At 58.4% G+C, this 57,671-nt stretch carries 52 protein-coding genes and 2 pseudogenes (1 of these 54 running past the window's edge); 12 read left to right on the forward strand and 42 right to left on the reverse strand.

The window, feature by feature from the left end; translation table 11 throughout:
• Positions 1-135: 135 nt before the first annotated feature.
• Positions 136-1,944 carry a sodium-extruding oxaloacetate decarboxylase subunit alpha gene (gene oadA, locus AAEZ03_RS08895; RefSeq protein WP_123750586.1) on the reverse strand — a complete coding sequence of 603 codons (1,809 nt, stop codon included), beginning with the start codon at positions 1,942-1,944 and terminating at the stop codon, positions 136-138.
• Between the two features lie 11 nt (positions 1,945-1,955).
• A complete protein-coding gene (locus AAEZ03_RS08900) occupies positions 1,956-3,371 on the reverse strand; it encodes an acetyl-CoA carboxylase biotin carboxylase subunit (RefSeq protein WP_048373732.1) in 1,416 nt (471 codons plus the stop codon).
• Between the two features lie 191 nt (positions 3,372-3,562).
• On the opposite strand from AAEZ03_RS08900, the gene AAEZ03_RS08905 reads away from it, so the two are divergent.
• Entirely contained in the window at positions 3,563-4,525 is a 963-nt protein-coding gene (locus AAEZ03_RS08905; protein ID WP_153336115.1) for a LysR family transcriptional regulator, read from the forward strand.
• Here the strand turns inward: AAEZ03_RS08905 and AAEZ03_RS08910 are convergent.
• The 3 genes and pseudogenes from AAEZ03_RS08910 to AAEZ03_RS08920 all read right to left on the reverse strand — a co-directional run.
• Entirely contained in the window at positions 4,467-4,679 is a 213-nt protein-coding gene (locus tag AAEZ03_RS08910; RefSeq protein WP_048373729.1) for a PA3496 family putative envelope integrity protein, read from the reverse strand. The two genes, AAEZ03_RS08905 and AAEZ03_RS08910, sit on opposite strands and share 59 nt — an antisense overlap.
• Positions 4,680-4,871: 192 nt before the next feature.
• Positions 4,872-5,738 carry a transcriptional regulator HexR gene (gene hexR, locus AAEZ03_RS08915; protein ID WP_048373728.1) on the reverse strand — a complete coding sequence of 289 codons (867 nt, stop codon included), beginning with the start codon at positions 5,736-5,738 and terminating at the stop codon, positions 4,872-4,874.
• A 156-nt stretch (positions 5,739-5,894) separates the two neighbouring features.
• A pseudogene (locus tag AAEZ03_RS08920) lies at positions 5,895-7,574 on the reverse strand (putative bifunctional diguanylate cyclase/phosphodiesterase); the annotation flags it as partial.
• Between the two features lie 446 nt (positions 7,575-8,020).
• Here AAEZ03_RS08920 and uvrD point away from each other — a divergent pair.
• The 3 genes from uvrD (at position 8,021) to AAEZ03_RS08935 (ending at position 11,808) form a co-directional block, all read left to right on the forward strand.
• The gene (gene uvrD / locus AAEZ03_RS08925; RefSeq protein WP_153336112.1) at positions 8,021-10,201 is read left to right on the forward strand and encodes a DNA helicase II; all 2,181 of its coding nucleotides are present in this window, start codon (positions 8,021-8,023) and stop codon (positions 10,199-10,201) included.
• A 208-nt stretch (positions 10,202-10,409) separates the two neighbouring features.
• On the forward strand, positions 10,410-11,264 hold the full coding sequence (locus AAEZ03_RS08930; protein ID WP_048373724.1) for a Tim44 domain-containing protein: 855 nt from the start codon (positions 10,410-10,412) through the stop codon (positions 11,262-11,264).
• Between the two features lie 136 nt (positions 11,265-11,400).
• Entirely contained in the window at positions 11,401-11,808 is a 408-nt protein-coding gene (locus tag AAEZ03_RS08935) for an SMI1/KNR4 family protein (protein WP_048373723.1), read from the forward strand.
• A gap of 83 nt (positions 11,809-11,891) precedes the next feature.
• Here the strand turns inward: AAEZ03_RS08935 and AAEZ03_RS08940 are convergent, their stop codons facing one another.
• Positions 11,892-13,652 carry a cation:proton antiporter gene (locus tag AAEZ03_RS08940; protein WP_278941570.1) on the reverse strand — a complete coding sequence of 587 codons (1,761 nt, stop codon included), beginning with the start codon at positions 13,650-13,652 and terminating at the stop codon, positions 11,892-11,894.
• A gap of 287 nt (positions 13,653-13,939) precedes the next feature.
• Here AAEZ03_RS08940 and AAEZ03_RS08945 point away from each other — a divergent pair, with 287 nt between their 5' ends.
• Positions 13,940-14,425 carry an acyl-CoA thioesterase gene (locus AAEZ03_RS08945; protein ID WP_048373808.1) on the forward strand — a complete coding sequence of 162 codons (486 nt, stop codon included), beginning with the start codon at positions 13,940-13,942 and terminating at the stop codon, positions 14,423-14,425.
• Positions 14,426-14,535: 110 nt separating this feature from the next.
• On the opposite strand, the gene pdxY is transcribed toward AAEZ03_RS08945, so the two are convergent.
• The gene (pdxY, locus tag AAEZ03_RS08950) at positions 14,536-15,408 is read right to left on the reverse strand and encodes a pyridoxal kinase PdxY (RefSeq protein ID WP_350577851.1); all 873 of its coding nucleotides are present in this window, start codon (positions 15,406-15,408) and stop codon (positions 14,536-14,538) included.
• Between the two features lie 113 nt (positions 15,409-15,521).
• On the opposite strand from pdxY, the gene AAEZ03_RS08955 reads away from it, so the two are divergent.
• Positions 15,522-15,929, forward strand: a complete 408-nt coding sequence (locus tag AAEZ03_RS08955) for a DUF3301 domain-containing protein (protein ID WP_123750592.1) — start codon at positions 15,522-15,524, stop codon at positions 15,927-15,929.
• A gap of 223 nt (positions 15,930-16,152) precedes the next feature.
• Here AAEZ03_RS08955 and AAEZ03_RS08960 read toward each other — a convergent pair whose 3' ends face one another.
• Genes AAEZ03_RS08960 through zigA form a run of 3 tightly spaced genes read right to left on the reverse strand, consistent with a single transcriptional unit; the run spans position 16,153 to position 19,023 of the window.
• Entirely contained in the window at positions 16,153-17,127 is a 975-nt protein-coding gene (locus AAEZ03_RS08960; RefSeq protein ID WP_278941574.1) for a CobW family GTP-binding protein, read from the reverse strand.
• 40 nt (positions 17,128-17,167) lie between these two features.
• Positions 17,168-17,818, reverse strand: coding sequence for a DUF1826 domain-containing protein (locus tag AAEZ03_RS08965; RefSeq protein ID WP_278941566.1), 651 nt, complete (start codon positions 17,816-17,818; stop codon positions 17,168-17,170).
• Entirely contained in the window at positions 17,815-19,023 is a 1,209-nt protein-coding gene (gene zigA / locus AAEZ03_RS08970; RefSeq protein WP_350577855.1) for a zinc metallochaperone GTPase ZigA, read from the reverse strand. The genes AAEZ03_RS08965 and zigA overlap by 4 nt, the downstream gene beginning before the upstream one ends.
• 149 nt (positions 19,024-19,172) lie before the next feature.
• Here zigA and folE2 point away from each other — a divergent pair, with 149 nt between their 5' ends.
• Positions 19,173-20,069, forward strand: coding sequence for a GTP cyclohydrolase FolE2 (gene folE2 / locus AAEZ03_RS08975; RefSeq protein ID WP_350577857.1), 897 nt, complete (start codon positions 19,173-19,175; stop codon positions 20,067-20,069).
• A gap of 50 nt (positions 20,070-20,119) precedes the next feature.
• On the opposite strand, the gene AAEZ03_RS08980 is transcribed toward folE2, so the two are convergent.
• Entirely contained in the window at positions 20,120-20,638 is a 519-nt protein-coding gene (locus tag AAEZ03_RS08980) for a DUF3617 domain-containing protein (RefSeq protein ID WP_350577860.1), read from the reverse strand.
• Between the two features lie 115 nt (positions 20,639-20,753).
• Between AAEZ03_RS08980 and AAEZ03_RS08985 the strand changes: the two are divergent.
• From AAEZ03_RS08985 to AAEZ03_RS08995, 3 genes and pseudogenes are all read left to right on the forward strand, one after another.
• Positions 20,754-20,834, forward strand: a pseudogene (locus AAEZ03_RS08985) (hypothetical protein); the annotation flags it as partial.
• Positions 20,833-22,212, forward strand: a complete 1,380-nt coding sequence (cls, locus tag AAEZ03_RS08990) for a cardiolipin synthase (RefSeq protein WP_227024798.1) — start codon at positions 20,833-20,835, stop codon at positions 22,210-22,212. The pseudogene AAEZ03_RS08985 and the gene cls, both read left to right, overlap by 2 nt.
• A gap of 135 nt (positions 22,213-22,347) precedes the next feature.
• A complete protein-coding gene (locus AAEZ03_RS08995) occupies positions 22,348-22,830 on the forward strand; it encodes a hypothetical protein (protein WP_123750595.1) in 483 nt (160 codons plus the stop codon).
• Here AAEZ03_RS08995 and cfaB read toward each other — a convergent pair.
• The 6 genes from cfaB to AAEZ03_RS09025 all read right to left on the reverse strand — a co-directional run bounded on the left by cfaB (position 22,821) and on the right by AAEZ03_RS09025 (position 30,669).
• On the reverse strand, positions 22,821-24,002 hold the full coding sequence (cfaB, locus tag AAEZ03_RS09000; protein WP_350577864.1) for a C17 cyclopropane fatty acid synthase CfaB: 1,182 nt from the start codon (positions 24,000-24,002) through the stop codon (positions 22,821-22,823). The genes AAEZ03_RS08995 and cfaB overlap by 10 nt on opposite strands.
• A gap of 117 nt (positions 24,003-24,119) precedes the next feature.
• Entirely contained in the window at positions 24,120-26,033 is a 1,914-nt protein-coding gene (locus AAEZ03_RS09005) for a cation-translocating P-type ATPase (protein WP_350577867.1), read from the reverse strand.
• The gene (gene hflK / locus AAEZ03_RS09010; protein ID WP_350577870.1) at positions 26,030-27,088 is read right to left on the reverse strand and encodes a protease modulator HflK; all 1,059 of its coding nucleotides are present in this window, start codon (positions 27,086-27,088) and stop codon (positions 26,030-26,032) included. The genes AAEZ03_RS09005 and hflK (AAEZ03_RS09010) overlap by 4 nt, the downstream gene beginning before the upstream one ends.
• On the reverse strand, positions 27,085-28,113 hold the full coding sequence (gene hflC, locus AAEZ03_RS09015) for a protease modulator HflC (RefSeq protein WP_273224536.1): 1,029 nt from the start codon (positions 28,111-28,113) through the stop codon (positions 27,085-27,087). The genes hflK (AAEZ03_RS09010) and hflC overlap by 4 nt, the downstream gene beginning before the upstream one ends.
• An 11-nt stretch (positions 28,114-28,124) precedes the next feature.
• Positions 28,125-30,062 carry a protease modulator HflK gene (gene hflK, locus AAEZ03_RS09020; protein WP_350577873.1) on the reverse strand — a complete coding sequence of 646 codons (1,938 nt, stop codon included), beginning with the start codon at positions 30,060-30,062 and terminating at the stop codon, positions 28,125-28,127.
• Between the two features lie 133 nt (positions 30,063-30,195).
• A complete protein-coding gene (locus tag AAEZ03_RS09025) occupies positions 30,196-30,669 on the reverse strand; it encodes an Lrp/AsnC family transcriptional regulator (protein WP_048388257.1) in 474 nt (157 codons plus the stop codon).
• A gap of 140 nt (positions 30,670-30,809) precedes the next feature.
• Here AAEZ03_RS09025 and AAEZ03_RS09030 point away from each other — a divergent pair, with 140 nt between their 5' ends.
• Positions 30,810-31,436 (forward strand): LysE family translocator, encoded by a 627-nt coding sequence (locus AAEZ03_RS09030; protein ID WP_350577876.1) that lies wholly within the window; start codon positions 30,810-30,812, stop codon positions 31,434-31,436.
• A gap of 9 nt (positions 31,437-31,445) precedes the next feature.
• On the opposite strand, the gene AAEZ03_RS09035 is transcribed toward AAEZ03_RS09030, so the two are convergent.
• From AAEZ03_RS09035 to AAEZ03_RS09105, 15 genes are all read right to left on the reverse strand, one after another.
• Complete coding sequence (locus tag AAEZ03_RS09035) at positions 31,446-32,783, reverse strand: serine hydrolase domain-containing protein (protein WP_350577879.1); 1,338 nt, start codon at positions 32,781-32,783, stop codon at positions 31,446-31,448.
• 243 nt (positions 32,784-33,026) lie between these two features.
• Positions 33,027-34,100 carry an ABC transporter substrate-binding protein gene (locus AAEZ03_RS09040; protein ID WP_153334500.1) on the reverse strand — a complete coding sequence of 358 codons (1,074 nt, stop codon included), beginning with the start codon at positions 34,098-34,100 and terminating at the stop codon, positions 33,027-33,029.
• Between the two features lie 30 nt (positions 34,101-34,130).
• The gene (locus AAEZ03_RS09045) at positions 34,131-34,460 is read right to left on the reverse strand and encodes an amidohydrolase family protein (RefSeq protein WP_350577883.1); all 330 of its coding nucleotides are present in this window, start codon (positions 34,458-34,460) and stop codon (positions 34,131-34,133) included.
• A gap of 24 nt (positions 34,461-34,484) precedes the next feature.
• Complete coding sequence (locus AAEZ03_RS09050; RefSeq protein WP_350577886.1) at positions 34,485-35,189, reverse strand: amidohydrolase family protein; 705 nt, start codon at positions 35,187-35,189, stop codon at positions 34,485-34,487.
• Positions 35,190-35,192: 3 nt separating this feature from the next.
• On the reverse strand, positions 35,193-36,407 hold the full coding sequence (metC, locus tag AAEZ03_RS09055) for a cystathionine beta-lyase (protein WP_350577889.1): 1,215 nt from the start codon (positions 36,405-36,407) through the stop codon (positions 35,193-35,195).
• Between the two features lie 2 nt (positions 36,408-36,409).
• Complete coding sequence (locus tag AAEZ03_RS09060) at positions 36,410-37,147, reverse strand: amino acid ABC transporter ATP-binding protein (RefSeq protein WP_153328756.1); 738 nt, start codon at positions 37,145-37,147, stop codon at positions 36,410-36,412.
• Complete coding sequence (locus AAEZ03_RS09065; protein ID WP_153390795.1) at positions 37,144-37,947, reverse strand: amino acid ABC transporter permease; 804 nt, start codon at positions 37,945-37,947, stop codon at positions 37,144-37,146. Before AAEZ03_RS09065 ends, AAEZ03_RS09060 begins: the two co-directional genes overlap by 4 nt.
• Positions 37,944-38,687 (reverse strand): amino acid ABC transporter permease, encoded by a 744-nt coding sequence (locus tag AAEZ03_RS09070; protein ID WP_350577893.1) that lies wholly within the window; start codon positions 38,685-38,687, stop codon positions 37,944-37,946. Before AAEZ03_RS09070 ends, AAEZ03_RS09065 begins: the two co-directional genes overlap by 4 nt.
• A complete protein-coding gene (locus AAEZ03_RS09075) occupies positions 38,684-39,559 on the reverse strand; it encodes a transporter substrate-binding domain-containing protein (RefSeq protein ID WP_350577895.1) in 876 nt (291 codons plus the stop codon). Before AAEZ03_RS09075 ends, AAEZ03_RS09070 begins: the two co-directional genes overlap by 4 nt.
• A 46-nt stretch (positions 39,560-39,605) precedes the next feature.
• Complete coding sequence (locus tag AAEZ03_RS09080; protein ID WP_350577898.1) at positions 39,606-40,484, reverse strand: hypothetical protein; 879 nt, start codon at positions 40,482-40,484, stop codon at positions 39,606-39,608.
• 59 nt (positions 40,485-40,543) lie between these two features.
• Complete coding sequence (locus tag AAEZ03_RS09085) at positions 40,544-43,309, reverse strand: TonB-dependent receptor domain-containing protein (protein ID WP_350577901.1); 2,766 nt, start codon at positions 43,307-43,309, stop codon at positions 40,544-40,546.
• 120 nt (positions 43,310-43,429) lie between these two features.
• Positions 43,430-44,110: a class II aldolase/adducin family protein gene (locus tag AAEZ03_RS09090; protein WP_048388213.1), complete on the reverse strand. Its 681-nt coding sequence runs from the start codon at positions 44,108-44,110 to the stop codon at positions 43,430-43,432.
• Positions 44,111-44,390: 280 nt separating this feature from the next.
• Positions 44,391-45,377 (reverse strand): FecR family protein, encoded by a 987-nt coding sequence (locus tag AAEZ03_RS09095; protein ID WP_178118210.1) that lies wholly within the window; start codon positions 45,375-45,377, stop codon positions 44,391-44,393.
• 68 nt (positions 45,378-45,445) lie between these two features.
• Positions 45,446-45,946, reverse strand: coding sequence for an RNA polymerase sigma factor (locus AAEZ03_RS09100; RefSeq protein ID WP_053225304.1), 501 nt, complete (start codon positions 45,944-45,946; stop codon positions 45,446-45,448).
• A 168-nt stretch (positions 45,947-46,114) separates the two neighbouring features.
• Positions 46,115-46,480, reverse strand: coding sequence for an avidin-fold protein (locus AAEZ03_RS09105; protein ID WP_153334512.1), 366 nt, complete (start codon positions 46,478-46,480; stop codon positions 46,115-46,117).
• Between the two features lie 219 nt (positions 46,481-46,699).
• Here AAEZ03_RS09105 and AAEZ03_RS09110 point away from each other — a divergent pair, with 219 nt between their 5' ends.
• Entirely contained in the window at positions 46,700-47,611 is a 912-nt protein-coding gene (locus tag AAEZ03_RS09110) for a bifunctional GNAT family N-acetyltransferase/nucleoside diphosphate kinase regulator (RefSeq protein WP_262124129.1), read from the forward strand.
• 143 nt (positions 47,612-47,754) lie between these two features.
• Here AAEZ03_RS09110 and glmS read toward each other — a convergent pair whose 3' ends face one another.
• The 10 genes from glmS to atpE form a co-directional block, all read right to left on the reverse strand.
• Positions 47,755-49,590: a glutamine--fructose-6-phosphate transaminase (isomerizing) gene (gene glmS / locus AAEZ03_RS09115; RefSeq protein WP_350577908.1), complete on the reverse strand. Its 1,836-nt coding sequence runs from the start codon at positions 49,588-49,590 to the stop codon at positions 47,755-47,757.
• Between the two features lie 9 nt (positions 49,591-49,599).
• Positions 49,600-50,367, reverse strand: a complete 768-nt coding sequence (locus AAEZ03_RS09120; protein WP_350577911.1) for a DeoR/GlpR family DNA-binding transcription regulator — start codon at positions 50,365-50,367, stop codon at positions 49,600-49,602.
• Positions 50,368-50,715: 348 nt separating this feature from the next.
• A complete protein-coding gene (gene glmU, locus AAEZ03_RS09125; RefSeq protein WP_350577914.1) occupies positions 50,716-52,083 on the reverse strand; it encodes a bifunctional UDP-N-acetylglucosamine diphosphorylase/glucosamine-1-phosphate N-acetyltransferase GlmU in 1,368 nt (455 codons plus the stop codon).
• 112 nt (positions 52,084-52,195) lie between these two features.
• A complete protein-coding gene (locus AAEZ03_RS09130; RefSeq protein WP_371924508.1) occupies positions 52,196-52,615 on the reverse strand; it encodes a F0F1 ATP synthase subunit epsilon in 420 nt (139 codons plus the stop codon).
• Between the two features lie 53 nt (positions 52,616-52,668).
• Positions 52,669-54,045, reverse strand: a complete 1,377-nt coding sequence (atpD, locus tag AAEZ03_RS09135) for a F0F1 ATP synthase subunit beta (protein WP_017135118.1) — start codon at positions 54,043-54,045, stop codon at positions 52,669-52,671.
• Positions 54,046-54,072: 27 nt separating this feature from the next.
• The gene (gene atpG / locus AAEZ03_RS09140) at positions 54,073-54,933 is read right to left on the reverse strand and encodes a F0F1 ATP synthase subunit gamma (protein ID WP_048373555.1); all 861 of its coding nucleotides are present in this window, start codon (positions 54,931-54,933) and stop codon (positions 54,073-54,075) included.
• Between the two features lie 50 nt (positions 54,934-54,983).
• Entirely contained in the window at positions 54,984-56,528 is a 1,545-nt protein-coding gene (gene atpA / locus AAEZ03_RS09145) for a F0F1 ATP synthase subunit alpha (protein WP_048373556.1), read from the reverse strand.
• Between the two features lie 21 nt (positions 56,529-56,549).
• The gene (locus tag AAEZ03_RS09150; RefSeq protein WP_048373558.1) at positions 56,550-57,086 is read right to left on the reverse strand and encodes a F0F1 ATP synthase subunit delta; all 537 of its coding nucleotides are present in this window, start codon (positions 57,084-57,086) and stop codon (positions 56,550-56,552) included.
• A gap of 12 nt (positions 57,087-57,098) precedes the next feature.
• A complete protein-coding gene (locus AAEZ03_RS09155) occupies positions 57,099-57,569 on the reverse strand; it encodes a F0F1 ATP synthase subunit B (RefSeq protein ID WP_048373561.1) in 471 nt (156 codons plus the stop codon).
• A gap of 57 nt (positions 57,570-57,626) precedes the next feature.
• A protein-coding gene (gene atpE, locus AAEZ03_RS09160) for a F0F1 ATP synthase subunit C (protein WP_002555987.1) crosses the window boundary here: on the reverse strand, positions 57,627-57,671 show its 3' portion. It continues 213 nt past the right edge of the window; the window shows 45 of its 258 coding nt (coding positions 214-258); the start codon falls outside the window, past its right edge; its stop codon occupies positions 57,627-57,629.

Below are 57,671 nucleotides of genomic sequence, written 5' to 3' on the forward strand. Positions count from 1 at the left end.
AGCTTGTCTCGCGATCTTTTGATCTTTAAAAGATCGCGAGACAAGCTCGCTCCTACGGGTCGGAGTCAAATCTCGGGTAAAAAAAAGGGGAGCACATGCTCCCCCGAGGTTTAAAGCGTTTGGATCAATGGCGTATCAGGCTTCGATTTCGATCAGGATTTCGCCCGGGTTGACGCGGTCGCCTTTGATGACGTGGATGGTGACGATTTTGCCGGCGATGGAGGCCTGTACTTCGGTTTCCATTTTCATGGCTTCGGTGATGAGTACCGATTGGCCCGCCTTGACGGTGTCGCCCACGCTGACCAGCACGTCGACGATGTTGCCCGGCATGGCGGTGCTGACGTGGCCCGGCTCGCTGGCTTGTTTGCGCTTGCTGGAGGCGCCGCCGACGAATTCGTTGAGCGGCTCGAACACCACTTCTTCCGGCATGCCGTCGATGGACAGGTAGAAGTGGCGCTTGCCTTCGGCCTTGACGCCTACACCGGTGATGTCGACGCGGTAGCTTTCGCCGTGGACGTCGATCACGAATTCGGTCGGCACGCCTTCGCCGCCCGCTTTGCTCACGCCACCCGCTTCAGGAATCGGCAGCAGCACTTCTGGAGCCAGTGTGCCCGCAGCACGCTCTTCGAGGAATTTACGACCGATGTCCGGGAACATGGCGAAGGTCAGCACGTCTTCTTCGGACTTGGCCAGTGCGCCAATTTCGCCACGCAATTTGGCCATTTCTGGCTTGAGCAGGTCAGCCGGACGCACGTCGATCAGTTCTTCGTTGCCAATGGCCTGACGACGCAGTTTTTCGTTCACCACGCCCGGCGCTTTGCCGTAGCCACCTTGCAGGTAGAGCTTCACTTCGTTGGTGATGGTCTTGTAGCGCTCGCCAGCCAAGACGTTGAAGAATGCCTGGGTGCCCACGATTTGCGAGGTCGGGGTCACCAGCGGCGGGAAGCCCAGGTCTTCACGCACACGCGGGATCTCGGCCAGCACTTCGCTCATGCGGTTCAGCGCGCCCTGCTCTTTGAGCTGGTTGGCGAGGTTGGAGATCATCCCGCCCGGTACTTGGTTGACTTGTACTCGGGTGTCGACGGCGGTGAATTCGCTTTCAAACTGGTGGTACTTCTTACGCACGGCGTAGAAGTACAGGCCGATTTCCTGCAACAACGCCAGGTCGAGGCCGGTGTCGTATTCGCTGCCTTTAAGGGCCGCGACCATCGACTCGGTGCCCGGGTGGCTGGTGCCCCAAGCGAAGCTGGAGATCGCGGTGTCGATGTGCTCGGCGCCGTTTTCAACCGCTTTGAGCTGGCACATGGCAGCCAGGCCGGCAGTGTCATGGGAGTGAATAAAGATCGGCAGGCCGATTTCAGCCTTCAGCGCTTTAACCAGGTCGCCAGTGGCGAACGGTGTCAGCAGGCCAGCCATGTCTTTGATTGCGATCGAGTCGCAGCCCATGGCTTCCATCTGCTTGGCCTGCGCCACGAACGCCTCGACGGTGTGCACCGGGCTGGTGGTGTAGGCGATGGTGCCTTGTGCATGTTTGCCAGCGGCTTTTACCGCTTCGATGGCCACGCGCAGGTTACGCACGTCGTTCATGGCGTCGAAGATACGGAACACGTCGATACCGTTAACGGCTGCCTTGGCGACGAATGCTTTGACTACGTCGTCGCTGTAGTGGCGATAGCCCAGCAGGTTCTGGCCGCGCAGGAGCATTTGCAGGCGGGTGTTAGGCAATGCCGCACGCAGTTGGCGCAGGCGCTCCCACGGGTCTTCTTTCAGGAAGCGCACACAGGCGTCAAACGTCGCGCCGCCCCACACTTCCAGCGACCAGTAGCCGACTTTGTCGAGCTTGTCACAGATCGGCAGCATGTCTTCGGTGCGCATACGGGTGGCCAGCAAGGACTGGTGGGCGTCACGCAGGATGGTGTCGGTTACGAAAATTTTCTTGGACATTGTTTTATTCCTCACAGGCCCGCGTGGGCGGCGATGGCGGCGGCGATGGCCAGGGCCAGCTCTTCGGGTTTGCGCTTGATCGAGTAGTTGGTCAGTTCTGGATGGCTTTCTACGAAGCTGGTGTTGAACTGGCCGCTACGGAATTCCGGGTTACGCAGGATTTCCTGGTAATACGCGGCGGTGGTTTTGACCCCTTGCAGACGCATGTCGTCGAGGGCGCGCAAACCACGGTCCATCGCTTCTTCCCATGTCAGTGCCCACACCACCAGTTTCAGACACATGGAGTCGTAATACGGTGGGATGGTGTAGCCGGTGTAGATCGCCGTGTCGGTCCGCACGCCAGGCCCGCCGGGCGCGTAGTAACGGGTGATCTTGCCGAAGCTGGGCAGGAAGTTGTTTTTCGGGTCTTCAGCGTTGATCCGAAATTGCAGGGCATAGCCACGGTGCTGAATGTCTTCTTGTTTGATCGACAGCGGCAGGCCAGAGGCGATGCGGATTTGCTCACGAACAATGTCGATACCGGTGATTTCTTCGGTGATGGTGTGTTCCACCTGCACCCGGGTGTTCATCTCCATGAAGTACACCTCGCCCTCGGCGAGCAGGAACTCCACAGTACCGGCGTTTTCGTAGCCCACGGCCTTGGCTGCGCGCACGGACAGGTCGCCGATGTAGGCGCGCTGTTCCGGGGTCAGTTGCGGGCTTGGGGCAATTTCGATGAGCTTTTGGTTGCGACGCTGGATCGAGCAGTCGCGCTCAAACAAGTGCACGACGTTGCCGAAGCTGTCACCGAGGATCTGCGCCTCGATGTGCTTGGGGTTAACGATGCATTTTTCGAGGAAGACTTCAGCCGAGCCAAACGCTTTGGTGGCTTCGGAGATCACACGCGGGAACGCTTGTTCCAGCTCTTCGCGGCTGTTGCAGCGACGAATACCACGACCGCCACCGCCTGAGGTGGCTTTGAGCATGACCGGGTAACCGATACGGTCGCCTTCGATCAGCGCTTCGTGGATGTCGGCAACGTTGCCTTCGGTGCCCGGCGTTACCGGCACACCGGCCTTGATCATGCTGCGGCGGGCTTCGGTCTTGTCGCCCATGCGGCGAATGACTTCGGCGGCCGGGCCGATGAACTTGATGCCGCGTTCGGCACAAATATCCGCCAGCTCGGCGTTTTCTGACAAGAAGCCGTAGCCGGGGTGCAGCGCATCGCAGCCGGTTTCAACGGCCAGGTTCACCAGCTTGCGCGGGTTCAAGTAACCGGCCAGCGGGTCTTCGCCAATGCTGTGTGCTTCGTCCGCACGCTTGACGTGCAAAGCGTGGCGATCAGCCTCGGAATAGACCGCTACGGAGCGAATGCCCATCTCTGCGCAGGCACGCACAATACGGACGGCAATTTCTCCGCGGTTGGCGATCAGGATCTTTTTTATCACTTGGATTTTCCCTAAAGCCCATGGAACAAACGACCTGCTAGACCAGGTCCGCACGTGTCCAAATGTGTCTGAACCGTTGCGTTGTCACACTAGTCCTACGCATGAATAAACAAAAATCAATAATTCTTGGGTCTGCCATAAGCAAAGACTTATAGTCAGACCACTAACTTGCCTTAAGAAAAATTAATAAAATGCGTAAGTCATTGATGCGTATAACTTTTCGCCAGCTTCAGGTGTTCAATGAGGTGTGCGATTTGCGCTCTTACAGCCGTGCAGCAGAAGAAATGTCGCTGACGCAACCCGCCGTAAGTCTACAAATTCGTCAGTTGGAAGAGCTGATTGGCCAGCCTTTGTTCGATTATGTGGGCAAAAAGCTCTACCTCACTGAAGCGGCTGAAGCGCTTAAGCTAGCGAGCCGGGATATTTTCGGGCGTCTTGAAAACCTCGACATGCAGCTGTCGGACATGCTGGGCTCGTTGCAAGGCCAACTGAAACTGGCCATCGAATCGAGCGCTAAATATTTCGTGCCGCATTTATTTGCCGCCTTCAAGCGCCAGCACCCAGAGGTCAATTTGCAGCTCACGGTGGTCAATCGGGCACAAGCCGTGCGCAGGCTTTCGGATAACCGCGATGACCTGGTGATCATGTCGATGGTGCCGCTGGACATGGGCCTGGAGTTTCTACCGTTCCTGAATAACCCCATCGTCGCCGTCGCTCCGGCCGGGCATCCGCTGTGTGATCGCGGTTCGCTGCGTTTGCAAGACCTTGAGCCGTATACCTTGCTGATGCGCGAGCAAGGTTCGGGAACGCGCATGGCGTGTGAGGAGTACTTCAAGGAAAAGCGCGTGCACTTCAATCAAACCCTGGAAGTGTCATCGAACGAGTCGCAACGTGAGTGCGCAGTGGCCGGGTTAGGCGTGGCGCTGTTAACGCGCCACGCCGTCAGCCTGGAGCTGGCGACCGGCCTGCTGCATGAGCTGCCGGTCGAAGAATTGCCGCTGTATCGCAGTTGGTGCCTGGTGCAGGCTAAAGCCAAACGCCTGTCACCGGTGGCGCATGCGTTCCTGGAATTTATTCGCAGTGAACGCCAACAAATCAGCGCGCTGGTTGAGCGGTTCGACGGCCATTTGCCGACGGGGTCTGCCAGTAATTGAGTGCAGCGATATCAGGGTAATCGGCTGTTTCCAGGCGCAGCTGACGCTGGTCCGTAAGGTCTTCAATCGCACGACGAAAGGCCATGCGACGCTGGTCTTCTTGCTGACGGCGGGTTTTGACGGCGCTGTTGCGTTCTTCGTAAGGCTGGGCCATTTCGAGTCTCCCAAGGCGTGTACGGGAGTTTCACGATGGACTTTGTTTGTGACGACTTTGCGAACGTGCAGTGACAGGGGGATGAAACTGTGGGAGCGGGCTTGCTCGCGATTCAGACAACACGGTTTACCTGAATGATCGCAGCGATTCCATCGCGAGCAAGCCCGCTCCCACCGTGGATCTTCAACGCTCTTAATCTTCGTGGCTTTTCAGCGATTTTGGCGACAGGCGCAGGCTGCGAAGGCTGCGTTTAACGCTTTTAAGGTGGTTGACCAGGCTCGGGCCGCGGGCCATGGCAACGCCCATCGCCAACACGTCAATCACCACCAGGTGGGCGATACGCGAGGTCAGCGGGGTATAGATTTCGGTGTCTTCGTGCACGTCGATCGCCAGGTTTACCGTCGCCAGTTCAGCCAAAGGCGTTTGGCTTGGGCACAGGGTAATCAGCGTCGCGCCACTTTCACGCACCAGGTTGGCGGTGATCAGCAAGTCTTTGGAACGCCCGGACTGCGAGATGCAAATGGCCACGTCTGTCGGCTTTAAGGTTACCGCCGACATCGCCTGCATGTGCGGGTCGGAATACGCCGCCGCCGTCAGCAACAAACGGAAAAACTTATGTTGCGCATCCGCCGCTACAGCGCCCGATGCGCCAAAGCCGTAAAACTCCACGCGTTGCGCTTGCGACATGGCGGTCACAGCCTGCTGCAACGCCACCGGGTCGAGCTTCTCGCGCACATCCATCAAGGTGTGCAGCGTGGTGTCGAAGATTTTCAGGCTGTAATCGGCAACCGAATCGTCTTCATGAATCGCAAACTGACCAAAACTGGCACCCGCTGCGAGGCTTTGCGCCAGCTTGAGTTTCAGGTCCTGAAACCCCGAACAACCGATCGCCCGGCAAAAGCGCACGATGGTGGGTTCGCTGATCCCCACGCTGTGAGCAAGGTCGGCCATGGAACTGTGCATTACAGCCGCAGGATCAAGCAGCACGTGATCGGCGACCTTGAGTTCCGATTTACGTAACAAGTGGCGTGACTGGGCGATATGTTGCAGCAGGTTCAAAAGGCAGGACTCGGTCTGGAAGCGGCGGGCGCCGGGGATGTAGCAATCTTGTAGTTATACTACAAGAATTCGTTTTTTGCCCAACCAATACGTCGTAGTCTCGCAAGCCTTATCGGCAAAATGCCGTGTTTTCAGGGCATGTAGCCTTTCTTGCCACTACCAAATGGCGACACCGGCCCGCAATAAATCGGCCATGGCCTGAGCGTTGGTCGGGCTGCTGATCAAGTAACCCTGCACTTCGTCGCACTGATGCTCCTTGAGAAACGCCAGTTGCACTTCGTTTTCAACGCCCTCGGCCACCACTTTCAACTCCAGGCTGTGGGCCATGGCAATGATCGCCTTGGTGATGGCATCGTCCTCAACACAGGTGCCCACGCCACGGATAAACGTCTGGTCAATTTTTACGTAGTCCACGGCAAAGCGCTTGAGGTAGCTGAGCGATGAGTAGCCGGTGCCGAAGTCATCAATGGCCAGTTTCACGCCCAATTCATGCAATTGCTGGAAGGTGGCGATCACGTAGTCGACATTTTCAAGCAACTGGCTTTCGGTGATTTCAAGCTCCAGGCAGTGCGGCGCCAGCCCGGTATCTTCCAGCACCTGGCGCACCAGGCTGACCAGGTTGCCCTGGCGCAATTGATGCCCCGACAGGTTCACCGACACCCGTATCGGCGCCAGCCCCGCCTGTTGCCATTGCGCGGCCTGACGACAGGCCTCACGCAGCACAAACTCACCGATCAGCACGATAAGGCCGGTTTCTTCAGCCAGCGCAATAAAGTCGCTCGGCGACACGCTGCCCAGCTCCGGATGATCCCAGCGCACCAAGGCTTCGGCAGAATCCAGACGGCCGGTTTTCAGGCAAAGCTTGGGCTGATAAAAAACGCTGAGTTTGCGTTCGCCAATGGCTTTGCGCAGTTGATTCTCCAACTGCAAACGCTCAAGGGTGCTGTGTTGCAGGCTGTGGCTGAAAAACTGAAACGTCCCGCCGCCCATGTGTTTGGCCTGTTGCATGGCTTTGTTGGCCTGGCTGACCAACTGGGCGATGTCTCGCGCGCCATCGGGCAACAGGCTGATGCCCATCGATGCGCTGACCACCAACTCGTGACCATCGACCACTATCGGCCGGCTCAGCTTGCCCAGCAGCCGGGTGGCAACCCGCGCCAGGCTGGTCAGGCTGCCGTAGGCATCGAACAGCACGGCAAACTCATCGCTGGAGAGGCGCGAAATGGTGTCGGCTTCGGGCAATGCCTTGGTCAGGCGCTCTGCAATTTTTTGCAGCACTTGGTCCGCCAACTCCGGCCCGAGGCTGTCGTTGAGCAATTTGAAGCGATCCAGGTCGATGTGCAGCAATGCCAGGTTTCTCGACGTGCCTTGGCGAATGCGCTGATTGGCCTCCTCCAGACGCTCTTTGAACAGCAGCCGATTGGCCAGCCCCGTCAGCTCATCAAAATGCGTCAGGTGGCGTACCCGCGCCTCAACGATACGCCGCGCCGACAGGTCGGTAATAAAGGCCACGATATGGCTGACCTGCGCAGCGTCGTCACGCACTACCTTGAGTTGCAGCCATTGCGGGTAGAGTTCGCCGTTCTTGCGGGTTTCTACCAGTTCACCCAACCAGCTGTCGTGCTCTGCCAGCGAGGCCTGAATGATCGGAAAATGCCGCCGCGCATCACGGCTGCAGGCCAACTCATCGACCCGGCGACCCACCAGCTCTGCCACGTCATACCCGCTGATCCGGCTGAACGCCTGGTTAACCGTGAGCATCTTATAGGTGGGATCAAGAATCACGATGCCTTCGCTGGCAGCCTCGAACACCGTCGACGCCAGCCGACGCTGCTCGACCTCACGGGCGAGCTCAGCGTTGAGCTGTTCACTGCGAAAATTGGCGTCCTGCAGTTCTTCGAACACGCTTTTGAATTTTTTACGGCGTACTTTGCGACGCTGATTAATCAGATCAATTCGCCAGACGAATGCCCCCAGCAGAGCCAGAAAAAGCCCGAATCCTAAGCCGGAATAAATCCCCAGGGAGGTAAAACTCTGATTCATCGGCAACGTTCTTATTCAAGGGAGATGAGCCAAAAAAGTCGCCCGAGCATACACAAGCAGCGCCCACGACCAAACGATGAGACGTCAAAAAATAGACGACATTATTGCAGTTAACCAAACCAATGACGTAACAGCCTGTAGACACTCTTTTTTGACGTTTGGCACAACGCCACGACAGACGGCCCAACAGAACTGGATTGGTGTTTGCCCGGTTAGCCCCGGCACCCTAGAATGCGTCGATGCGCGAAGATCTCTCTCTCTTGTTAAATTCCCTCAACGATGCCCAACGTCAGGCCGTCACGGCCAGTATTGGGCGTCAGTTGGTCCTGGCCGGCGCAGGTTCCGGCAAAACCCGTGTGCTGGTGCACCGTATCGCCTGGTTGATCCAGGTCGAAAACGCGTCCCCGCACTCCGTGCTGTCGGTGACCTTCACCAACAAGGCCGCTGCCGAGATGCGTCATCGTATCGAGCAGCTTATGGGGATCAACCCGGCCGGCATGTGGGTGGGCACCTTCCACGGGCTGGCACACCGCCTGTTGCGGGCTCACTGGCAAGAAGCCGGTTTGAGCCAGACGTTCCAGATTCTCGACAGCGACGACCAGCAACGCCTGGTCAAGCGTGTCATCCGCGATCTGGGGCTCGATGAGCAGCGCTGGCCGGTGCGTCAGGCCCAATGGTTTATCAACGGCCAGAAAGACGAAGGCCTGCGCCCACAGCACATTCAAGCCAGCGGCGATTTGTTCCTGGGCACCATGCGCAGCATTTATGAGGCCTACGAGGCCGCCTGCCAGCGTGCAGGCGTGATCGACTTCTCTGAGCTGCTGCTGCGCGCCCTCGATCTGTGGCGCGACCATCCGGGCTTGCTGGAACATTACCAAAAACGCTTCCGGCACATCCTGGTCGACGAATTCCAGGACACCAACGCCGTGCAATACGCCTGGCTGCGTTTGCTCGCCAAAGGTGGCGACAGCTTGATGGTGGTAGGCGATGACGATCAGTCGATTTACGGCTGGCGCGGCGCCAAGATCGAAAACATCTACCAGTACTCGACCGACTTCCCGGACGCCGAAACCATTCGTCTGGAGCAAAACTATCGCTCCACGGCCGGCATCCTCAAAGCCGCCAACGCCCTGATTGCCAACAACAGCGGGCGCATGGGCAAAGAACTGTGGACCGACGGCGGTGATGGCGAAGCGATCAATTTGTACGCGGCCTTCAACGAGCATGATGAAGCGCGCTATGTGGTCGAAACCATCCAGAGCGCGTTGAACACCGGTTTGGCCCGCAACGACATCGCTATTTTGTACCGCTCCAACGCCCAGTCGCGGGTGCTGGAAGAAGCCTTGCTGCGCGAACGTATCCCGTACCGTATTTATGGCGGCCAGCGCTTCTTTGAACGCGCTGAAATCAAAAACGCCATGGCCTATATGCGCTTGCTCGAAGGCCGCGGCAACGATGCGGCACTGGAGCGGGTGATCAACGTTCCGGCGCGGGGCATCGGTGAAAAAACCGTCGAGGCCATCCGCGAGCACGCCCGTCACAGCGATGTGTCGATGTGGGAAGCCATGCGCCAGCTGATCGCCAATAAAGCCTTGCCGGGCCGTGCCTCTGGCGCCATCGCAGGCTTTATCGAGCTGATCGAGAACCTCGCCGCCAAAGTCATGGACATGCCGCTGCACCTGATGACCCAGACCGTGATCGAGCAAAGTGGGCTGATTGCCTACCACGAGGCGGAAAAAGGTGAAAAAGGCCAGGCCCGGGTAGAAAACCTTGAGGAACTGGTGAGCGCGGCGCGCAACTTTGAAAGCAATGAAGAAGACGAAGAGCTGTCGCCTCTGGCCGCCTTCCTTGGTCATGCTTCGCTGGAAGCCGGTGATACCCAGGCCGAAGAGCACGAAGACGGTATCCAGCTGATGACGCTGCACAGCGCCAAAGGCCTGGAGTTCCCGTACGTGTTCTTGGTGGGCATGGAAGAAGGGCTGTTCCCGCACAAGATGAGCCTGGAAGAGCCCGGCCGCCTTGAAGAGGAGCGTCGCCTGGCCTACGTGGGCATCACCCGGGCGATGCACAACCTGGTCATGACCTATGCAGAAACCCGACGCCTCTATGGTGCTGAAACCTACAACAAGGTTTCGCGCTTCGTGCGTGAAGTACCAAAAGGTCTGATCCAGGAAGTTCGTCTGTCCAACAGCGTCAGTCGCCCTTTCGGCGGCCAGAAACAAAGCGCCAGCACGCTGTTCGGCGGTTCGGAAATTCCGGAAACCGAATTCAAGCTGGGCCAACTGGTGAAGCACGCCGTGTTTGGTGAGGGCGTGATCCTTAATTTTGAAGGCGCCGGCGCACAGGCTCGGGTGCAGGTGAACTTCCCCGACGGCAGCAAGTGGCTGATGATGGGCTACGCCAAGCTAGAGGCCGTCTGACACGTAATAGCCTGTAGGGCGAGCTGGCCTCGCGATCTTTTGAGCGTCAAAAAGATCGCAAGGCAAGCTCTCTCCTACATGTATTACGTGACTTCAGGATCCGTCCTACACCCAATCAGGCAAAAGCCCGAAACATTTCACTGCTAGCCAGTCACACCTCACCTGTGCAACATGGCGCGCGTGTCATCCACAAATGGGAATTCCCTTTATGAAACGTTTTCTTAGCATCGCCATGGCGTTGTGCATCGGTTTAACGATGAGCCTCGACGCGAACGCCAAACGCTTCGGCGGCGGCAAAAGCGCCGGTTCAGCGCCAAGCCATCAAACTCGCCAAGCGGCTCCAGCCGCAGCAGCTCCTGCTGCCGCAGGCGCTGCGGGCGCCGCTGCCAAAGCCGGCGGTGCTTCGCGCTGGCTCGGCCCTCTGGCTGGCCTCGCGGCTGGCGGCCTGCTGGCCTCCATGTTCATGGGTGGCGGCTTCCAGGGCATGCAGTTCTTCGACATCCTGATCATGGCCGTCATCGCCTTTGTGATCTTCCGCTTCATTGCCGCGCGTCGACGCAAGCAACAAGCTGACATGGCCCCTGCTGGCCATGCGCCGATGCAACGCGAAGTGTTCGAGCAAAAGCCAGCGTTGAACTCGATCTTCGGCGGTTCGGCTGCTCCTGCCGCAGCCCGTCCGGTGATCAACGCACCAGCCTGGTTCAACGAACAAAGCTTCCTGGAAGCTGCGCGTAACCATTTCCAATCCCTGCAACAGCACTGGGATGCCAACGAAATGGACAAAATCGCCGAGTTCGTGACCCCGCAAATGCTTGAGTTCCTCAAGCGCGAGCGTGCTGAGCTGGGTGACGGCTTCCAGTCGACCTACATCGACGATCTGCAGGTTCAACTTGAAGGTGTGGATGATCGCGCCGACAAGACGATTGCCACCCTGACCTTCAGCGGCATCTCGAAAAACTCGCGTTTCGACCAAGGCGAAGCGTTCAGCGAAAGCTGGAACATGGAACGCCCACAAGGCGAGAACCAGCCTTGGCTGGTTGCCGGTATCCGCCAGAACGGCTGATCCCTCAGGCATTACATGCTGTAACCAAAGCCCCGGACTTGTCCGGGGCTTTGCATTTCACGATTGCACTTATAACGAGCTACTGTATAAAGCCCGTCATATAAACCGCGCCATACAGAGCATGAGGATTGAGGTCGTGGAAGAAATTATCGAACAATTACGTGAAGCCAACGAACCGGTGCCTGTTCCTCTGGAACTGCCTGACGAGGACCTGCTGGTCGAAATCGAAGAACAATTGTTCATCGATATTCCTTTTGTCTTCCGGGAGTTTTTGCTGACCGTCAGCGACGTAGTCTATGGCAGCCTGGAGCCGGTCACCGTGACCGACCCTCAGTCCCACACCTACTTGCCAGATGTGGCAGCGAACGCCTGGGATGCCGGCGTTGATCGCAGCCTGATCCCGATCTGCCAGGACGGTGACGACTTCTACTGCGTCGAAGAAGACGGCACCGTGGTGCTGTGGTCCGCTGAAGAAGAGCTGGTCACCGAAGAAACCTGGGAGTCGGTTTGGCACTGGGCCCGCGACGTCTGGCTGGAAAGCTGATAAACGCCCTGTAGAAGCGAGCTTGCCTCACGATCTTTTAAACGATCAAAAGATCGCGAGACAAGCTTGCTCCTACACAGTTTTCAGTGGCTGCTTTCCTTGTGATTATCCAGCGTCTCCAGCAGTGCCACCTGCATACGCGTGTGAATACGCACAAACCAGCGCCACAACACCGCCGCAACGCCCGCTGCCACCACGGCAATCACGATCAGCAGTTCGTTAGTCGGCAAGATGCTCGCCGACAAGGCTGACAGCAGCAGAAAAATCACCAGCAACGACAGAATCGGGATCACTTCAGCGATCACCCGACGCACACGCTGTGTGTGCCGCCCGGCCATTTCCGGTTTAACGCCCATCTCGGCCAGCAACATCGACAACGCTTTGAGCTTACGATACGCCGCAATCAAAAACGGCAGCGACAGGAGCAAGGCAAGGCCCCAGATCATGCCTTTCTGCCAGCTCGGCTCCAGGATCCAGCCCTGTAGGTAACGTGCGATCCGCGGGGCGAAAAAGCCGCCGGCAAAGAAAATAGCGATCACCAGGGCCAAATTGACACCCACCTGCAGCAAGATCTTGCGGATCATCGCCGCGAGCAAAGCCCCCTCGCCTTGCGGCTGAATGCTGCGCAGCCATTCCCCATACAACCCAAAGACCCGCGACACACGCCCCGGCACCACATGGGACAGCTTGAGCGAGAGCGGGTCTGCGGCGCGAATCAGGTAAGGCGTCATCAAAGTGGTCAGCACCGATACGGCGACCGCTACGGGGTACAGGAAGCTGCTGGTGACCTGTAAAGTCATGCCTAGCGCCGCAATGATGAAAGAGAATTCGCCAATCTGTGAAAGGCCCATCCCGACACGCAGTGAGGTGCGTCCGTCATTGCCAGCGATAAAAGCGCCAAGCCCGCACGAAAGCATCTTGCCCAGTACCACCGCGACGGTGATCACCACGATCGGCACTGCGTATTCCATCAAAATGGCCGGGTCGAGCATCAGCCCGATGGCGACAAAAAAGATCGCGCTGAACAGATCACGTACTGGCTCGATCAAGCGTTCGATTTTCAGCAACTGGCGCGATTCAGCCATGATCGCGCCGATCAGGAAGGCGCCCAGCACCATGCTGTATTCCAGCCGGACCACCAGCAGGCAGAAGCCAAAACACAGGCCCAGCACGGTGATCAGGAGCATTTCGTTGCTTTCAAAACGGGCCACATAGGCCAGCACGCGCGGCACCAACAAGATGCCGATGACCAGCGCAACGATCATGAACAGCGACAATTTGCCGACTGTCGAAAAGACTTCTTCCGGGCTCACACTGCCGCTCACGGCGATACTCGAAAGCAAGGCAATGATCCCGATACCCAAAATGTCTTCCACGATCAGCACGCCAAAAATCAGCTGCGCGAAGCGCTCGTTTTTCATCTTCAAGTCGTTAAGCGCTTTAACGATGATGGTGGTCGAGGAAATCGCCAGGATCGCGCCCAGGAACAGCGAATCCATGGTGTTCCAGTCGAACCAGCGGCCAATTTCGTAGCCGATCCAGATCATCAGCGTAATTTCCATAAACGCTGCGATAAACGCGGTGGCCCCGACCTTGAACAGTTTGCGCAGGCTAAATTCCAGCCCCAGGCAAAACATCAAAAAGATCACCCCGAGTTCGGCCAGGGTCTTGATGGTTTCTTCATCGTGAATCAGGCCAAAAGGCGGGGTGTGCGGACCGATAATAAAACCTGCCACGATGTAACCCAGCACCACCGGCTGCTTGAACCGGTGGAACAGAATAGTCACCACGCCTGCGACCAGCATGATGACTGCCAAATCCTGGATAAAGCTGATGGCATGCATGGCGTGACGCTCCTTTATAATTTTTACCCGGCAACAAAACGACAGACCCAGCTTGATACGCTGCGCATCTCAATTGTTTTAAGTGTAGGAATTGTCCGAACGAAGGACATTTGCACGCTAACAGCGCGACTTCTGGCTGAAAGGCGGTGCAATATATGGAAACAGATACAACAGAGCGTGACGACAGCCAAAGCGACAGCGTCCCGTTATTAACTGTTTCAAAAAATCACAAAGCGTCCGCAGAGATGCCCACTTCACTGCTGCAACACAACCGCGAGCCTGCTGCTATGGAACCCGGAAACTCCCAATTGTCGATGACGGTCTTGATGACCCCGGACATGGCCAACTTCTCTGGCAATGTTCACGGCGGAACCCTGCTCAAGTACCTCGACGAAGTCGCTTACGCCTGCGCGAGCCGCTATGCAGGGCGTTATGTGGTCACCTTGTCGGTGGACCAGGTTATTTTCCGTGAGCCGATTCATGTCGGCGAGCTGGTGACCTTCCTGGCGTCGGTCAACTACACCGGCAACACCTCGATGGAAGTCGGGATCAAAGTGGTCACCGAAAATATTCGTGAACGTTCAGTGCGCCACACCAACAGCTGCTTCTTCACCATGGTAGCGGTTGATGACGACCGTAAACCGGCGGCTGTACCGCCTTTGCAGCCATTGAACAGCGAAGATAAACGCCGCTTTATCCAGGGCAAGCAACGTCGCCAGATCCGCCAGGAACTGGAACAACGCTATCGAGAATTGAAAGACGAAACGCTGTAAGCCACACCGCCCAACCTCTGTAGGAGCGAGCTTGCCTCGCGATCTTTTAAACGATCAAAAAAGATCGCGAGACAAGCTCGCTCCTACAGGGCATTGGCTAAAGTGGCAGCTTACAAACTGATCGGCACCGCCTCAAACCGCACACGCGGGTGGGCAATGCGGTCTTGTGCACGCACCAGTTGCAACTCGTAGCTGCTGCAGGCCTGAGTTTCGAGCAGCACTTCATGCACCGCTGCCGCCGCGAACTCAAAGGCCGCCACCAGGCTGTCACCCAGCAGCACGCGCGCCAGGAACAACCCGGACGTCAGATCGCCCACGCCCACAGGCTGACGCGGGAAGGCCAACAGCGGGCGGCGCAGGTGCCAACTGCCCTCGGCAGTCACTAGCAGCATCTCAAAGCTTTCTGCAGGTTTGCCGGGATACGACAAATGCTTCACCAACACCGCTTTTGGCCCACGCGCCAACAGGCTGCGCGCCATCGCCAGGCAATCGAAGAGTGATTGCGGCTGGCGGCCACAAAAGCTGTCCAGTTCCAACTGATTAGGGCACAAAAAATCAGCGACGGCGGCCGCTTCGTCGAGCAGAAAATCACTCACCTCCTGCGGCACGATGCAGCCCTTCTCCGGGTGCCCCATCACCGGATCGCACAGATACAGCGCATGCGGGTTGGTGGCCTTGATGCGGGCCACACCGCGCAGAATCGCCCGCCCTTGCGCCGCGCTGCCCAAGTAGCCCGACAGCACGGCATCACAGTTGCCCAGCTCGCCAATCGCGGCAATGCCATCAACCAGTGCAGGAATTTGTTCTGGGGCCAACACTTCGCCCGCCCACTGACCATACTGAGTGTGGTTAGAGAACTGCACCGTGTTCAGAGGCCAGACATTCACGCCAACACGCTGCATAGGAAACACAGCTGCGCTGTTGCCGGCATGGCCGAAAACCACGTGGGATTGGATGGCGAGTAAGTGAGGTGTACGTTTCATGCCGGATTCCAGACTGCTAGTGGATTCAAGCCACGCAGTATGCGACTAAACAGGACCTGTACGACAGGCTGAAGACACAGTTAAGCTGAACCCAATCTGTTGGAGCGCATTGAATGCTGACCCTGGGAAATATGTTTGTGCTGATGCTGCTGGCAACGGGCGCTGCCTGGCTGTGGCACAACCACGGCCTGCGTGAGCGTGCGCTCGAACGAGTCAAACAGCATTGTCGAAAACTCGATATCGAGTTGCTCGATGACAACGTGGCGCTGAAAAAAATTGGCTTTATCCCTGATGCCAATGGGCAAAAGCGCTTGGCCCGTGTGTATAACTTCGAATTTACGGTCACTGGCGATCAGCGCCATACCGGCACCATCACTCAGTTCGGCGCCCACAGCGCCAAAATTGACCTGCCGCCCTACCCGGTCAGGGCCGAGGAAGAACCTGAGCCAGCGGTCGTGCACAGCGCTCAGGTGATTGAACTCAGCCAATGGCGCCAGGAACACAGCAAGACCCGCCACTGAGCCGCCTCTATACGCCCACATCTGTCTGCGCTTGCCTCGCGATCTTCTGGTTGTCCAGAAAGTCGCGAGTTAAGTAAGCCTGTGGATAACTCCGCTGAAACCCTTGATTTAGACGCCTCGCACTGTTTTTTAAGCGATAAATCGGCTGCACACAGTTTGAATTGTAAGACAATTTTACCAGCACAAAATCCCCGTAAACACTGGGTTTCAGTGCCCTCCTGGCTCAGCCTTCTGCCTTTAACAGGCAACTTTCCAACCCGGCGCGAAGCACCTCCAGGTCTTGCGGCTGCTCAAAGATCAGTTCCAGTCGTGAATCCTGGCGCCACTCGCTGGGTTTCCACAGTTGCAGCGAGTTATCCACAGAATTACTCGAAAACCAGCCCTCTAAAGCTCTGACAACCAGCTTGGCGCGCCGCCAATCGAGGCTTTTCAACCACTGCTGCAAGCAACTCAAATCAAATTGCCGCGAGGCATGCCAACGCCACCCCACACTCCAGCCTTCAGGTTGAAGCCGAGCCTCCTGAATAGGGATTCCGGGATCAGTAAAAACACTGCCAACCTGAATAATATCCTTATAAATCAATGACTTATCCACAGGATGAATATCTTTCATGTCAGCTGCAGGCAGCGATTTTAAAGGGATTCGGCCATTCTCTACCCATAAAATCGGGCACTTTGGCAGGCCGTATGCAATCTGCTCACGTTGCTCTTTTTGCACACTATGAGATTTATTCATGACCAATAAACCGGCACTTTTCAGGGCCGTTTGCTGAGTTTCGGGGAGCGTTTTTCCCTGAGCCATCGCCTGTGCATCGAGCACCATCACGCACGGCTGCAACGCCAAAACACCCAACCAGGGCGCCTCACTGAGCTGTTTTAAAATTTGCGCGGGATGCCCCAACCCAGACGGCTCGATAAACAACCGATCAGGGCGGGCCTTGCGTAAGAGACGGCTCAATCCGATTTGAAACGGCGCACCGTTGACGCAACACACACAACCACCGGCCACTTCGGCAATGGCTATGGCGTCACTTGCCGCGCCCATCAGGGCCGCATCCAGGCCGATTTGGCCGAACTCATTGACCAGTACAGCCCAGCGTTCGTCGACGGGCTTTTGCGTCATCAGGTGCTGAATCAGGCTGGTTTTGCCGGCGCCCAACGGCCCGGCAATTACGTGGGTAGGAATGTTCTGCAACATCATCGCCAGCTTCTGTTTTGATCGAAAGCAGCAATATGCCTCAGGCCAACCAATCCAGGGTCAAAATCAGTCGCCGTTCACCGTCTGCCAGGGCCGGAGAACGATGAATCAACCCCGCGCCCTCGTTGCCTTGCCATTTCTCGCCCTTGAGCAACGCCACATCACCGGTGTTCACCTGCTCAATACGCGATGGCTCGTCGGGTTCTGCCTGGGCCTGGCCGAGATGACGACGGTTCATCACACCTTCCTGCAACCACTGGCTCCCAAGCCCTGCGTACGTGGTAATAAGCCTGACAGGCACATGGTCGACGTGAAACCGTGGGCACATGGCCTTATCCAAGGCCCTGAGACGCAGGCCCACGCGTTTTGCGCCTAATAAACAGGCGTAGGCACTGACCAGCCAGGAAATATCAGCAATGAAGCCCTCATAGCCGTCCAGATCGTTAAACCGGGAAGCCAGGCCCTTGAGGTTGGGCTGGGCATTTTCATCGCCCATCTCAAGCACCAAGGCATCCGCCAGCGGCTCACCGAGCGAGAGCAACAGCTCTGCAAAATGGCTGATGTGCACCGGTAATTGGCGCTGCCAAATAGCCAGATTGACCTCATCGTCGAGGATCCGCGTCATGGTTTCGGGTGTTTGCCCACTGACATGTCCGACCAAAGGCCGGATAAGTCGTACAACGTTACTCATGCCGCCACCTCTTCATACCAGTCGCCGAACGGATCATTCAGTTGCTGCCAGCCCTCTACGCCGAGGGCCATTTCCTGGTCCGTGAGCAGGCAGGCATCCAGCTCGGCCGAGAGCAGGGCAAAGTCGATGTGCTGCCCGATAAACACCAGTTCCTGACGGCAATCGGCAGTCTCCGGCAGCCATTTTTTAAGAATTTCGGCCTTGGTTTCTGCGTCTTGTGGCCATTGTTCGCGGGGCACGAAACGCCACCAGCGGCCGGCAAATCCGTAGCGCATCAGGCCACCGGCCTGTGACCAACTGCCCGCTTCTTGGTACTTGCTGGCCAGCCAGAAAAAGCCCTTGGAACGCAGCAATTTGCCGTTGGTCCAGGGGCGATCAATAAAGTTAAAAAAACGCTCGGGATGAAACGGACGGCGCGCGCGATAAGCCGTAGAAGCAATGCCGTATTCCTCGGTTTCAGGCACGTGCTCACCGCGCAATTCTTGCAGCCAACCCGGTGCTTGAGCTGCGCGTTCAAAGTCAAAACGGCCGGTATCAAGGATCTTTTTCAGCGGAATTTCACCCATCACCATCGGGATGATTTCGGCGTGTGCATTCAAACGCTCAAGAATGGCGATTAATTCTTGGCGCTCGACACTGCTGATCAGGTCAATTTTGCTGATCAAAATCACATCAGCGAATTCGATCTGCTCAATTAGCAGGTCAGTAATTGAGCGCTCATCATCTTCGCCCAAGGTCTCGCCACGCGACGCCAGGCTTTCTGCGGCTTGATAGTCCTGCAGAAAATTCAGGCCATCGACCACCGTCACCATCGTATCCAGGCGGGCGATATCGGCCAGGCTTTGGCCCGACTCATCGCGAAAGGTAAAGGTTTCAGCCACTGGCAACGGCTCTGAAATGCCCGTGGATTCGATCAATAAATAGTCAAAGCGGCCGTCATTGGCCAACTTGCTGACCTCTTCCAGCAGGTCCTCACGTAAGGTGCAGCAGATGCAGCCGTTGCTCATTTCAACCAATTTTTCTTCGGCTCGGTTCAGGCTGACGTCTCGCTGAACTTCGCCACCATCAATGTTGATTTCACTCATGTCATTGACGATGACCGCCACGCGCAAATCTTCGCGGTTTCGCAAAATGTAATTCAACAGGGTGCTTTTTCCTGCACCGAGAAAACCAGACAACACGGTCACTGGTAGACGTTTACGCATGGGACTTCCTCATCAGGGTTGGCAGGTCAAAGCGCCCGCTTGAAGACTGACCCTATTCGGGCCTGCCTATAATGATACATTATAACAATACAAAGCATCAGAATTGTTATCTTGTAACATTAAGCCCAACCTCCCGATGGAAGACCTTTATGAATGCTTTAACCCTTCCCGACATTGCTTCACAAAACGCCCGACAAATTGTTCCACTGGATTGGGTCGGGATGTGTGGCATTGCCTTGCCTATTGTTATTGAAGGCCAGCGGCTCACGGCAACAGCCGACGCCGGCGTGAGTCTGGACGACGGCGAAGCGCGTGGCATTCATATGTCACGACTTTATTTAGCGCTCGAAATGCTCGAATCGCAGGACCTGAACCCGCTACTTTTGAAAAAAGTTTTGCAGCAATTTCTCGACAGTCACGATGATTTATCGATCTGTGCCTACCTGCGAATCCACACCCAGATGCTATTGAAACGTCCGGCGTTGGTCAGCCCATTGAGTGGCTGGAAGACCTACCCGGTGAGCATCGATGCGTCTCTGAAAAACGGAATGTTCCACGTGGAACTAAAAATTGAAGTGAACTACTCATCGACTTGCCCTTGCTCAGCGGCCCTGGCTCGCCAACTTATTCAGCAGCAATTCGTGAATGACTTCGCCAACAAGCCGTTAGAACACGCCGATGTTTTAGCCTGGCTAGGGAGTTCGCAGGGGGTTGTGGCGACGCCTCACAGCCAAAGAAGCACCGCAATTATGCAAACCCAGCTCAGCAACGATCAGCGAGCGCTGCCGATTGAAGTGATCATTAATGAGGCCGAAGCGGCGTTGGGCACCGCCGTACAAACCGCTGTGAAACGTGCTGACGAACAAGCCTTCGCCTTGGCCAACGGGCAGAACTTAATGTTTTGTGAGGACGCGGCGCGGCGATTGAATGTGGCATTAAAGGCAGTGCCAGGGGTGCAGGGTTTTAATCTGAAGGTGGTTCACGCTGAGAGTCTGCACAGCCATGACGCTGTGGCAGAGAGTCGCTGGAACTGGAAAGCGCGTTAAACCAATGGAAGATCCGCGCCGCGTGGAACACGTTGCGCGGCCCTTCTGAATTACGTGCGGGGTTTAACGGCGCCGCAGTTTTGCCCCAGCCACACAGCACGCGTGTCCATGCTGCCTTTTTGCGCAACGCCCGTTGCATTGAATGAGCCGATCACTGCCGTGGTGAATTCACGGTCACTGGCAAATGTGGCGACTCCAGCCCCCTGAGCATTTGGGCAACTAAAGCGAAACTTCCACTGATTTCCACTACGCTCAGTGATCTGCTGATTGCACCCGGACTTGGGATCGGCCAGCGGAATATCATCCGACTGCACCTGTTCGGGTGTCAGGCATACACGGATACCTTTACCGCCCAGGGTGACGCCTTGGCTTTCCATCTGAGCTTTCATCTCTGGGGTCATCATGTTCTGAAACTGTCCTAACATTACCTGCAGGTCTGGCAACTGTTGGCCGTCTACCTGCATATTGCTCGAGGTCACTTCCCAGAGGCCCGGCTGCAGCATTTGCGCTTGGGCCACAGGGATCGAAAAACCACACGCTAGTAACACCCCTAGCAGACGAACATTCATTAAGTCACTCCTATGGAATTGTCAGCGTTAGACGCCGAATGATCGCGAGTGTTGCACTCGAAGCTGAATAGCACATTCGCATCAGAACACGGTCTGTTGTACTTAGCGTTGGACATTGAGGAGTAAGGATACGCATGGATTTTTTAGGCCCGCACGTCATTGGATACCTGATTTTACTGCTCCACAGTTTAGGCTTGATTGCCGCCGTGCACGCAGTGTTAACCGTCAGAACAGCACAAGGCGCCATTGCCTGGGCCATGTCATTGTTCTTTATTCCCTACGTGACGCTCATCCCGTATCTGATCTTTGGCCGCAGCACCTTTGACGATTACATCAAGGCGCGCCGCGAAGCCAATCAGGAAATGCGAGAGGCCATCAGTGACTTGAACTGGCGCCCCTGGGTTGAAGAAGCTCTCACCGCTCGAAACTCCAAAGCCTATGGCTCGTTGCGCGCCATGCCTCGATTGGGGCGGATGCCGTGCCTGGCGAATAACAGCGTGCGGTTGCTGATCAATGGCACCGCCACTTTTGACGCGATCTTCAAAGCCATTCGCGCCGCTGAAAAAGTCGTGCTGGTGCAGTTCTTCATCATTCACGACGACGACCTTGGCAAAAAACTCCAGGCGCTCTTACTGGAAAAAGCTGCCGAAGGCGTCGCGGTGTATGTGCTGTACGACAGCATCGGCAGCCACGCCTTGCCCAAAAGTTACGGCGAAACACTGCGTGCCGGTGGCGTGCAAACCTACGCCTTTGCCACACGCGGCAGCTGGATCAGCCGCTTCCAGATCAACTTTCGCAACCACCGCAAAGTGGTGGTCGTAGACGGCCTGTTGGGTTTTGTTGGCGGGCACAACGTCGGCGATGAATACCTCGGCGCCAAGCCTCCGCTCTCGCCATGGCGAGACACCCACGTCGAAGTTAGCGGCCCGGTGGTTGCCTGCTTGCAGGAATCTTTTGCTGAAGACTGGTTCTGGGCATCGCGGCAATTGCCGCCGTTGATCCTGCCCAAGAGTTACCCTGAGACGGGGGTGCTCTGCCAATTCATGGCCAGCGGCCCGGCCGATCCTTACGAAACCTGCTCGCTGTTTTTCGTCGAAGCCATCCATGCCGCCAATGAACGGGTGTGGATCACCAGCCCCTACTTTGTGCCCGACGAAGCGGTGTTCTCCGCCTTGCGCCTCGCCGTGTTACGCGGCGTGGATGTGCGCATCCTGATACCGTCGCGCCCCGACCATAAAATCGTCTTCGCCGCGTCCAGCCTGTATGCCTTCGAAGCGGTTCGCGCAGGCGTACGGGTGTTCCGTTATCAGCCCGGTTTTATCCACCAGAAGGCCGTATTGGTAGACAACGAGATCAGCGCAATTGGCAGCGCCAACATGGATAACCGCTCGTTCCGTCTTAACTTCGAAGTGATGCTGCTGACGGTAGACCAAGCGTTCGCCGCCGATGTGGAACACATGCTCATGGACGACTTCGCTTTGAGCCGCGAAATCACCAGTGAAGACATCAAGTCGACTCACCGCCTGCAGCAACTGGGCATGCGAGTGGCGCGTCTGGTTTCACCGGTTTTATAAGTACACGTAAGACATGTCTGAACCTGCGATCGGCCATGTTTGAAAAGCCTCCCGCGTTGAGACAGTCTCTTAGCCGCTCCTTAAGCTGCGTAGCTCGGTGCAATGCCGAGCTACTTACTATAAGGATCAACACTCATGAAATTTTCGCTGATGGGTTTGCTGTTCAGCATCACCTCGCTGGCCCAGGCCGAAACCACCCCGCCGCCCGTCGTCCCCGCCATTACCGTCGAGTTCGGCAAGCCAACGTACATTCATCGATTGCACTACAAGAAGATGTACAGCGAAAAACCTTTTGAAGAAGCCATCCTGTACTACTACGACAATGGCTTGTACAAGATCATTTCCCCAGGCGAAAACCACTACGGCGCCTATGTGGTTGAAGGGGCGTTTACCGATGAGGAATACAAGATCAGCTACATCTCCTTGCCCTCAACTGACTGGGGTGGAAACGTAGCGCGTCATGATCTTGTGTTTAAAAAGAAGGGGCTGACCTTCGACCAGAAAGCCGTGGCACAGGTGGATCAAAACATCCCACTGCAACATGGGCTTTACCTCCAGGAAATAAACCCTGAAGTAAGCCCTGTTGCAATTACGTGGGATTCACACGGTCAACGATAAATATCGGCGCGTGTCGGTGGCAATTCAATGGAGCCATCGGCATGCGGTTTGGTCGCCAGGATCTGATCGATGTTGATCCAGCCATGGGCAAACGCGTACGCACAACCCGCCAGGTACAGGCGCCAGATACGCAGGGTTTTCTCCGGGACCATTTTCGCCGCAGTCTCCAGATTGTTTTCCAGACGCTGACTCCAGTGATCCAGCGTGCGCGCGTAATGCAGACGCAAGCTTTCAACGTCGACCACTTCCAGGCCGGCTTCGCTGATCTCGGCGGTGATCATCGACAGGTGCGGCAACTCACCGTTCGGGAACACATAGCGGTCGATAAAATCACCGGCCCCACGACCTACCGGGCGGCCATCAGTGTGCTTGGCGGTAATACCATGGTTCATCACCAGGCCGCCTTCACGCACTGCATTCGAAAGGATGTTGCAGTACTCATTCAAGTTGGCGTGCCCCACGTGCTCAAACATGCCCACGCTGACGATTTTGTCGAAGCGGCCGTCTTGCGGCAGATCGCGGTAGTCGAGCAATTGCAGGTCGACCTTGTCTTGCAGGCCTTCGGCCTTGACGCGTTCACGGCCCAGCGCCAGTTGCTCTTTGCTCAGGGTAATGCCAAAAACTTTGACCCCGTACTCGCGTGCGGCAAAACGCGCCAACCCGCCCCAGCCACAACCAACGTCGAGCAGATACTCACCCGGTTTCAGGCGCAACTTGCGGCACAGCAGGCGAAACTTGGCTATCTGAGCTTCATCAAGGGTCTCTTCGCCGGTCTCAAAATAGCCACACGAATAGGCCATGTCCTTATCAAGCCACAGCTTATAAAACTCATTGGACAGGTCGTAGTGGTAAGAGATGGAAGCGGCGTCGATTTCTTTGTCGTGGTGAATACGCGTAGGTCGAGTGTCCTCTTCCTCCACCAGTGCCTGGCTCAACTCATCGCACACACGAATCACTTCTTTGACGGAGCCTTCCAGCTCAAGCTTCCCCTCAACAAAAGCGGTGCCCAACAGATCAAGGCTTGGGTGGGTAAACTCGGCAACCAATTGCGGGTCTTTGACCACAATCGTGACACTAGGCTCTGGCCCTAGATCGAACTGGTTTCCATCCCAAAGTTTAAGGCGTAATGGAAGATGAAGTTTCTGTAAAGCCGGTGGCAGTTGCGCGAGCATCAGTAAGTCCTCCTTCAATTCAGACATCGAAACTATAGGGTAGTCGATTAACCGAAACTGTCAGCTCAGTGAGCTGACAGCCTGAAGCCAGAGCGTGCGTGATGCGTTTTCAGACCCTTACTGCGGCGTTTCTGACGCCACCAACGGCTCATGAAAACGAAGCAAACGTCCAGCATTCCCCAACACCAATAACGTACTCAAGTTGTGCAGCAGCGCGGCAATCATGGCGCCAGCCGCCCCTAACCAACCAAACGCAGCAGCGGCAACAATCGCCAGTGTCCAGCCCAGCCCGATGACCACATTGACCTGCAGGGTGTGGCGGCATTCACGGCTCAGTCGCACACACGTCCCCAAACGCCGCAAGTCACTGCCGATCAACACGATGTCGGATGACGCCAGGGCAATGTCCGCACCGCCCGCCCCCATCGCCACACCGACCACGCCGGCTTTAAGTGCCAGCGAATCGTTGATCCCGTCACCGACCACCATAGGCCTGAAGCCACTGTCGATTTCGCCCAGCACACGCTTCAATTTATCTTCGGGCAAGGCTTGGGCTTGTACTTCACTGATGCCCACCGCCTGCGCCAAATGGTCCGCCACACTTTGCCGGTCACCCGTCAGCAAGACCTGACGCCCCAGCCCCAGCTCGCGCAATTCGCGCAACGCCTGTTGGGCTTCGGGCTTAACGCTGTCCGCCAACAATAACCAGCCAAGAAACTGTGTGTCCAATGAAAGACCTGCAATAGGGCCATCATGGTCCGGCACCGGGGTTGTGGTAATAGTCAATTGGTCGAATAACTCCGGCCGCCCCAACGCCGCTTCGCCCTGCTCGGTTCTGGCCACAACACCCAAACCCTGGCGCTCGCGCACATCCTCCAGCGTCAGCAATTGGTCATGGCTGACCAGCCCGGCCAACGCCCGACTCACCGGGTGGCTGCTGGCAGCGCCCAAACTCGCGGCCAGTTGCAACAACGGCTGATGCTCCGTGAGCGGTGTTTCAATGGCTTGCAGGCGCAACGTGCCGTAGGTCAGGGTACCGGTTTTATCCACCACCAAGGAGGTCAAGTCGGCCAGCTCTTCAAGGAACGCCGAGCTGCGAATCAAGATCCCGTGACGCGCCGCCACGGCGATCCCGGCAATCGCGGTGGCCGGTGCCGACAACACCAACGCACACGGGCACGCCGCCACCAACACCGCGAGCATGGCTTGGGCATCGTTGGTGATAAACCAGGTCACGGCGGCGATCATCAACACCAGCACCATGTAGCCGCCCGCATAGCGCTCGAGCAAACGGGTGATCGGCGGCTTGGCGCGTTCGGCGTTTTGCATCAGGGCAATGACTTTGCCCAGCGTGGACTCTTCACCGGTGCGTGTTACTTCAACGCGCAGCAGGCCGTCCAGGTTGATCGCGCCCCCGTAAATGGGCATGCCCACGCTGACTTCCAGCGGTACCGATTCCCCGGTGATCGACGCCGTGTCGAGGCTGGCCTGGCCCGCCAACACCACACCATCGGCCGGCACACGATCCCCGGCGCGCACTTCAACCTGGTCCCCGGTCTTGAGCGTGCTGTTGTCGACCTCCAGCAAACGGCCGTCGGCCTGAAATAACCGCGCCTGGCTGCGGGTCAGTTTGCCCAGCGCATGAATGGCTTCTTGCGAACCGATCACGCTGCGCTCTTCCAGCACGTGGCCAAAAATCATGATGATCGGCAACAGTGCAGCGGTCAGTAAATCGCCGGTGGCCCACGCGCCCAACATCGCCAGGGCAATCAGTTGATCGGTGATGCCGTGCAGGCTCGGATAACGCAGGCTGTACCACGCCGAACGCATCACCGGCACCGCCACCAACAACGAGGCAAACCCCAATAACAATTGGCTGGTGCCCACTTGCAGAGGCATGAACCAGCGCCACACCAGCCCCAAGGCCAGCAACCCCAGCGCCAGCATCGCCAGCGTCAGTTGCCGCGCAGCGCTGCGTTGCTCGGCGCTGCTCAGCATGCTGACCACGGGTTGCGTTGCAGACGTACTCATTGTTCGGCTCCCTGAATAATCAGACGGGAATCATCTTTAGGATCAACGGTGGTAACAGAGCCGGCCTGCCCGAGAATTTTTGGCACCCGCTCGCGGTATAAACGCAGCAGCAAACCAGGGTCATTACCGGCCTGTTGTACCTTGGCCAAATTGACGATGGCCGCCGTGTCCGATTGCGCCAAGGCCAATCGTTCGCTGGCTTGGGCGTGAGCTTGCTCAACCGTGCGGTCGGCTTCCTGGGTGGCGTTTTGGATCGTTTTAGCGGCATCGTTGCGCGCGTTGGCCACGGCTTTGTCGGCTTGCTGACTGGCCGTCAGTACCGCGTTAAACGCGTTGACGGCCGGGCCCGGCAAACTCGATTGCACATCGACCCGCACCACCTCAAGACCAATGCCCTGCCCCGTTGCCGTCAGCGCCGCCAGTTGCTGATTGATGCCTTGCACCAAATCACCGCGCAAACGCTCACGGCGTTCAGCCGACTGTTTATCGCTGCCGAGCAGTTCCGGACGCGCCACTAAAATGGTGTCCAGATCCCGCGCGGCAGTCAGCGCCACCGCACTGCGAGTGACCACACGATCCAGCGCAGGCAACACATGCTCTGCTTGCAGCACGTAGGCATAAGGGTCGATGACGTTGTAAAACACCCGCACATCCAGTTGCACAACGCCCGCATCACCGGTCAGCAAATACCCGGAACCGGCCAGGGCATCGTTGATGGGCGTGGCAAAAGTGGCCACGCGATCCGCCTGCAGGGCGCTGTCCGAACGCAGCAGGTTTTCGATCCGGCGCTCACTCACGCGATCGGCGGCGGGCACAATCACCACTTGTTCAAAAGGCCGCGGCCAGGCCAACAGCAAGCCGGCATTCTGGATGCGGTCCAGCGCACCAAAGCGCAACACCACTGCGCGGTTCTGCGGATCGATCTGCCGCACATTCGACACACCCCACGCCACGGCGGCGAACACCGTCACGGCATACAAGCCCAAAAACGCTAAACGCCCCGCTTGTTGCCACGGGCTGCTGACACGTGGCGTGTCTTCAGATGAGCCACTCATGGATGCGACCCAGCCTTGTTATCCATGGACGGCGGGCCATCGACCAACACCCGGAACGGCGCCGCGTCGGTGCGCAAAATCACTTTGGTGCCGGGGTTAACCATGGTCCCCAACGTGTCGAGCGAGCGCAGCATGTTGTACAGCTCTGGCGAACTGGCGTACGCCTGACCATAAATTTTCGCCGCCTCGACCCGCGACTGCGCTTCGATGTCCGCCGCTTTCACACTGGCATCGGCTTGCAGAATGCGCGCATCGCGCTCGGCCGCCGAACGGATTTGTGCCGCTTCGCGCTTGCCCACCGCAGTGCGTTCAGTGGCGATGGTTTCACGCTCGGCGCGCATGCGATCGACCGTGGCGGTGAGCGTGACCGACGGCAACGTCAGCCGCTCAACCCCCACTTGCAACACACGCACGCCATAGGTGCTGAGCAATTGCTGTTCGATTTGCTGGCGCAGTTGCGCTTCGAAGTCGGCAATTTTGACTTGGCTGGCATCGGTGTTGACCAAACTGGACAGGTCAAAACTGGCGGCTGTGGTCTCCAGCGCCGAGCCGACAAAGGTCCGAATTTGCCGGGCGGCTTCATCAGGCTGGTTTTGTACCGCGCGCATAAAACGCTGCACGTTCTCGGGATCGCCCTGCACCTGCCAGGCCACGTAGGCCTGCACGATAATGCGCAGGCCGTCGCGGGTGCCGACGTCTTGCAGACCGCTTGAGGTGGTGCGCAAACGCAGGTCTACCGGCACGCTGACTTCAAACGGTGCGGGCCAGCGCCAGCTCAATCCAGGCTCCAGCAGCACCCGCGCCGGGTTACCGAAACGGGTGATAACAGTGGCTTCGCCGGAACGCACCTGCACCAGGCTGGCGGCTGCTACGGCAAATAAAACCAGCAAGGCGGCCCAGCCCATGCGCCGCCATGGGAACGGGCTCGGCTCATGTTCGTCACCATGATGGTGGTGATGATGGCCGTGATGCGCGTGGCCGTGGTGGTGGCCGCCGTGCGCGTGATGATCGTGTGAGTGGCTCAAAACAAAGCTCCTTACTGAACAGCTTTACGCGGCGCGACTGGATCGGCCGGCAGCGTGAAAGAACGCAGATCGAGGGTTGGCGCGTTGCCGTTGCCCCCAAGGCGGTGGTCGAGAATCAAAAGTTTGGCGTTGTTCATGCCTTGGCTGAGCTGGCTCAAATACTGCTCAAGAACAAAGGCGTGACCGGCTTCGCGGTAGGCTTTTTGTTCGGCGCCAAAACGCAGGTCCGAGGTCTGCGCCGTCGCGTTCACTTCACGCGCCGAAGCATTGGCCTGGTCCAGCGCCATGCTGGCCTGCAATTGCGCAACGTTGGCTTGCTCGCTTGCCGCGCCACGCTCGCGGGCAATCAAGGCCTGGGCGCTGATTTGTGCCGCCTGAACGGCGTGATACGCGTTGGCCGCCCCGGCAGGCGGATGGATAGCCTCAACCACCGTGGCCAGAATCTCGACGCCGCTGCCCAGCGAATCCAGATCGGCCTGCACGGCGCGGCCAATGTCACTGGCCAACTCGGTACGTTGTTCGCCGAGCAAATCATCGAGGGTGCGCGAGGCAAAGTCGTGCACCAGGATGCGGCTCGCGGTACTGCGAATCAGCGTCGGCACATCGGCACTGTGGTACGTCGCGGCAATCGCGGCTTGATCGCTCAAGCCGATGCGGTACACAAAACGCACGTCCATGTTCACGATCTGAAAGCCCTGCTTGTCACCGCCACCGCTGGCAATGACCTGGGATTTGTCGTTCACATGCGTCGCGTCCCACAAGCGGTTGGCAGTCAACGGTGGCAGGCCGTCAGCAGGCGCCAGCACAGGGTCCGCCGCCGACTCGGTGCTGGTCGCCAGCTCATGCACCACCCCGTTTTCGACCATCAGCACCCGGCCCAACGGCCAAGGCAGCCCTGCGTGCAAACCCGGCCCAAAGACTTCAACCGGCTTGCCAAAACGTTCATAAATGCCGCGCCCTTGCAGCGGGACTTCATTCACACCGCTGAGTATCCAGCCCACCGCGACGATCACCGCCAGCACCGGCAGGAACGCTTTGCGCATGTAGCTGAACGCCCAGATTTGCCGCAGGTCGATGCCAAACCGGTTATGCAATTCGTGCTGCAGCGCCAGCAGCGGTTGCGGTGGCCAGCGCAGCATCCCGGCAATAAAACTCTGCGCAATCATGCGCGGTTCGAGCCGGTCGCGGCGTGGACTGAAAATCGCCGCCACGGCCCGAAGGATTAACTCAATCGCCACCGCCGCGGGCAGCACGCCCAGCAATACCGCAAGGCGAGCGGGCCATTCGGCCTCGGCGCTGCTGAACAGCAGACATAACGCACTGAGCAAAAAAGTGAGGATCGGCACACGCACCAGCGGCGCCAGTAAGCGGGCTTCCGGCCAGCGTGCTTCGGGTTGCTGCGCCAGGTAGCGTTCGAACACCAGCAATACAAATGCCAGCAAAACGGCCACCCCGGCGGCCACTCGCCCGCTGGTGCCTAAATCGGCACCGGCCAGCGACGCGTCCCAACTGTGCTGTACACACCACACGGCCAAGCCGCCGACGCCCGCCAGCCAAAAGACTGGCGCCCCGATCGAGGCCAAAAACCGATGCGCCCCGCGACTCAACCGTTGGCAAAAACGCTCGTAGGCACTGAGCGGCTCGGCGGGCTGTTCTTCGATCAATTCAGGTGCAGGATTGAGCGCTGCCTTGCGCCAGTCCGCCACCCAAAACGCCGATTGCGCCCCTGCCGCCACCACTAACAACGCAGCGACGTTGTTATTGAGCAGTGCAGGCCACAACGAACTCGGGGCAAACAGACCAATAAAAAAACCGACCGTCCACAGCATGATTGCCAGGGCGGCCAGTCCAACGCCTAACTGAAAAAGTTGACGCGCCTGAACGGTGGCACTTTGAAAACGAGACAAAGACTCAAGGCCACCCTCCTCGGCATCTAAATCGACACGCATGGAAGCTCCACTGTTTGATGAATATAGTTACGATATAACAAACAGTGTGAAACTTCTGCGGGCGGCCAGCGATCTTCATCTTGGCGCGGAGTCGGCGATAAACAGTCCCAAACGTGGACCTTATTTAAAGCGGCTAAACCGGTAAATGATTGAGCGGCAGGACAGCCGGCGCCTTGACCGTCTGAATTGCAAAGTTGCTGCGGATATCACTGACACCCGGCAACTTGAGCAGCACGCCGGTTAAAAATCGCTCGTACCCGCGTAAATCTGGCACCACAACCTGCAATAAAAAATCAGATTCTCCTGACACCAAAAAAGCCGAAATCACTTCTGGCAATGCCGTTACAGCGACACGAAACGCCTCCGCCTCATCTTCGTGATGGCGTTCAACCTTGATCCCGATAAACACCGTTAATCCCAGGCCGACCTCATCGCGATCCAGGTTGGCCTGATACCCGCGAATCACCCCCGCTTCTTCCAGCAACCGAACCCGACGCAAACACGGAGACGCAGACAGGCCAATTTCGTCGGCCAAGTCCACATTGCTCAAGCGCCCATCACGCTGCAAGGCGTCGAGAATGCGCCGGTCAAAAGCATCCAATTTTATTTTTGGCATATTCAAATTCTTTTGATTATCAAAAAGGTGGTTTCTGCCAAGACTAGACCTTCTTGAGGCTGAATACGCAACCACCTGCGCGTGCCTTCACCCCTAAAATCGTGGCTCACCTGCTATCGAGATGGGTCGCCATGGGGATGTTTCTGATTGCGCTGGTTGTGATTTACCTGATGCCCGGGCCGGACATGATATTGCTGCTGCAAACCGGTGCCCGACATGGGCGCGCATTGGCCCTCAGCACCGCGTTGGGCTTGGGCATTGCCCGGGCCTGCCATGTTTTTCTGGCCGCCGTGGGCTTGGCTGCACTGTTTAAAACAGCGCCCTGGACCTTTGATGGCGTGCGCCTGATCGGCGCGGCTTATTTAGTGTGGCTGGGCGTGCGCATGCTCAAACCCGGCATGCTCACCCACTTGACCCTCGCCACCGGCGCGGTCAAAGAACCTGAATTGACTTGGGCTGGCGCGCTGCGACGTGGCTTGTTGACCAACCTGCTCAACCCCAAGGCCTTACTGTTTTGCTCGGTGCTACTGCCGCAATTTATCGACAACCAGGCAGGCACCGTGGGCGCACAGTTTTTTGGCTTGGGCGTGGTACTGGTGATCGTCGGCCTGATGTTTGACAGCCTTTACGCCATGGCCGGGGCCTCGTTGGGTCAATGGCTCAACAACAGCCCCCGGGCACAGCGTGTTCAACAGTGGTTATTTGGCAGCCTGTTGATCGGTTTCGCCTTGCGCCTGGCGTTCGTTCAACAGGCCTGAGCCGCAGGTTTACGGCTGCGGGTGGGCGATCAAGTGCTTGGCCAGCGCCTCGAATGCCGGGATGGTCACCGGGTCGTTTGCCGCGTTGCCGGCAATCGGATTGGACGCATAGCGCACGATGACCATCTCGGCTTTAAGGTCGATGTAGGTGCGCTGCCCATACACACCCCGTGCCATGAAGGCGCCATCGGCGTTGTGCGTCACCCACCACATGTCGCGATAACTGCCGCCTTTGAGCAGGTCATAACCGGCCTTGGCAAACGCGGCTTTATCGCCACCGGCGCGAATATCATCCACCACGGCCTTGGGCACAATTTGCTCGCCCAGGTACTGGCCGTTGTTGCGGATCATCTCGCCAAACCGCGCCATGTCCCGCAGCCCGGTGTTCAACCCGCCACCGGCAAACGGCGTACCGATGGAGTCCACAGAGAAGTACGCATCCTGTTCGGCGCCCAGGCGCTTCCAGATTTTTTCTGACAACAGTTGTGCCACGTTTTTCCCGGTGACCCGGGCAATCACCCAGCCCAGCACATCGGTGTTCACCGTTTTATAGGCAAAGGCTTTACCGTGTTCACCCTCGGGTTGCACGGTCTGCAAGTACTCCATGTACGTTTGCGGGCCGGTGTAATCCTTGGGCTTGGGCAGCGGGTTACCCGCCTGTGCGTGCTTCCAGACTTCGGCGTTAGGGTCGGCATAGTCTTCGCTGAATTTAAGCCCGGTGGTCATGTCCAGCACCTGGCGCAACGTCGCGCTGCCAAAGGCGGACTTGGCCAACTCGGGCACGTAATCCGCTACTTTTTTATTGGCGTCCAGGGTGCCATCGGCCACCAGCATGGCGCCCATCGTGCCCACTACCGATTTGGTCATGGACATGGCGGCATGCTGGCCTTGGGGGCTCAACACGCCGAAATACCGCTCATAGACAATTTTGCCGCGGTGCAGCACCACAATGCCGTCGGTGTAATTGGCCGCCAGCGACTGCTCCCAGGTCATCGCTTTTTGCCCACCTAGGGGCGTAAACGTCAGGGCGTCGATATCGCTGCGCAACGCCTGCGCCAACGGCACGGGCGCGCCCAGGCCACGGGAAACATTGGTGGTAGGCATCAGTTGGCGGAAGTTGGAAACGCTCCAGCGCATGGCCGGAAACTGGAAATAACTGCCATCGGCAAACCGCACAATCCGGTCAGGCGGCGGAGGCGCACCGACCATCCAGCCCAGGGTCTTGGGGTCACTGGCGGCGGCATCGGGGTAAGTTGTTTTATCGCCAGCACAGGCGATGGACGCTGCCAGGCAAGACAGCAAGAACACCACGCTTGTGCGTGCGGGTTTGAACAAATGCTTAAGCATACAAACGCCTCAATAAAGGAACGAGACCCGGCCAAGCGCTGAGTTGATTGTTCCATTACCAACCCATAGCCGCGCACTACCCTGCGGTATGAGAGGTTAGCTTGTATAGCTTCATGTGGCAGTGAACCTGCCTCTGTGGGAGCGGGCTTGCTCGCGATGGTCGTTAACGATGGCGCGTATCCGCTGAGCCCATGAGGCACCCTGAAGACCATCGCGAGCAAGCCCGCTCCCACGCATTCCCGATTAGTCCTGCAACGACGCGTGCGCCTGTTCCAGGAAGCTCGCATCAGCCCAATCGGTCACGCGGAAGTCGCCTTTGATGTAGCCGTGCTCGCGCAAGAATGACTTTTTCAACTCCAGTGCAGCGAGGTTTTGCGCCGACAGTTGTGGCACAAAATCACGCCCGTGCAGGGCCGCACGCACCAGCGCCGGGTCGCTGTTGAAGGTCACTCGGGTGAACAGTTCAGCGGCAGCGTCGGGGTTGGCGTTGATCCAGCGACCGGCCCGAATCGCGGCGCGCAAGAAGGCCACCACCAGTTCAGGATGCTGGCGGGCGAAGTCAGTGTTAACCGCAGTGGTGTATGGCCCGTTGGAGATTTTCAGGGTCCAGTCGGTGTAGCGCTCCAGGTCTTCGATCACTGTGTATTTGCCTGTCGCCACCAGCGATGCGGCGGTGCTGGCCTGTACCAGAATCGCGTCGACGCGGTCATCGGCCAGGGCCTGAATGTCCACCGGCGGCTGACCACGATGAGCCTTGATTTGCGTCCAGAGTTCAACCGGGCGCTGCGACGGTTGCAGGAAGCTTGGGTCATCGTCGTCGGCCAGATCCACCCACTGCACCTGCTCGGTGCTCAATCCGGCCAGTTCCAGCACCAGCAGCAAACCGTGCTGGGCCGTGGCGCGGGCGAAGTCGATCTTGTCGTCATTCTGGCTTTTGAACAGGCCGATACGCCGTCCGGCCAGATCCTGCACGCGGCGGATCCCCGAACCTGCACGCACCACCACTTGGCCGGCGCGCTGGCTGGCGGTGGTGGCGATCAGCGTGGTGTCGGTCAGATCCGCCTTGGCCCATAGGGTCGGAATCGCCCCGCCATCGCGGAACAGTGGGTTGAACGAGTGACGGTAATGCGGCAGCCAACCGCCATTTTCAGGCAACGAACGCAGGAAGGTGGCCTTGCCGCCAGCGCGCTTGAACTCTTCATCCAGCCAACCCAGCTCCACGGCAATATTGGACGCGACCAACACCGGGCAGATGGTGTAGTAGGCCTCTACCGGGTCAGCGACCAGACGCGGTTTTTCATGCAGTACGGTACTCATTACGACACTCCTTGGGGCAGAGAGGTAGCCTTAGCTACCCAGGGAAATACCTTTGCTGGCCAACAGGCGCTGCCCGTTGCCTCGCAGGATCAACTCGCGCTCGGCCGCCGAAATCGGCGCGGCCAGCACTTGGGCGATACCCGGCGCGATGTCAGGCACCGGGGCATAGTCAGAACCAAACACCAGTTGCTCGGCGCCCAGCACGCGGGTTGCCAGGGCGATGGCCTGGGCTCCTCGGCCAGCGGCGCCGGTGTCGAATAACAAGCGCTGATAACGCGGGCTGTGGCCGACCGCATCGAAGTGGCCGGGCACCTGGCTGAGTTCCACCAGGTTGGCGATGATGCCGGCGCCGCCGAGCATGGCGATTTGCACCGTGACGTCGGGTTAACGGTCCAGCAGGTCGCTGTGGGCCAAGGTGATGGTGGCCGAGGCAAACTGCCAGGCGATGTCCAGCACCCGCCGCGCTTCGATGGCGTCACTGTGCAACAGCACGGGTGGCTGGCCCGGCACCTGCGGGTGGGCGTAACCGGTGTGCAAATAAATATGGCTGCCCAGCTCTTGGGCTTTGGCCAGCAACGGTTCAAAACGGCTAGCGGCGGCCAGGCTGGCAAAGGCGTTAACCGGCAATACCGCACCGATCAGCCCCAGCTCTTCATGGGCGCGCTGCAACTCGCCCACCGACCACTGAATGTCGGAGGTCGACAACGCCGCCACGGCGCTGAGCCGCGTGGGGTACTGGCGCACTACGCCCGCCAGTTCATTGTTGTAGTCGCGCCACAGGCCCAACGATTCGCTGGCAGACAGCGCCGCGTCGATGCCCAAAGTGGTCGGCCAGGACAGCAATTGATGCGCCACCCCGACCTGATCGAAGTGCTCGATGCGCGCGTCCAGATCAAACCAGTGGTTGCCCAGCGCAAACGGTTGGGCCGTGGTGCCAGCCCCGGAGCGGTGCAAATTCGGTGCGCCATCGGCGCCCGGTAAAAGGCGCGGGCTGCTCTGGCGCTCACTCAAAAAGCGCAGCGAGCTGGGTGAAAACCAATGGCTGTGCAGGTCGATCACGCCCTGCACAGGGGCTTGGGTCTGGCTCATGGTTCAGGCCTCTTCAGGTGAAAAGTGATGGGCAATACCGGCCAGCCCCTGATCGAGATCGGCGAGCAAATCGTCTACCGCTTCAAGACCGACATGAATGCGAAACAGCACGCCCGGCACCTGCCACGGCGTGATCGCCCGCTGCGGTGTCTGGCGGCCAATCAAGCTCTCGAACCCGCCCCAGCTGGCGCCCATGGCAAACAGTTGGAGGCTGTCGAGGAAGGCATTGACCGCCTCGTCGGGCAGCGGCTTGAGCACGAACGCAAACAGGCCTGACGAGCCCAAAAAGTCACGCTTCCAGATCTCATGCCCAGGGCTGCTAGGCAGCGCCGGGTGGCGCACTTCAAGCACCTCGCTGCGTTGCTGCAGCCAGTGCGCCACGCGCAGCGCCGACTGTTGATGCTGACGCAGGCGCACGCCCAAAGTGCGCAGACCGCGCAGGCCCAGATACGCATCGTCGGCGCTGGCGATATAACCGAGGTCGCGCACCACTGAACGCACCTGGGCATAGAGCGGCTGGGTGGTCACGATGACGCCGAGCATCGCGTCGGAATGGCCCACCAGGTACTTGGTGGCCGCGTGAATGGAGATATCCACACCATGCTCAAAAGCCCGGAAGAACAGCGGCGTGGCCCAGGTGTTGTCCATCAACACCAGCGCGCCGTGGGCATGGGCGGCCTTGGCGATGGCCGGGATGTCCTGGACTTCAAAGGTGGTGGAACCCGGCGCCTCGACAAACACCACTTTGGTGTTGGGCCGCAGTTGGCCGGCGATGTCGGCGCCCAGCTCAGGGTCGAAATAGGTGGTTTCAATGCCATAGCGCGACAGCACGTCGTCGAAGACTTTGCGCGCATGCCAATAACAATTGTCGGTGACCAGCACGTGGTCACCGGCCTTGGCCACAGCCAGCACTGCGCCGGTAATCGCCGCCAGCCCCGACGGCATGATCAGCCCGCGATAGCCGCCTTCCAGCTCCGCCACCGCATCTTCAAACGCTGCGGTGGTGGGGTTGCCGTTGCGCCCGTAGGCATTGCCACGAAACTCCGGATCGGCCGACTTGCGCCGGAACTCGGCGAGCGCCTGGGTGTTTTCCCAGACGTAAGTCGACACGCGATAAACCGGGGTGTTGACCGTGCCCTCGTGGCTCGCCGGATTACGCCCCAAATGGGTCAGCTGGGTGTCGGCCAGCCAATGACTACGCGATTCTCTTGTGGACATCTTCACAGTACTCGTTCGAGGAAACGTTGGGTTCGGGGGTCGGCGGGGCGGCTGAAAATCAGCTCGGGGTCGCCCTTTTCGACGATTCGCCCGCCATCGGTGAAATACACCGTGTCGGCGATTTCGCGGGCGAAGCGCATCTCGTGGGTGACGATCAGGCAGGTCATGCCGCTGGCGGCAACATCGCGGATGGTGTTGAGCACTTCCTTGACCGTCTCCGGGTCGAGGGCCGCGGTCACTTCGTCAAACATCATCACGTCGGGGCGCATCGCCAGACTGCGGGCAATCGCCACGCGCTGCTGCTGGCCGCCGGACAACTGCCCGGGGAAGGCACCCTGTTTGTTTTCCAGACGCACCTTGGCCAGCAGCTCAATGGCGTACGCCTCGGCCTCTTGCCGGGACTGGCCAAGCACTTGAATCGGCGCCAGGGTGATGTTGTCCAGCACGCTGAGGTGCGGGAACAGGTTGTAGCTTTGAAAGATCATGCCGACGTGGCGGCGCAGGCCGGGCACGTCGAGTTGCGGGTCGTCTACGCGGATCCCGCAGACCTCGATGCGACCGCTGTCCACCGGGGTCAAGGCGTTGAGGGTGCGCAACAGGGTGGACTTGCCCGAGCCGGACGGGCCAATCAGGCAGGCGATTTCCGAGCGCCGAACCGACAGTGAAATGCCCTGCAAAATGGGCTGGTCACCGTAGGATTTGTACACGTCCTCCAACTGGATTTGCAGCGGCTGGCTCATGAGTATAGGCTCCATTTGCGCTCCAGGTACCGTGAGTAACGGGAGATCGGGTAGATATAGATAAAGAAGGCGACGAACACGTAGAGGTAGGCCGGTAGCAGCAGGTCCGGGCGGGTCTGGCCGGTGAGGCGCAGTTGCAGGCTGGTCATCAGCTCTTCTACGCCCATCAAATTGGCCAGCGAGGTGGCCATGGTCACGGCGCAGTACAGGCTCATCCACGGCGGCACCATGCTGCGCAGGGCCTGAGGCAGAATCACCAGGCGCAGGCTTTTGCGCCGGGGCAGCGCCAGCGAGGCGGCGGCTTCCCACTGGGCCACGGGGATCGAACGAATGCCGCCGCGCACGATCTCCGAGACGTAACCGCTGCCCGCCAAACCGAGCCCCAGGGCAGCCTTGAGCCAATCGGGAATCTGCCACCAGCGGTCCAGCGCCTGGAACTCAAACGGCAGCAGGTTCATCACCAAAAACACCACCACCAGCCACGGCGCATTGCGCAGCAATTGAGTCAGCAGCACCGCCACTTGACGCAACCCGCGATGCAGTGAGACCTGCAAGCACCCCAGCAGCGTGCCGAACACCGTCGCTGCCAGCATCGCCACCACGCCCATCAGAATGTTCAGGGCAAAACCGCGGGCCAGCGCGGGTGTCCAGTTCAGCAACAGCGCAATGATGTCGCGATAGGCCCAGGCCACCGCCCCCACGCCAACACCCGCCGCCAGCCACAACACGCCCAGCGCGATAAAGCGCGAGGCGTTGAGCGGTGGGCGGATGCGTTGAGACAACAGAGTCAAAGGGCTCATCGGCTGTGATACCCCGGCAGGCGAAAGCGCGCTTCGATCCGCGACATCAGCAAGGCACAGCCGCCGAGCAGGATGAAGTACATAAGCAGCAACACCTGCATCATCTCGGCGACGTTGAAGTTGTCAGTCCAGATGCGGTTACAGGCGTAGAGCAACTCCGGCACTGCGATGGCGTAGGCCACCGAGGTGGACTTGACCGCCTGCGCCAGGCTGTTGCCCAACGCGGGCAAACTGTTGCGCAGCGCCAGCGGCAAGATCAGGTGGCGAAACAGTTTGCGCCCATGCAAGCCCAGGGCTTGCGCGGCCTCGATGGTCGAGCGCGGCACGGCGTCGATGCTGCCGCGCAGCGCCTCGATCTGGAAGGCGCCCGAGTGCAGCCCGAGCACAATGACTGCCCACTGAAAGTTACCGATCATGCGCACCGTATGGCCGTCGGCGTCCTCGACCATCGGCAACAGCGAACCCAGGCCGAAATAGAAGAAGTACAACTGAGCCAGCAAGGGCGTATTACGAAACAGCTCGACATAGGCGGTGACCGCCTGACGCACTGGCCGCCACGGTGAAGACTTCAACGCCACGCCCAGCACGCCGATCACCAGCGACAGCAGCACGCTGGCAATCGCCAGGCCCAGGGTGAAACCCAGCCCCAACAGAAAACGCTGGGCGTCGGTCGGGTCCCAGAGAATACTCAGGTGAAAGCCCTGGCCCTCAAGCCACGGCCGCACATAGCGTTCAATCACTGGCCAGCACTCCCCTGCGCATAACGGGCGTGCTGCTCGGCCACCCAAGGGTTGGCTTCGATGCCGTATTTTTTCTCAAGCTCAATGATCAGCCCCGAGCGATGCCAGCCTTCGACCACTTTGCCGAGCAAGGCTTGCAGCTCAGGTTGGCCCTTGCGCAGGGCGATGCCCCAAGGGGCGGCATCCTGGCTGGGCAATTTGATTTCATAGTCTTGCCAGTTCGGGTCTTTGGCCAGCTCGCGGTAGAACACGTCATCGGCAAGGGTGCCCAGGCAACGCCCGTCGGCCACCGCTTTGCGCACTTCGGCGTTGCCGGTGTAAGAGGCAAAACGTACGCCGTAGCGCTCCTCGTAAGGGCGCACCCAAACGCTGGCAGGGTTGGAGCACAGCACCTTGCCGCGCAGGTCTTCCCAGTGTTCGAGGCGAGTGGTTTTGGGGGCGAAAACCGTGGCCGCCGAGCTGTAATAACCCGGCTCGACAAAGTCCACTTCCCGGCGACGGCTCGGGGTGTCCAGCAGCGAGGTCACCAACAGTTCACAGCGCCCCTGATTGAGGAACGCCAAGCGGTTGACCGGGGTGACCAACACCAGTTGCAGGCCCAGGTCCTTGCCGGTGGCCTGCTGAAGCTGGTGCTGCAGATCCAGCACCAGGTCGTAGATCAGGCCGCTGTGGTTGCCCTCGGCATCGATGAACTTGAAAGGCGGAAATTCCTCGCCGGTGCAAACACTCAGGCTGCCACGGGACACCGCCCGCTCCAGCAGCACCTCGGCCTGTGCCACGCTCCAGCCGAGCAGTGCCAACAGGCCAAGACTCAGGCGCAGCAGCGTGCGGCGAAAGGATAGAAACTCGAGTACAGCGCGCACATGGTGCATGTTGAGGCCCTCGCTAAAGAAGTGGGTGAAGGTGAGTTGGCGAGGGTTAGCCCGCCGCAAGCTCGGCGGCGTCCAGACGCACGGCCGTGGCATACCCGGCGCGGGCGAGGCGCTCGGCGAGCACTTCCACAGGCTCGGCTTCGCCGATCAGCACCAGCACCTGATGCGTGTCCGCAGGCAGCCTGGCGGGCAAAACCGCGCCCTCGGCGCTGCTCACAGGCACGGCTGGGGGCAACTCTTCTGGCAATTGCACGGCGTGGTCCACCGCGAAAAAGGCCAGCGGTTTGGCCTGGTGAGCCTCGACGACTTGCGCCAGTGACACCTGCTGTACCCCAAGGCTCAGCGGGCCACGGTTGTTCACGTCGTATGCTTCGCTGTCCGGGCCACGAAACACCGGCGCGCCACGGTTTTCTGGGCCGTCGACGCCGATGCCGTAGATGTGCAGGTGAACGGCCAGCTCATCACCGTCGACCTGGATGGTGTGGTAATCGCCTGCGGGCATGTACAGCACATCCCCCGCCACGATCGAGTGCTCGCCGCGCTTGCGCAGTTTGCCTTTGCCCGGCTCCGAGCCATCGTCGATGCGCTCAAACAGCACGTTGTGTTCGTTGCCGGACACCCCGGCAATCAGCGCCCACGACGGGTGCCGATGCGGCGCATTGCTGGCGCGTGCTTTACCCACCAGCACGTACAAGGCGTTGCGCCGGTCGGCGTCTTCGCCCAGACGGTAGAAGCCGCTGGCCAGTTCGCTGCGAAACGGATACTGCTCGGTCGGGAACAATTCGGGCTGTGCGGCGAGATTACGCAACGCCTCGCGGGCGGCGTCTATCTGCTCGGCAGTGTTGTGCCCGGCGCCCAGGCCTGCGGCACGTACAGCGTCGAGAGTGTGGCGAACGGCGGTGGCACGTTGATGAATCAAAGACATTACTCAGGCTCCATGCATCACCGTCCGATCGGCTCGGACGGCGCATTGAAAAGGGGGCGTCAGAACTTCACGTTGAGGTTGGCGTAGTAATAAGCGCCTTCGTATCCACCGGGTGACAGCAGCGAGTAAACGGTCCGGCTGTTGGTGTTCAGCCGCTGTTTGTTGACCTTGTCCGGGAAGCTGTCAAAGATGTTGTTGCCACCCACATCCACCCGTACGTTCTTGGTCACCTGGTAGCTGACGCTGGCGTCGGTCACCCATTGGGCGCCGAACGTCTGGTCGTAACCGGGGCGTGGCGGCTTCTGGGCATCGGCCGATTTGAACTCACCAAAACGTGTTTCCGAGATGCGCAGGCCCCAATCGCCATAGCTGTAATGCGCGGTCAGGTTGAGCTTGGAGCTGGGCGCGGCGTCGGTGATCAGGTACTCCGTCTCGCGGTTGACCAACACCGCGTTGGGGTTGATGGCCAGCAACTGCGAAGGCGTTTGCGGCAGCTTGAGAATCTCGGTGTCGTTCCAGTTGTAACCGCCGCTGAAGGCCAACCGGCCGTATTGCTTGAGGTCGAACACGTAGTTACCCACCACGTCGACGCCCTTGGTCTTGGTGTCCAGGCCGTTGGTGTAGAAGCTCGCCGCGCTCACGTCATAGCCCAGTGGGTTAAGGAAACCGCCCAGGTTGGTCTGGTTCTCGGACAGGGTGACGCGGTCACGCAACTTGATCTGGTAAACATCCACAGTCAGCGATGCATTGGGCAACGGGGTGAACACCGCGCCCAAGGAGAAGTTGGTCGACTTCTCGGGCTTGAGGTCTTGCGCGCCAAGCAGACGCGCAACCGGGTGGTCGACCGGGAAGGTACGGCTGTCGTACATCACGCTACCGTTCCAGGTGCTCTGGGTGTAGGAGTGGCCGATCTGCCCAAGGCTGGGGGCACGGAAACCCGTGTTGGCGGTGGCGCGCAACGCAAACATCGGGTTGAACTCATAGCGCGCCGACACCTTGCCGGTGCGGGTCGAACCGAAGTCGGAATATTTTTCGTAGCGCGCCGCTACGCCCATTTGCAGCTTTTCGGTCAGGTTGTTTTCCAGGCTGACATACAGCGCCTTGACGTTGCGGTCGTAGCTGCCGGCATCCCCGGGCTGGTAGCCGGGGAAGCTCTGCGAGCCGACGCCCGCCCGCACGTCATAACCCGGCGCCGCAGGGCCAAAGCCTGCGTTGGGATTAGGGCCCGGGTCTACGCCTGGACCACGGCGTGGCACGTCGGTGAACTCGTAAGGTCCACGGGCCCAGGACTGGTACTCACCGGCGTTAACGTCATAGTTTTCCTTGCGCCAGGCCGCCCCCGCAGCGAGGGTCACGGGGAAGTCCGTGAGTGACCATTGCAGATCCTTGACGTAGTCGAGGGTCAGGCTGGTCTGGTCGGAGGTATACCCGCCGGCGTGAAAACGGCGCTGGCTGTCGGGGCCGAACGAAGGGTTGATGGAGTTGTTGAGGATGTATTCGATGTCGCTGCGCCCGTAGCTGGCGGCCAAATCGAACTTGCCGATGCCGTCATCGCCAAAGCGCGAACCGAAGGTGGCCTCGTAGTCTTCGCTTTTGAGGTCCAGCCACGGCTGGAAGCCTTCCGGGTACACCGACAGCCAGTTACGGCCTTGCTGGTCATACGGGTAGCGATAGGCGTTTTGCGAATGGCTGATGCGGTGCCCGTAAGTGGCGAAGCCATAGAGCTGCACCTGGTCGGTCACACTGCTTTCGGCGTTGAGCGCCAAATTGTAATCATCCAGCGCGGGCGAACCGGTGGCGTATTCGCGGTTGGCCGTGGCTTCGCGCGGGTCGTTGGCATTCCAGAAGTACACGCTGTCATCGGTCTTGCCGCTGGGGTAGGTGCGCTTCTTGTTGCTCCAGTCGCCGCTCAAGGTGAGGAAACCATCGCCCGGCAAGGTGAAGCCTTTCCAGGTCTCGACGTTTTTGCTGAAGCCATCGCCTTTGGTGAACTTGCCCATCGTCGTGTTGACTTCGCCGCCGCTGTCGCGCTCCTTGAGCACGACGTTGATGACCCCGGCAATCGCGTCCGAACCGTATTGCGCCGACGCACCGTCACGCAGTACTTCGACGCGCTCGATGGCGCTGATCGGGATGGTGTTGAGGTCGGCGGCGTTCGAGCCGCGACCAAAAAACGGTTTGTTGTTCACGAAGGCCGAGACGTGCCGGCGCTTGCCGTTGATCAGCACCAGCGTCTGGTCAGGCGACAACCCGCGCAAGGCGGCAGCCCGGAAGCTCGACAGACCATCCACACCGTTGACCAGCGGGTAGTTGAACGACGGCACCAGCGCTTGCAGCGCTTGGCTCAAGTTGGTGAAGCCGGTTTCCTGAATCGCATTGGCGCTGATGGTGTCGACTGGCGAAGAACTTTGCAGCGCGGTCAGGTCAGTGCGTCGGGTCCCCACCACCACGACCTGATCCAGCTGCGGTGGCACCTGCGCTGCCGAAGGCGCCAGGGCATAAATCACAAAGCTGCCTTGGGCGGTCTGGCGTGCGGCCAGGCCCGAGCCTTCGAGTAACTTGTTCAGCGCTTGCTCCACCGACAGGCTACCCCGCACCGAACGGCCCTGCTTGCCCGCCACCAATGCCTGGGGCGCCAGCACGTTGGTGCCGGTTTGTTCCGCCAGTTGGTTGAGTGCTTGTTGCAGAGGTTGTGCGGGCAGGTCGATGCTCTGCGCCACGGTGACAGCATCACCGGCTTGCGGCGCGGCGTAGGCGACGCTCCCGAACAGAAGACCACCAGACAGAATCGCAGTACTTAACAGCGTTAATTGAGGTTGAAACATTTATGAGCTCCCTGGCCATCATTTGTGGTCCTCGAAACAAATGACGTCCAGGTTTCAAACAGCCTCAGGTTATAAAACAACAATCGATAAGATCATTTTGATCTTTATATATGCCCGTGCTCAGGGCGCTTGCCAACCGCGACGGGCCAACTCGGCAGCGCCTGCGGGCAATGCCTGGGCGCCACCCAGTTGTTCGGCGAGCAGTGCCAGGTGGGCGGCATCTTCCAGGGCGACCAGCAAACGCGCAGCCCCCAGCACGCCCTTTTCACTCCAGGCGAACGGGCCGTGGTTGGCGAGCAAGACCGCTGGCGCGGTGGTGTCGTCGCGCAGCAAATCGATCACCGGCTGCGAGGCGTAACGCGGGCCCCACTCGCTCACCGGGATCTGCTGGTCTTCACGCAGCAGGCCCAACAGACCGGAGCTGTACGGGCGCAACGGGCGGCGGGCAATCGCATGGGCGGTGAGGTACAGCGAGTGGGTGTGGATAACTGACGTGGCCTGTGGGCGCTCGCGCAATATCGCCACGTGCAGCGCTGCGACTTCCTGCAGATTGGCGGACAACGTGCCTTGGTGCGTGCGCAAATCGAAATCCAGCAGGACCGCCGTGCCGGCGTCAGGGCCAGCCAGAGAAGCAATCAACAGCTTCTCTTGATCCCCTACACGCAGGCTGATATTGCCCGCATGGGTCGGCGAAAGGGTTTGCGTATCGATCAGCAATTGGCGTGCTTGGGCGAAGGCTTGCTCAAATTGTTGCAACGCCAGCAAAGGGTCAGAGACAGGCCGGGATTCTTGAAGGGTCATAACGGTTCCTGAAGGTTCAGGGGGGTGAAATTACCCCCCTTGATTCAGGGACGTTTAATCAGCGGATTGCCTCAGGTCGGCTGTGCAAACTCTAATCAAACATAAAATAAGTCATTGATTGTTATGGCCCTGTAGGAGCGAGCTTGCTCGCGATCTTTTGATCTGGCTTTTGACCTAAGAGCCCTCTCCCGAAGGAGAGGGAACCGATTGGGGAATGCTGAAGATACTCGCTGGCCTGTTTGCTGCGCGACAGCGCGGCGTCGAAGACGGGCCGGAGCTGTTAACGGGCGCGGATATCCACACTCTGGTCAGGATTGATGACCAGATTCAGCGCAAACAACTCCGGCAGCAAATGCAGCAGCTCATCGGGCTTGGCCAATGAGAACGACCCACTGATGCGCAACGCCCCCAGCTTGCTGTCATGAATACGAATACGCCCGCTGCGGTAGCGTTGCAGTTCGGTCACCGCTTCGGCCAGGGTCTCGCCAGAAAACACCAGACGCCCGTCACGCCAGCTCACCGCCTGGGTGGCGTCCACATCGCGGATGCCATCGACAAACAATCCATGCCGCGTGCGCAACTGCTGGCCACGGGTGATTTGCAACGAATCGGCTTCGTGGTCCGGCGTCACCCGAACCCGCCCTTCAAGCACAGTGACCTGGTTACCCTCCTGCCACTGACGCACGTTGAACACCGTGCCAAGCACCCGCACCCGGGTGTCCAAAGAGGTGACTTCGAAGGGGATATTGACCTGGTGAGTGACTTCGAACAGCGCCTCACCCTGGACCAGTTGCACCTCTCGCGAGCGCAGCCTGCGCACAAAATCCAGATGGGTATTGGTATTGAGCTGCACCCGGCTGCCGTCGCTGAGAGATACCTCACGGTGCTCGCCCAAACCGGTCACGTATTCGCCCTGGGACAACACCGGATTGACCCACCACAAGGTCAGGCCAACCCCGAGCAGCAACACCAGCGCACTGCTCCATGTAGGCCAGGCCCAGCCACGGCGGGGTGTGCGAACTGCCAATGCCGGGGCTTGCGCAGCAGACGCCGGGGCCAGGTGGCGCGGGTAACGCTGGCGCAAACTGTCGAGTGAGGCATCCAGCGCGATGACGGTTTGCCGCTGGGCTTCATAGCAGCGCCGATTGTCGTCACTCACGGCCACCCACTGCTCTAATTCCAGGCGAGCGTCCGCTTCGCGTTGTGGGTCGCCGCAACGGCTGCGCGCCAGTAAGCGATTAACGTAATCCGAGTCATTTAAAGGCAAGTTCATCGCCTGATTAGAGTGCTAGCAAAGCAGCAATGAAAGACAAGTAACCCACCTCAGCACGCGCATTAATCCATAAACTCCCGGCAAATTTTTAAACCCAGCGCCACATGCTTCTCTACCATGCTAGGCGAAATGCCCATGCTGGCGCCAACCTCGTTGTGCGCCAGACCGTGGATGCGCGAGAGGATAAACGCCTCGCGGCAGCGCGCCGGCATACTGTCGATGGCTTTGGACAATAGCTCCACCCGCTCCTGGCCCAGGGCTATGCGCTCCGGGTCGATGTCGTGGGACAGCGCCGGCAACGACTCGGCATCCACCCGCGACTCCAAAGATTCCATAGGCAAGCGCCGACGATGCCGCGCAAGGTCGATCTTCAAATTACGGGCGATTTGCCGAAGCAACCCCGCAGGTGATCGAACCTCTTGCTCAGCGGGCAACTTGAGCAACCGCTCAACACTGGCCTGCGCAATATCCCCGGCATCCTGGCGAGAGCTGCTGTCACGGTCCATGGATTTATAGAAGTCGGTGTAAATCGGATTTATATTTTTTAAGAGTTTATTGCTCATTAATCACGGCATCGTCAGTGCGATGCGGCTCCTGCTGGAGCAGGCAGAACCGGCCATCGGAAAATGAAAAGTACATATCCGGCGGCCCGGTTTTTATAGCCTAACGAGCATTTTTTTAGATATGAAATAACTGTTTGGCCTAGACGTGTTGATTTAGCTCATAACGCTTCACGCATCCAGCTCAACGTAACTCGACTCCCCGCCCCCGGTCGCACCCGATAACCAGCCCCAGACAAACTCCAGTGTGGTGCGCCCGGCGTGATCCACACCGACCGTGCCCCGCGACCAACCGGCCAGCAACTCGCCCTCTGCGGTCAGGCAGTGGTACAGCAACTCGATGCTGTCGGGGCCGGTAGCGCGACCGACCAAATGCCCCGTGCGGATATGCCCGCCCTGGTAAGTCCCGGTGATCGCATTGCCATCGACGTGGTAGTGAAACACCGTGCTGGCGTCGGATAACCCGCTGGCGTTACTCGCCACGGCGAACCGGCGATTGTTCATGCGTTGGCTGATGTTTTTAAAGGTGCTGTCCATCAATTTTCGAGCTCCTGATTGCCTGCGGTCTGCATAAAGTGGGTCGAAGGGTTTGAACTTAAGAATTGTGTAAAACAACCAAAAAACCGTAGCCATCCCCCAAAAGCGGCTTTGGATTCGGCTTTACAGGCGTCATGCCATAAAATGGCCGGTTGCCGAAGAACCGTCATGACTCTGGCCATGAAGGGCTTCCATCCTTAACAAATAAGTGTGGTCAAGATGAACAAGCCTTTCATTTCGCTGTGCCCTGAAATTACTCGGGCGCACGCGCTGACGTTGATGGATTGGTTGGAGGATGAACGTGTCACCTGCTACCTGAGCGATTCTCGTCATGTTTCGCGCTCCATTGGGCACGCCATTGATCGGACACAACTGCCGATCCTGACTCATCTATTCAACCAGGGCGGCCGGTTCTTCATGGCCTTTGACAGGCATGACGCTCCGGTCGGCTTTGTCCGTCTGATCAAAACCGGCCCGGATTGCGAGATAGTCCTGGTCATCGGAGACAGCGACAAATGGGGCCGCAACCTTGGCGCCCGCACGATCCAGGAAGGCATGAAACTGGCCTTCCTCGACATGCGGGCCAAGAAGCTCATCGCCAAGATCCATCCGGACAACACGCGCTCGCTCAAAGCCTTTGTGCGCAGCGGCTTTGTGCTTGAGAGCGAAACGCCGACATTGAAGTCATTTTCCATGGCGGCGGGACGCTATCTCCAGCTCTTGCGCGAAGGTGCCGTGAGTAACGCCACCAAAATCTTCATTACTGAAATCGACAAGGCCAGGCTCGAACAACTGATCGCGCTCGAACCAGGCCCCGCCGTCGTTGAGCTCGAACATGAGCTTGAGCGTGCCATTGTCGTCAAGCCGCAGCAGGTGCCATCCAATGTCGTCACGATGAACTCCAGAGCCTTGCTGCAGTTGGACGACGAAGAGATCGAAGTGGCCTTGGTCTACCCCGAAGACGCCGACAGCAGCAGCGGAAAACATTCTGTTTATTCCGACATCGGTGCCGCCATCCTGGGTTATCAGGAAGGGGACGCCATTGACTGGCGAATATCTGACAGGACCCGCCGGATAGAAATCAGGAAAGTGCTTTACCAGCCGGAGGCTGCGGGTCACTTCCACCTTTAAGTGGGGCTTTTACTGCGTGTTGATCCAACAGGCGCGAAGGTTTTCGCACGCTTTGGGCCTGGCTGGCTCGTGGAAGTTTCAATGCTCAACATTCAACCCGCTGGGTGCGGGTTGAATGTGTTCACCCAATGCCGTGGAAATACTTATTCCACCGTCACCGATTTAGCCAAGTTGCGCGGCTGGTCCACGTCGGTGCCTTTAAGCACGGCCACGTAGTAAGACAGCAGTTGCAGCGGGATGGTGTAGAGGATCGGCGCCAGCACGTCGTGGATGTGCGGCATGTTGATCACGTGGGTGCCTTCGCCGTTGCTCATGCCGGCTTGTTGGTCAGCAAACACCACCAACTCACCACCACGGGCGCGAACTTCTTGCAGGTTGGATTTCAATTTTTCCAACAGTTCGTTGTTCGGCGCAACGGTGACCACCGGCATGTCGTTGTCCACCAGTGCCAACGGGCCATGTTTCAGTTCGCCCGCCGGGTACGCTTCAGCGTGGATGTACGAGATTTCTTTGAGCTTGAGCGCGCCTTCCATTGCCACCGGGTACTGCGCACCGCGGCCCAGGAACAGGGTGTGGTGTTTGTCGGCGAACAGTTCAGCGACTTTCTCAACGGTGGCGTCCATCGCCAGGGCTTCACCCAGGCGGGTCGGCAGGCGGCGCAGTTCTTCAACCAGTTGCGCTTCAACACCAGCTTCGAGGGTGCCGCGCACTTGGCCCAGGGACAAGGTGAGCAGCAGCAGGCCGACCAATTGGGTGGTGAAGGCTTTGGTCGATGCCACGCCAATTTCACGACCGGCTTGGGTCAGCAGGGTCAGGTCAGATTCACGAACCAGCGAGCTGATGCCGACGTTGCAAATGGCCAGGCTGCCAAGGAAGCCCAGCTCTTTGGCGTTGCGCAGTGCTGCCAGGGTGTCAGCGGTTTCGCCCGATTGTGAGATCGACACGAACAGGGTGTCTGGCTGAACCACCACTTTGCGGTAGCGGAACTCGCTCGCCACTTCGACCTGGCACGGGATGCCGGCCAGGCTTTCCAGCCAGTAACGGGCAACCATACCGGCGTGGTAGCTGGTACCGCAGGCCACGATCTGAACGTTGCGCACTTTGGCGAACAGTTCTTTGGCGTTTTGGCCAAAGGCCTGAACCAGAACGTGGTCCTGACCCAGACGGTTTTCCAGGGTGCGCTGGACAACACTTGGCTGCTCGTGAATTTCTTTGAGCATGTAGTGACGGAACTCGCCCTTATCGGCCGCTTCGGCACCGTCGCGGTATTGCACGGTTTCACGCTGAACGGTCTGGCCGTCCACATCCCAGATTTGCACGCTGTCACGACGGATTTCAGCGATGTCGCCTTCTTCCAGGTACATGAAACGGTCAGTCACTTGGCGCAGGGCCAATTGGTCGGACGCGAGGAAGTTTTCGCCCAGGCCCAGACCAATCACCAGCGGGCTACCACTGCGGGCAGCAACCAGGCGATCAGGTTGTTTGGCGTTGATCACGGCCAGGCCGTATGCACCGTGCAACTCTTTAACCGTGGCCTTCAGGGCTTCGGTCAGATCGCTTTGTTCTTTGAGTTTGTGTTGCAGCAGGTGGGCGATGACTTCGGTATCGGTGTCCGAGGTGAACACGTAACCCAGGCCTTTAAGCTGTTCGCGCAGGGCTTCGTGGTTTTCGATAATGCCGTTGTGCACAACGGCCAGATCCGAGCCCGAAAAATGCGGGTGCGCATTGCGCTCGCACGGCGCACCGTGGGTGGCCCAACGGGTGTGGGCGATGCCCAGACGGCCCACCAGCGGTTCACCGGCCAGGGCTTGTTCCAGTTCAGACACCTTGCCGTTACGGCGCGTGCGCTCCAGCGTACCGTTGTTGGTAAACACGGCAACACCGGCGCTGTCATAGCCACGGTACTCAAGACGTTTCAGGCCTTCGAGCAGAATGGCCGTGATATTACGTTCGGCGACTGCGCCAACGATTCCACACATAAATTTCTCCTAATCGAGGGCGGCGCATAACAGTGTTATACCCCGGGCCTGAATCTGTTCGCGCGCCTCTTTAGGCAGGCGATCATCTGTAATAAGGGTATGGACGCTGCCCCAGGGCAGTTCCAGGTTGGGTATTTTGCGGCCGATCTTGTCGGACTCGACCATCACAATCACTTCACGCGCGACATCGGCCATGACCCGGCTCAGACCCAACAACTCGTTAAAAGTTGTTGTTCCACGCTGCAGGTCGATCCCGTCAGCACCGATAAACAATTGGTCGAAGTCGTAAGAGCGCAGCACCTGCTCCGCCACCTGTCCCTGAAAGGACTCGGAGTGCGGATCCCACGTGCCACCGGTCATCAACAGCACAGGTTCGTGCTCAAGTTCACTGAGCGCGTTGGCCACGTGCAAGGAGTTGGTCATCACCACCAGGCCCGGTTGCAGGCCCAGTTGCGGAATCATCGACGCCGTGGTGCTGCCGCTGTCGATGATGATCCGCGCGTGTTCTTTAATCAGGCCGACGGCCACAAGGGCGATGGCTTGCTTATAGAGGGAAACAGGCTGAGGGACGTCACTCACGAGTTCTTGCGGCATGGTGATGGCGCCGCCATAACGACGCAGTAACAAGCCATTACTTTCGAGTGCCGCCAGATCCTTACGAATGGTGACCTCGGAGGTTTCGAAGCGCTTGGCCAATTCATCCACACTGACTTCGCCCTGCTCGGTGAGCAAGGCCATGATGTTGTGTCTGCGTTGGGGGGTGTTGCGCTTCGACATGTTGGCTCTAAGTTTCGGTTCGAAAGATAACGAAAGCAATGAAACCCGATCTCGAAATTCACGTCAAGAATTTGTTGCAGATTATTTTGTGAATAACTCACTTTTGTCCCCTGCGGGCGGGGGTTTGGCGGGCAATAAAGAGCAGATAAAACAAAGCCTTATCCACAGGTGATGGATAAGTCTTTGGGTAAGTCATTGATTTAAAACAGTTATACGATGACTTAAATTTGTAACAAAACAATCAATTCGAGCTGTGGATAACTGTTCTGTAGGAGGAGCCGAAGGCTGTGATCTTTTGATGGGTCAAAAGATCGCGAGGCAAGCTCGCTCCTACAGTGGGGAGTTAACTTACGACTTCGATTGTTTCACCGGGCGTTTCCAGCCATCGATGTTGCGCTGGCGGGCACGGCCCACGGCCAATTGCTCGGCTTCAACATTTTGGTTGATGGTCGAACCGGCCGCGGTGGTGGCGCCATCAGAGATATCCACAGGCGCTACCAGCGAGTTGTTGGAACCGATGAACACATCAGCCCCCAACACGGTTTTCCACTTGTTGGCACCGTCGTAGTTACAGGTGATGGTACCGGCCCCGATGTTGGTGCGCGGGCCTACTTCGGCATCGCCCAAATAGGTCAGGTGGCCGCACTTGGCTTCTTCACCCAGGTGGGTGTTTTTCAACTCAACAAAGTTACCCACATGGGCGCGGGCGTCGAGCACGCTGCCCGGACGCAAGCGCGCGAAAGGACCCGCATCGCTGCCCTCGCCCAGTACCGCACCGTCAAGGTGGCTGTTGGCTTTGACCACCGCACCTTTGCGCAAGGTGCTGTCTTTGATCACGCAGTTCGGACCAATCACCACGTCATCTTCGATCACCACGCGACCTTCAAGAATCACGTTGATGTCGATCAGCACGTCGCGACCGACGGTCACTTCACCGCGCACATCAAAACGGGCCGGGTCACGCAGGGTTACACCCAGTGCCATCAGTCGACGGCCTTCACGCAACTGGTAATGACGTTCCAGCTCGCTGAGCTGTTTACGGTCATTGGCGCCCTGCACTTCCATCGGGTCATGGGCATGTTCAGTGGCCACTACCAAGCCATCACTCACCGCCATGGCAATGACGTCAGTCAGGTAATACTCGCCCTGAGCATTGTTGTTCGACAGACGGCTCATCCAGTCAGCCAGGCGAGCGGTCGGCAAAGCCAGAATGCCGGTATTGCCTTCGGTGATGGCTCGTTGCTCATCGGTGGCATCTTTATGCTCAACGATGGCGCTGACCTTGCCGGTGGCATCACGCACGATACGGCCATAGCCCGTCGGGTCAGCCAGGTTCACGGTCAGCAGGCCCAGTTGCTCCGGGCTCACTTGCTTGAGCAGGCGCTGCAAGGTGTCGACTTCGATCAACGGTACATCGCCGTACAGCACCAGCACATTTTCGGCGGTCAAAAATGGCAAGGCTTGCGCCACGGCGTGGCCGGTACCCAGTTGCTTGTCTTGCAGCACAAAGTTCAGGTCATCAGCAGCCAAACGCTCGCGGACCAATTCGGCACCATGGCCGATAACCACGTGAATACCGGTCGGCTTAAGTTGGCGGGCGCTGTGGATAACATGCCCAAGCATGGAGTTGCCGGCCACCGGGTGAAGGACCTTGGGCAGGGACGAACGCATGCGGGTGCCCTGGCCTGCGGCGAGAATAACGATATCGAGAGACATGACTGGCTACCAATCCTGGGTGGTCAGCGAATGCGACCAAAAGTAGTTCGCGGAAATGAAAAAAGGGTAGCCGAGGCTACCCTTTTTAATCAATCACACAATCAGCAACGGCTTAACCGCCGAACTTCTTGCGGATTTGCTGGACGGTGCGCAGCTGAGCTGCAGCCTCGGCCAGACGTGCGGCAGCAGATCCGTAATCGAAATCTGCGCCTTTTTCGTTCAGGGCCTTCTCGGCAGCCTTAACGGCTTCCTGAGCAGAGGCTTCATCCAGGTCGGCAGCACGTTGCACGGTGTCGGCAAGCACCTTGACCATGTTCGGCTGAACCTCGAGGAAACCACCAGAGATGTAAAACACCTCGGCTTCGCCACCCTGTTTGATCAGGCGGATCGGACCTGGGTTCAGACTGGTGATCAGCGGAGCGTGACCCAGAGCGATACCAAGATCACCCAGTGCACCGTGCGCAATCACCATCTCAACCAGACCGGAAAAGATTTCTCCTTCCGCGCTGACGATATCGCAATGGACTGTCATATTAGCCATCTGATTGCCTCAACCTGATTAGCGCCCGTTTCCGGGCGCCCGAATTACAGTTTCTTGGCTTTCTCGATCGCTTCTTCGATGCCGCCAACCATGTAGAACGCTTGTTCTGGCAGGTGGTCGTAGTCACCGTTGAGGATGCCTTTGAAGCCAGCAATGGTGTCTTTCAGGGAAACGTATTTACCCGAAGCACCGGTGAAGACTTCAGCCACGAAGAACGGCTGCGACAAGAAGCGCTGGATCTTACGAGCACGGTTTACCAACTGCTTGTCGGCTTCCGACAGCTCGTCCATACCCAGGATCGCAATGATGTCCTTCAGTTCTTTGTAACGCTGCAGCACGTACTGAACGCCGCGAGCGGTGTCGTAGTGCTCCTGGCCGATCACGTTCGGGTCCAGCTGGCGCGAAGTCGAGTCGAGTGGATCGACCGCTGGGTAGATACCCAGGGAAGCGATGTCACGGGACAGTACGACGGTGGCGTCCAAGTGGGCGAAGGTGGTCGCTGGCGACGGGTCGGTCAAGTCATCCGCAGGTACGTATACCGCTTGGATCGAAGTGATCGAACCTTCCTTGGTCGAAGTGATACGTTCTTGCAGAACGCCCATCTCTTCAGCCAGGGTCGGCTGGTAACCTACTGCCGAAGGCATACGGCCCAGCAGTGCGGATACTTCAGTACCGGCCAGTGTGTAACGGTAGATGTTGTCGACGAACAACAGAACGTCGTTACCTTCGTCACGGAACTTCTCAGCCATGGTCAGGCCAGTCAGTGCTACGCGCAGACGGTTACCCGGCGGCTCGTTCATCTGACCGTAAACCAGCGCTACTTTGTCCAGTACGTTGGAATCCTTCATCTCGTGGTAGAAGTCGTTACCCTCACGAGTACGCTCACCCACACCGGCGAACACGGAATAACCGCTGTGCTCGATGGCGATGTTACGGATCAGTTCCATCATGTTTACGGTTTTGCCTACACCGGCACCACCGAACAGACCGACTTTACCGCCTTTGGCGAACGGGCAAACCAGGTCGATAACCTTGATGCCTGTTTCCAGCAGATCGTTGCCGCCAGCTTGCTCGGCGAACGAAGGTGCTGGACGGTGAATGCCCCAACGCTCTTCGGTGTCGATCGGGCCAGCTTCGTCAATCGGGTTACCCAGTACGTCCATGATCCGGCCCAGGGTCGCTTTACCGACCGGTACGGAGATGGCTGCGCCAGTGTCGACTACGTCCAGACCGCGCTTCAAGCCTTCGGTGGAACCCATCGCAATGGTACGAACTACGCCGTCGCCCAGCTGCTGCTGAACTTCCAGAGTAGTTTCCGCGCCTTGTACTTTCAGCGCGTTGTAGATGCTCGGTACGCTGTCGCGTGGAAATTCCACGTCGATAACGGCGCCGATGATTTGAACGATACGTCCGCTACTCATAGCTGGATCCTCTGAATATTTGAACCGTTAAACCGCGGCAGCGCCGCCGACGATTTCCGAGATCTCTTGGGTGATCGCAGCCTGACGCGCCTTGTTGTAGACCAGCTGCAAATCGCTGATCAGATCACCGGCGTTATCGGTAGCGTTTTTCATCGCGATCATCCGCGCCGCTTGTTCAGCTGCGTTGTTCTCGACCACCGCCTGGTACACCTGCGACTCCACGTAACGCACCATCAAGCCGTCAAGCAGCTCTTTGGCGTCTGGTTCGTAGAGGTAGTCCCAGTGGTGCTTGAGTTCCTGATCCGGGGTCGCCACCAGTGGAATCAATTGCTCCACGGTTGGCTGCTGGGTCATGGTGTTGATGAACTTGTTGGATACCACGGACAGGCGGTCAATCCGGCCTTCCAGGTACGCATCCAGCATCACCTTCACACTGCCGATCAGATCATTGATCGACGGCTCTTCACCCAGGTGGCTGATAGCTGCAACGACGTTACCGCCGAAGTTACGGAAAAAGGCCGCACCCTTGCTACCAACAACACACAGATCAATCTCGACGCCGTTATCGCGGTTTACCGCCATGTCCTTGACCAGGGCCTTGAACAGGTTGGTATTCAAACCACCGCACAAACCACGGTCACTGCTCACAACCACATAACCCACACGCTTAACTGCGCGGTCGATCATGAACGGGTGGCGGTATTCCGGGTTGGCGTTGGCCAAATGCCCAATAACCTGGCGGATGCGCTCCGCATAAGGACGGCTAGCAGCCATGCGCATTTGTGCCTTGCGCATTTTGCTGACCGCCACTTTTTCCATGGCGCTGGTAATTTTTTGCGTGCTTTTGATGCTCGCAATCTTACTGCGAATCTCTTTTGCGCCTGCCATGTAACACCTATCAGGTTAGCAAGCGGGAGCCTTGCGGCTCCCGCTGCGGCTTACCAGGTTTGGGTGGCCTTGAACTTCTCGATACCGGCTTTCAGGCCAGCGTCGATTTCGTCATTGAAGTCACCCTTCACGTTGATCTTGGCCAACAAGTCGGCATGATCGCGGTTGAAGTAAGCAATCAGCGCTTGTTCAAAGCTGCCGACCTTGGCGATTTCGACGTCAGTCAGGAACCCACGCTCAGCGGCATACAGCGACAACGCCATGTCAGCGATCGACATTGGGGCGTATTGCTTCTGCTTCATCAGCTCGGTAACGCGCTGACCATGCTCAAGTTGCTTACGGGTCGCTTCGTCCAGGTCAGAAGCGAACTGGGCGAATGCGGCCAGTTCACGGTACTGAGCCAGAGCGGTACGGATACCACCGGAGAGCTTCTTGATGATCTTGGTCTGAGCGGCACCACCCACACGGGATACCGAAACACCGGCGTTCACTGCAGGGCGGATGCCCGAGTTGAACATGGCCGATTCCAGGAAGATCTGACCGTCGGTGATGGAAATCACGTTGGTCGGAACGAACGCGGAAACGTCGCCAGCTTGAGTTTCGATGATCGGCAATGCGGTCAGGGAACCGGTTTTGCCGGTCACTGCGCCATTGGTGAACTTCTCTACGTAATCTTCCGAAACGCGCGATGCGCGCTCCAGCAGACGGGAGTGGAGATAGAACACGTCGCCTGGGTAAGCTTCACGGCCTGGTGGACGGCGCAGCAGCAGGGAAATCTGGCGGTAAGCCACTGCTTGCTTGGACAGATCGTCATAAACGATCAGCGCGTCTTCACCGCGGTCGCGGAAGAACTCACCCATGGTGCAACCGGCGTAAGGAGCCAGGTATTGCAGCGCAGGCGATTCAGAAGCACTGGCAGCCACGATGATCGTGTTTTTCAGTGCGCCGTTTTCTTCCAGCTTGCGAACCACGTTAGCGATGGTCGATTGCTTCTGACCGATGGCTACGTAGACGCAGAAAATGCCGCTGTCTTTCTGGTTGATGATCGCGTCGATCGCCAGAGCGGTTTTACCGATCTGACGGTCACCGATGATCAGCTCACGCTGGCCACGGCCGACAGGGATCATGGCATCGACAGCCTTGTAGCCAGTCTGTACAGGCTGGTCTACCGACTTACGCCAGATCACGCCTGGAGCAACTTTCTCGACCGCGTCGGTCTCGGTGTTGCCCAGAGGACCTTTGCCGTCAACTGGGTTACCCAGTGCGTCGACTACGCGACCCAGCAGTTCCTTACCAACAGGAACTTCCAGGATGCGGCCGGTGCACTTGGCGCTCATGCCTTCAGCCAGAGACTGGTAAGCGCCCAAAATTACGGCACCTACGGAGTCTTGCTCCAGGTTGAGGGCCATACCGAAGACGCCGCCCGGAAACTCGATCATCTCGCCGGACATTACGTCGGCCAGACCGTGAATCCGCACGATACCGTCAGATACGCTGACGACAGTGCCTTCGTTACGGGCTTGGGAGGTCACATCGAGCTTGTCGATGCGGCCCTTGATAATTTCACTTATTTCGGAAGGATTGAGTTGCTGCATTGCTCTGCTGCCCCTTCAAACTCAAGATTTCAATGCTTCGGCAAGATTCGCGAGTTTGCCGCGAATCGAGCCATCGATAACCAGGTCGCCGGCGCGAATGACAATGCCCCCAATGAGGGACTTGTCTTCCGCAACTTGCAGGCGCACTTCCCGGTCGAGTCGTGCACTGAGAACCTTGGCGAGTTTGTCTTGCTGTTCTTGGTTCAATGCGAAAGCACTGGTCACTTCAACATCTACCGACTTCTCTTGCTCGGCCTTGTACAGGTCAAACAGAGCGGCGATCTCCGGCAAAAGCAGGAGACGGTCGTTTTCTGCAACGACGTGGATGAAGTTCTGCACTTTCACATCAAACTTGTCGCCGCACACGTCAATAAACGTGGCGGCCTTTTCTGCGCTCGTCAGTCGCGGGGCCTTGAGCACGCGCTGCATCGTGTCGTCTTGCGACACCGCTGCAGCCAGGCCGAGCATGGCTGACCAAGAGGCCAGTTGCTGGTGGGCCTGGGCGTGCTCGAAGGCTGCCTTAGCGTAAGGTCGGGCCAACGTGGTCAATTCTGCCATGATCGCCCTCGCTTAAATTTCAGCAGCCAGTTTATTAACCAGCTCCGCGTGCGCGTTTTGATCGATTGTGGCACCCAGGATCTTCTCTGCGCCTTCAACAGCCAAGCCACCCAATTGGGCGCGCAGGGCGTCTTTGACGCTGTTCAGTTCCTGTTCGATCTCGGCCTGAGCCTGAGCCTTCACACGGTCAGCTTCAACGCGAGCCTGTTCACGGGCTTCGTCTACGATCTGAGTACCGCGTTTCTTGGCTTGCTCAATGATTTCAGCTGCTTGAGCCTTAGCTTCGCGCAGTTGTTGACCCGCTTTATCTTGGGCCAACTCCAGGTCACGAGCTGCTCGGTTAGCAGCGTCCAGTCCAGCCGCAATCTTCTTCTGACGTTCTTGCAATGCCGCGATGACCGGAGGCCACACGAACTTCATGCAAAACAGTACAAAAATGAAGAACGCAACGGACTGGCCAATCAGGGTTGCATTAATGTTCACGCCAACACCTCGCTCGTTCGTTGTCCATCACTCTAATCAACTCGAAAATTCGAGTGATTAGCCAGCGAGTTGACCAACGAAAGGGTTCGCGAAAGTGAAGAA

Source organism: Pseudomonas sp. HY2-MNA-CIBAN-0224 (assembly GCF_040310285.1).
Lineage (GTDB): Bacteria > Pseudomonadota > Gammaproteobacteria > Pseudomonadales > Pseudomonadaceae > Aquipseudomonas > Aquipseudomonas helleri.

Excerpts from the sequence above, each read along its gene's own strand:
- AAEZ03_RS08910 (WP_048373729.1), bottom strand. The coding sequence starts at position 4,679 with ATGGCCCAGCCTTACGAAGAACGCAACAGCGCCGTCAAAACCCGCCGT.
- AAEZ03_RS09100 (WP_053225304.1), bottom strand. The coding sequence starts at position 45,946 with ATGAGCAATAAACTCTTAAAAAATATAAATCCGATTTACACCGACTTC.
- glmS (WP_350577908.1), bottom strand. The coding sequence starts at position 49,590 with ATGTGTGGAATCGTTGGCGCAGTCGCCGAACGTAATATCACGGCCATT.
- AAEZ03_RS09045 (WP_350577883.1), bottom strand. The coding sequence starts at position 34,460 with ATGCTCGGCGGCGCCGGCATCATCGCCAACCTGGTGGAACTCAGCCAG.
- cfaB (WP_350577864.1), bottom strand. The coding sequence starts at position 24,002 with ATGCTCGCGCAACTGCCACCGGCTTTACAGAAACTTCATCTTCCATTA.
- AAEZ03_RS08980 (WP_350577860.1), bottom strand. The coding sequence starts at position 20,638 with ATGAATGTTCGTCTGCTAGGGGTGTTACTAGCGTGTGGTTTTTCGATC.
- AAEZ03_RS09065 (WP_153390795.1), bottom strand. The coding sequence starts at position 37,947 with ATGAGCCCTTTGACTCTGTTGTCTCAACGCATCCGCCCACCGCTCAAC.
- AAEZ03_RS09150 (WP_048373558.1), bottom strand. The coding sequence starts at position 57,086 with ATGGCAGAATTGACCACGTTGGCCCGACCTTACGCTAAGGCAGCCTTC.
- AAEZ03_RS09120 (WP_350577911.1), bottom strand. The coding sequence starts at position 50,367 with ATGTCGAAGCGCAACACCCCCCAACGCAGACACAACATCATGGCCTTG.
- folE2 (WP_350577857.1), top strand. The coding sequence starts at position 19,173 with ATGAATGCTTTAACCCTTCCCGACATTGCTTCACAAAACGCCCGACAA.
- AAEZ03_RS09130 (WP_371924508.1), bottom strand. The coding sequence starts at position 52,615 with ATGACAGTCCATTGCGATATCGTCAGCGCGGAAGGAGAAATCTTTTCC.
- AAEZ03_RS08965 (WP_278941566.1), bottom strand. The coding sequence starts at position 17,818 with ATGAGTAACGTTGTACGACTTATCCGGCCTTTGGTCGGACATGTCAGT.
- hflK (WP_350577870.1), bottom strand. The coding sequence starts at position 27,088 with ATGAGTGGCTCATCTGAAGACACGCCACGTGTCAGCAGCCCGTGGCAA.
- uvrD (WP_153336112.1), top strand. The coding sequence starts at position 8,021 with ATGCGCGAAGATCTCTCTCTCTTGTTAAATTCCCTCAACGATGCCCAA.
- AAEZ03_RS09085 (WP_350577901.1), bottom strand. The coding sequence starts at position 43,309 with ATGTTTCAACCTCAATTAACGCTGTTAAGTACTGCGATTCTGTCTGGT.
- AAEZ03_RS09075 (WP_350577895.1), bottom strand. The coding sequence starts at position 39,559 with ATGCACCATGTGCGCGCTGTACTCGAGTTTCTATCCTTTCGCCGCACG.
- AAEZ03_RS08995 (WP_123750595.1), top strand. The coding sequence starts at position 22,348 with ATGAAATTTTCGCTGATGGGTTTGCTGTTCAGCATCACCTCGCTGGCC.
- AAEZ03_RS09050 (WP_350577886.1), bottom strand. The coding sequence starts at position 35,189 with ATGAGCCAGACCCAAGCCCCTGTGCAGGGCGTGATCGACCTGCACAGC.
- metC (WP_350577889.1), bottom strand. The coding sequence starts at position 36,407 with ATGTCCACAAGAGAATCGCGTAGTCATTGGCTGGCCGACACCCAGCTG.
- AAEZ03_RS09110 (WP_262124129.1), top strand. The coding sequence starts at position 46,700 with ATGAACAAGCCTTTCATTTCGCTGTGCCCTGAAATTACTCGGGCGCAC.
- AAEZ03_RS08955 (WP_123750592.1), top strand. The coding sequence starts at position 15,522 with ATGCTGACCCTGGGAAATATGTTTGTGCTGATGCTGCTGGCAACGGGC.
- AAEZ03_RS08960 (WP_278941574.1), bottom strand. The coding sequence starts at position 17,127 with ATGTTGCAGAACATTCCTACCCACGTAATTGCCGGGCCGTTGGGCGCC.
- AAEZ03_RS09090 (WP_048388213.1), bottom strand. The coding sequence starts at position 44,110 with ATGACCCTTCAAGAATCCCGGCCTGTCTCTGACCCTTTGCTGGCGTTG.
- AAEZ03_RS08940 (WP_278941570.1), bottom strand. The coding sequence starts at position 13,652 with ATGCATGCCATCAGCTTTATCCAGGATTTGGCAGTCATCATGCTGGTC.
- AAEZ03_RS08945 (WP_048373808.1), top strand. The coding sequence starts at position 13,940 with ATGGAACCCGGAAACTCCCAATTGTCGATGACGGTCTTGATGACCCCG.
- hflK (WP_350577873.1), bottom strand. The coding sequence starts at position 30,062 with ATGCGTGTCGATTTAGATGCCGAGGAGGGTGGCCTTGAGTCTTTGTCT.
- atpD (WP_017135118.1), bottom strand. The coding sequence starts at position 54,045 with ATGAGTAGCGGACGTATCGTTCAAATCATCGGCGCCGTTATCGACGTG.
- glmU (WP_350577914.1), bottom strand. The coding sequence starts at position 52,083 with ATGTCTCTCGATATCGTTATTCTCGCCGCAGGCCAGGGCACCCGCATG.
- AAEZ03_RS09080 (WP_350577898.1), bottom strand. The coding sequence starts at position 40,484 with ATGTCTTTGATTCATCAACGTGCCACCGCCGTTCGCCACACTCTCGAC.
- AAEZ03_RS09030 (WP_350577876.1), top strand. The coding sequence starts at position 30,810 with ATGGGGATGTTTCTGATTGCGCTGGTTGTGATTTACCTGATGCCCGGG.
- zigA (WP_350577855.1), bottom strand. The coding sequence starts at position 19,023 with ATGCGTAAACGTCTACCAGTGACCGTGTTGTCTGGTTTTCTCGGTGCA.
- atpG (WP_048373555.1), bottom strand. The coding sequence starts at position 54,933 with ATGGCAGGCGCAAAAGAGATTCGCAGTAAGATTGCGAGCATCAAAAGC.
- oadA (WP_123750586.1), bottom strand. The coding sequence starts at position 1,944 with ATGTCCAAGAAAATTTTCGTAACCGACACCATCCTGCGTGACGCCCAC.
- AAEZ03_RS08905 (WP_153336115.1), top strand. The coding sequence starts at position 3,563 with ATGCGTAAGTCATTGATGCGTATAACTTTTCGCCAGCTTCAGGTGTTC.
- pdxY (WP_350577851.1), bottom strand. The coding sequence starts at position 15,408 with ATGAAACGTACACCTCACTTACTCGCCATCCAATCCCACGTGGTTTTC.
- atpA (WP_048373556.1), bottom strand. The coding sequence starts at position 56,528 with ATGCAGCAACTCAATCCTTCCGAAATAAGTGAAATTATCAAGGGCCGC.
- AAEZ03_RS09105 (WP_153334512.1), bottom strand. The coding sequence starts at position 46,480 with ATGGACAGCACCTTTAAAAACATCAGCCAACGCATGAACAATCGCCGG.
- AAEZ03_RS09005 (WP_350577867.1), bottom strand. The coding sequence starts at position 26,033 with ATGAGTACGTCTGCAACGCAACCCGTGGTCAGCATGCTGAGCAGCGCC.
- AAEZ03_RS09060 (WP_153328756.1), bottom strand. The coding sequence starts at position 37,147 with ATGAGCCAGCCGCTGCAAATCCAGTTGGAGGACGTGTACAAATCCTAC.
- AAEZ03_RS09040 (WP_153334500.1), bottom strand. The coding sequence starts at position 34,100 with ATGAGTACCGTACTGCATGAAAAACCGCGTCTGGTCGCTGACCCGGTA.
- AAEZ03_RS08930 (WP_048373724.1), top strand. The coding sequence starts at position 10,410 with ATGAAACGTTTTCTTAGCATCGCCATGGCGTTGTGCATCGGTTTAACG.
- AAEZ03_RS09035 (WP_350577879.1), bottom strand. The coding sequence starts at position 32,783 with ATGCTTAAGCATTTGTTCAAACCCGCACGCACAAGCGTGGTGTTCTTG.